The organism is Aeromonas sp. QDB62 (assembly GCF_027705695.1).
GTDB lineage: Bacteria > Pseudomonadota > Gammaproteobacteria > Enterobacterales > Aeromonadaceae > Aeromonas > Aeromonas allosaccharophila.
Window position 1 is genome coordinate 74430 of sequence record NZ_JAPDCD010000010.1, and the last position, 44527, is coordinate 118956.

At 60.6% G+C, this 44527-nt stretch carries 54 protein-coding genes; 39 read left to right on the forward strand and 15 right to left on the reverse strand.

From position 1 onward, the window contains the following. Window positions 1-61 precede the first annotated feature (61 nt). Entirely contained in the window at window positions 62-1771 is a 1710-nt protein-coding gene (locus tag OKC27_RS07020) for a glycoside hydrolase family 36 protein (protein WP_182970962.1), read from the forward strand. A gap of 65 nt (window positions 1772-1836) precedes the next feature. On the opposite strand, the gene OKC27_RS07025 is transcribed toward OKC27_RS07020, so the two are convergent. Together OKC27_RS07025 and sbcB are read right to left on the reverse strand one after the other, a co-directional pair. Continuing rightward, window positions 1837-2337, reverse strand: a complete 501-nt coding sequence (locus OKC27_RS07025) for a hypothetical protein (RefSeq protein ID WP_182970963.1) — start codon at window positions 2335-2337, stop codon at window positions 1837-1839. Window positions 2338-2492: 155 nt separating this feature from the next. Then, window positions 2493-3920 carry an exodeoxyribonuclease I gene (sbcB, locus tag OKC27_RS07030; RefSeq protein WP_270806046.1) on the reverse strand — a complete coding sequence of 476 codons (1428 nt, stop codon included), beginning with the start codon at window positions 3918-3920 and terminating at the stop codon, window positions 2493-2495. Window positions 3921-4101: 181 nt separating this feature from the next. Here sbcB and OKC27_RS07035 point away from each other — a divergent pair, with 181 nt between their 5' ends. Further along, the gene (locus tag OKC27_RS07035) at window positions 4102-5295 is read left to right on the forward strand and encodes a tyrosine-type recombinase/integrase (RefSeq protein ID WP_049832160.1); all 1194 of its coding nucleotides are present in this window, start codon (window positions 4102-4104) and stop codon (window positions 5293-5295) included. A gap of 158 nt (window positions 5296-5453) precedes the next feature. Here OKC27_RS07035 and ssb read toward each other — a convergent pair whose 3' ends face one another. The 12 genes from ssb to OKC27_RS07095 all read right to left on the reverse strand — a co-directional run bounded on the left by ssb (window position 5454) and on the right by OKC27_RS07095 (window position 13907). Beyond that, entirely contained in the window at window positions 5454-5924 is a 471-nt protein-coding gene (gene ssb / locus OKC27_RS07040) for a single-stranded DNA-binding protein (RefSeq protein ID WP_171275975.1), read from the reverse strand. Further along, window positions 5921-6181 carry a hypothetical protein gene (locus OKC27_RS07045; RefSeq protein ID WP_270806048.1) on the reverse strand — a complete coding sequence of 87 codons (261 nt, stop codon included), beginning with the start codon at window positions 6179-6181 and terminating at the stop codon, window positions 5921-5923. Before OKC27_RS07045 ends, ssb begins: the two co-directional genes overlap by 4 nt. A 9-nt stretch (window positions 6182-6190) precedes the next feature. After that, window positions 6191-6610 (reverse strand): hypothetical protein, encoded by a 420-nt coding sequence (locus OKC27_RS07050; RefSeq protein WP_270806049.1) that lies wholly within the window; start codon window positions 6608-6610, stop codon window positions 6191-6193. Next, complete coding sequence (locus OKC27_RS07055) at window positions 6607-6801, reverse strand: hypothetical protein (protein WP_270806050.1); 195 nt, start codon at window positions 6799-6801, stop codon at window positions 6607-6609. Before OKC27_RS07055 ends, OKC27_RS07050 begins: the two co-directional genes overlap by 4 nt. Continuing rightward, window positions 6798-8609 (reverse strand): DNA cytosine methyltransferase, encoded by a 1812-nt coding sequence (locus OKC27_RS07060; RefSeq protein WP_270806051.1) that lies wholly within the window; start codon window positions 8607-8609, stop codon window positions 6798-6800. The genes OKC27_RS07055 and OKC27_RS07060 overlap by 4 nt, the downstream gene beginning before the upstream one ends. After that, complete coding sequence (locus OKC27_RS07065; RefSeq protein ID WP_270806052.1) at window positions 8606-10300, reverse strand: phage N-6-adenine-methyltransferase; 1695 nt, start codon at window positions 10298-10300, stop codon at window positions 8606-8608. Before OKC27_RS07065 ends, OKC27_RS07060 begins: the two co-directional genes overlap by 4 nt. Further along, window positions 10297-10539, reverse strand: a complete 243-nt coding sequence (locus OKC27_RS07070) for a helix-turn-helix transcriptional regulator (protein WP_171275978.1) — start codon at window positions 10537-10539, stop codon at window positions 10297-10299. Before OKC27_RS07070 ends, OKC27_RS07065 begins: the two co-directional genes overlap by 4 nt. Beyond that, window positions 10536-11114, reverse strand: coding sequence for a 3'-5' exonuclease (locus OKC27_RS07075; protein ID WP_180911631.1), 579 nt, complete (start codon window positions 11112-11114; stop codon window positions 10536-10538). Before OKC27_RS07075 ends, OKC27_RS07070 begins: the two co-directional genes overlap by 4 nt. Beyond that, on the reverse strand, window positions 11111-11455 hold the full coding sequence (locus OKC27_RS07080; protein ID WP_270806053.1) for a DUF4406 domain-containing protein: 345 nt from the start codon (window positions 11453-11455) through the stop codon (window positions 11111-11113). The genes OKC27_RS07075 and OKC27_RS07080 overlap by 4 nt, the downstream gene beginning before the upstream one ends. Before the next feature lie 153 nt (window positions 11456-11608). After that, window positions 11609-12538: a hypothetical protein gene (locus OKC27_RS07085; RefSeq protein ID WP_270806054.1), complete on the reverse strand. Its 930-nt coding sequence runs from the start codon at window positions 12536-12538 to the stop codon at window positions 11609-11611. After that, window positions 12535-13107 (reverse strand): DUF6932 family protein, encoded by a 573-nt coding sequence (locus OKC27_RS07090; protein WP_270806055.1) that lies wholly within the window; start codon window positions 13105-13107, stop codon window positions 12535-12537. Before OKC27_RS07090 ends, OKC27_RS07085 begins: the two co-directional genes overlap by 4 nt. Window positions 13108-13238: 131 nt before the next feature. Further along, window positions 13239-13907 (reverse strand): LexA family protein, encoded by a 669-nt coding sequence (locus OKC27_RS07095; protein ID WP_270806056.1) that lies wholly within the window; start codon window positions 13905-13907, stop codon window positions 13239-13241. Window positions 13908-13999: 92 nt separating this feature from the next. Between OKC27_RS07095 and OKC27_RS07100 the strand changes: the two genes are divergently transcribed. The 12 genes from OKC27_RS07100 (at window position 14000) to OKC27_RS07155 (ending at window position 20187) form a co-directional block, all read left to right on the forward strand. Then, window positions 14000-14203 carry a Cro/CI family transcriptional regulator gene (locus tag OKC27_RS07100; RefSeq protein WP_270806057.1) on the forward strand — a complete coding sequence of 68 codons (204 nt, stop codon included), beginning with the start codon at window positions 14000-14002 and terminating at the stop codon, window positions 14201-14203. A gap of 8 nt (window positions 14204-14211) precedes the next feature. Beyond that, window positions 14212-14733 carry a phage regulatory CII family protein gene (locus OKC27_RS07105; RefSeq protein WP_270806058.1) on the forward strand — a complete coding sequence of 174 codons (522 nt, stop codon included), beginning with the start codon at window positions 14212-14214 and terminating at the stop codon, window positions 14731-14733. Then, window positions 14733-15023 carry a hypothetical protein gene (locus OKC27_RS07110; RefSeq protein WP_270806059.1) on the forward strand — a complete coding sequence of 97 codons (291 nt, stop codon included), beginning with the start codon at window positions 14733-14735 and terminating at the stop codon, window positions 15021-15023. The genes OKC27_RS07105 and OKC27_RS07110 overlap by 1 nt, the downstream gene beginning before the upstream one ends. Beyond that, window positions 15016-15936, forward strand: coding sequence for a replication protein (locus OKC27_RS07115; RefSeq protein WP_270806060.1), 921 nt, complete (start codon window positions 15016-15018; stop codon window positions 15934-15936). The genes OKC27_RS07110 and OKC27_RS07115 overlap by 8 nt, the downstream gene beginning before the upstream one ends. Further along, on the forward strand, window positions 15936-16604 hold the full coding sequence (locus tag OKC27_RS07120; RefSeq protein ID WP_270806061.1) for a replication protein P: 669 nt from the start codon (window positions 15936-15938) through the stop codon (window positions 16602-16604). Before OKC27_RS07115 ends, OKC27_RS07120 begins: the two co-directional genes overlap by 1 nt. Continuing rightward, window positions 16591-16959, forward strand: a complete 369-nt coding sequence (locus OKC27_RS07125) for a hypothetical protein (protein WP_270806062.1) — start codon at window positions 16591-16593, stop codon at window positions 16957-16959. The genes OKC27_RS07120 and OKC27_RS07125 overlap by 14 nt, the downstream gene beginning before the upstream one ends. Then, complete coding sequence (locus OKC27_RS07130) at window positions 16959-17240, forward strand: hypothetical protein (protein WP_270806063.1); 282 nt, start codon at window positions 16959-16961, stop codon at window positions 17238-17240. Before OKC27_RS07125 ends, OKC27_RS07130 begins: the two co-directional genes overlap by 1 nt. 73 nt (window positions 17241-17313) lie before the next feature. Continuing rightward, complete coding sequence (locus tag OKC27_RS07135) at window positions 17314-18024, forward strand: phage antirepressor KilAC domain-containing protein (RefSeq protein WP_041205556.1); 711 nt, start codon at window positions 17314-17316, stop codon at window positions 18022-18024. After that, window positions 18021-18218 (forward strand): DUF3283 family protein, encoded by a 198-nt coding sequence (locus OKC27_RS07140; RefSeq protein WP_005324004.1) that lies wholly within the window; start codon window positions 18021-18023, stop codon window positions 18216-18218. Before OKC27_RS07135 ends, OKC27_RS07140 begins: the two co-directional genes overlap by 4 nt. Continuing rightward, a complete protein-coding gene (locus OKC27_RS07145; protein ID WP_227656723.1) occupies window positions 18215-19207 on the forward strand; it encodes a DUF968 domain-containing protein in 993 nt (330 codons plus the stop codon). Before OKC27_RS07140 ends, OKC27_RS07145 begins: the two co-directional genes overlap by 4 nt. Then, window positions 19194-19580 (forward strand): RusA family crossover junction endodeoxyribonuclease, encoded by a 387-nt coding sequence (locus OKC27_RS07150; protein WP_041211155.1) that lies wholly within the window; start codon window positions 19194-19196, stop codon window positions 19578-19580. The genes OKC27_RS07145 and OKC27_RS07150 overlap by 14 nt, the downstream gene beginning before the upstream one ends. A gap of 94 nt (window positions 19581-19674) precedes the next feature. Beyond that, window positions 19675-20187 carry an antitermination protein Q gene (locus OKC27_RS07155; protein WP_270806064.1) on the forward strand — a complete coding sequence of 171 codons (513 nt, stop codon included), beginning with the start codon at window positions 19675-19677 and terminating at the stop codon, window positions 20185-20187. A 74-nt stretch (window positions 20188-20261) separates the two neighbouring features. On the opposite strand, the gene OKC27_RS07160 is transcribed toward OKC27_RS07155, so the two are convergent. Then, a complete protein-coding gene (locus tag OKC27_RS07160) occupies window positions 20262-20588 on the reverse strand; it encodes an XRE family transcriptional regulator (protein WP_270806065.1) in 327 nt (108 codons plus the stop codon). A 191-nt stretch (window positions 20589-20779) separates the two neighbouring features. Here OKC27_RS07160 and OKC27_RS07165 point away from each other — a divergent pair, with 191 nt between their 5' ends. The 25 genes from OKC27_RS07165 (at window position 20780) to OKC27_RS07285 (ending at window position 43934) form a co-directional block, all read left to right on the forward strand. Next, window positions 20780-21082 (forward strand): hypothetical protein, encoded by a 303-nt coding sequence (locus OKC27_RS07165; RefSeq protein WP_270806066.1) that lies wholly within the window; start codon window positions 20780-20782, stop codon window positions 21080-21082. A gap of 2 nt (window positions 21083-21084) precedes the next feature. Beyond that, a complete protein-coding gene (locus tag OKC27_RS07170; protein ID WP_041205562.1) occupies window positions 21085-21576 on the forward strand; it encodes a lysozyme in 492 nt (163 codons plus the stop codon). Beyond that, window positions 21576-22115 (forward strand): DUF2514 family protein, encoded by a 540-nt coding sequence (locus OKC27_RS07175; RefSeq protein WP_042047481.1) that lies wholly within the window; start codon window positions 21576-21578, stop codon window positions 22113-22115. Before OKC27_RS07170 ends, OKC27_RS07175 begins: the two co-directional genes overlap by 1 nt. 126 nt (window positions 22116-22241) lie before the next feature. Then, window positions 22242-22778 (forward strand): terminase small subunit, encoded by a 537-nt coding sequence (locus OKC27_RS07180; protein ID WP_270806067.1) that lies wholly within the window; start codon window positions 22242-22244, stop codon window positions 22776-22778. Further along, window positions 22750-24696, forward strand: coding sequence for a phage terminase large subunit family protein (locus tag OKC27_RS07185; protein WP_270806068.1), 1947 nt, complete (start codon window positions 22750-22752; stop codon window positions 24694-24696). The genes OKC27_RS07180 and OKC27_RS07185 overlap by 29 nt, the downstream gene beginning before the upstream one ends. Beyond that, the gene (locus OKC27_RS07190; RefSeq protein WP_005323973.1) at window positions 24693-24902 is read left to right on the forward strand and encodes a hypothetical protein; all 210 of its coding nucleotides are present in this window, start codon (window positions 24693-24695) and stop codon (window positions 24900-24902) included. The genes OKC27_RS07185 and OKC27_RS07190 overlap by 4 nt, the downstream gene beginning before the upstream one ends. Continuing rightward, a complete protein-coding gene (locus OKC27_RS07195; RefSeq protein ID WP_270806069.1) occupies window positions 24899-26461 on the forward strand; it encodes a phage portal protein in 1563 nt (520 codons plus the stop codon). Before OKC27_RS07190 ends, OKC27_RS07195 begins: the two co-directional genes overlap by 4 nt. Next, a complete protein-coding gene (locus tag OKC27_RS07200; protein WP_270806070.1) occupies window positions 26373-28478 on the forward strand; it encodes a ClpP-like prohead protease/major capsid protein fusion protein in 2106 nt (701 codons plus the stop codon). Before OKC27_RS07195 ends, OKC27_RS07200 begins: the two co-directional genes overlap by 89 nt. Window positions 28479-28534: 56 nt before the next feature. Further along, window positions 28535-28849 (forward strand): DUF2190 family protein, encoded by a 315-nt coding sequence (locus OKC27_RS07205; protein ID WP_270806071.1) that lies wholly within the window; start codon window positions 28535-28537, stop codon window positions 28847-28849. Next, on the forward strand, window positions 28849-29145 hold the full coding sequence (locus OKC27_RS07210) for a hypothetical protein (RefSeq protein WP_270806072.1): 297 nt from the start codon (window positions 28849-28851) through the stop codon (window positions 29143-29145). The genes OKC27_RS07205 and OKC27_RS07210 overlap by 1 nt, the downstream gene beginning before the upstream one ends. A gap of 7 nt (window positions 29146-29152) precedes the next feature. Continuing rightward, the gene (locus OKC27_RS07215) at window positions 29153-29761 is read left to right on the forward strand and encodes a phage tail protein (RefSeq protein ID WP_270806073.1); all 609 of its coding nucleotides are present in this window, start codon (window positions 29153-29155) and stop codon (window positions 29759-29761) included. 34 nt (window positions 29762-29795) lie between these two features. Further along, entirely contained in the window at window positions 29796-29963 is a 168-nt protein-coding gene (locus tag OKC27_RS07220; protein ID WP_164980045.1) for a hypothetical protein, read from the forward strand. A gap of 32 nt (window positions 29964-29995) precedes the next feature. Then, a complete protein-coding gene (gpU, locus tag OKC27_RS07225; RefSeq protein ID WP_270806074.1) occupies window positions 29996-30412 on the forward strand; it encodes a phage tail terminator protein in 417 nt (138 codons plus the stop codon). Beyond that, window positions 30412-30876 carry a phage tail tube protein gene (locus OKC27_RS07230; protein WP_270806075.1) on the forward strand — a complete coding sequence of 155 codons (465 nt, stop codon included), beginning with the start codon at window positions 30412-30414 and terminating at the stop codon, window positions 30874-30876. The genes gpU and OKC27_RS07230 overlap by 1 nt, the downstream gene beginning before the upstream one ends. Further along, window positions 30873-31292: a hypothetical protein gene (locus OKC27_RS07235; RefSeq protein ID WP_270806076.1), complete on the forward strand. Its 420-nt coding sequence runs from the start codon at window positions 30873-30875 to the stop codon at window positions 31290-31292. Before OKC27_RS07230 ends, OKC27_RS07235 begins: the two co-directional genes overlap by 4 nt. Window positions 31293-31312: 20 nt before the next feature. Then, complete coding sequence (locus OKC27_RS07240; protein ID WP_270806077.1) at window positions 31313-31606, forward strand: phage tail assembly protein T; 294 nt, start codon at window positions 31313-31315, stop codon at window positions 31604-31606. Beyond that, complete coding sequence (locus OKC27_RS07245) at window positions 31603-33726, forward strand: hypothetical protein (protein ID WP_270806078.1); 2124 nt, start codon at window positions 31603-31605, stop codon at window positions 33724-33726. Before OKC27_RS07240 ends, OKC27_RS07245 begins: the two co-directional genes overlap by 4 nt. Beyond that, complete coding sequence (locus OKC27_RS07250) at window positions 33723-34325, forward strand: hypothetical protein (protein ID WP_270806079.1); 603 nt, start codon at window positions 33723-33725, stop codon at window positions 34323-34325. Before OKC27_RS07245 ends, OKC27_RS07250 begins: the two co-directional genes overlap by 4 nt. Next, complete coding sequence (locus OKC27_RS07255) at window positions 34322-34906, forward strand: hypothetical protein (RefSeq protein ID WP_270806080.1); 585 nt, start codon at window positions 34322-34324, stop codon at window positions 34904-34906. Before OKC27_RS07250 ends, OKC27_RS07255 begins: the two co-directional genes overlap by 4 nt. Before the next feature lie 2 nt (window positions 34907-34908). Next, window positions 34909-35310 carry a DUF6950 family protein gene (locus OKC27_RS07260; RefSeq protein ID WP_005324797.1) on the forward strand — a complete coding sequence of 134 codons (402 nt, stop codon included), beginning with the start codon at window positions 34909-34911 and terminating at the stop codon, window positions 35308-35310. Further along, window positions 35310-40298 (forward strand): phage tail tip protein J-related protein, encoded by a 4989-nt coding sequence (locus OKC27_RS07265; RefSeq protein ID WP_270806081.1) that lies wholly within the window; start codon window positions 35310-35312, stop codon window positions 40296-40298. Before OKC27_RS07260 ends, OKC27_RS07265 begins: the two co-directional genes overlap by 1 nt. Window positions 40299-40405: 107 nt before the next feature. Next, window positions 40406-41962 (forward strand): hypothetical protein, encoded by a 1557-nt coding sequence (locus OKC27_RS07270; protein ID WP_270806082.1) that lies wholly within the window; start codon window positions 40406-40408, stop codon window positions 41960-41962. Between the two features lie 60 nt (window positions 41963-42022). Then, on the forward strand, window positions 42023-42367 hold the full coding sequence (gene avd / locus OKC27_RS07275) for a diversity-generating retroelement protein Avd (RefSeq protein ID WP_270806083.1): 345 nt from the start codon (window positions 42023-42025) through the stop codon (window positions 42365-42367). 2 nt (window positions 42368-42369) lie between these two features. Next, window positions 42370-43653 carry a reverse transcriptase/maturase family protein gene (locus OKC27_RS07280; RefSeq protein ID WP_270806084.1) on the forward strand — a complete coding sequence of 428 codons (1284 nt, stop codon included), beginning with the start codon at window positions 42370-42372 and terminating at the stop codon, window positions 43651-43653. Further along, entirely contained in the window at window positions 43650-43934 is a 285-nt protein-coding gene (locus OKC27_RS07285; RefSeq protein WP_270806085.1) for a hypothetical protein, read from the forward strand. Before OKC27_RS07280 ends, OKC27_RS07285 begins: the two co-directional genes overlap by 4 nt. The last annotated feature ends 593 nt before the right edge of the window (window positions 43935-44527 follow it).

A 44527-nucleotide genomic window follows, 5' to 3' on the forward strand; every position in this document is an offset into this window, starting at 1 on the left:
TTTGATTGGCAATTTTTGAAAATTGTCTGATAGAACCCTTTTCGAACTACAAGGAGTAGTGATGACATCCCTCTTGTCCCGAGTTCGCCAGCTGGCGAACGATAATGCATTGCCCCCCCATCTGCTGCAAACCCGTCAGTGGGAGGGACCCCTGTGCCGGGTGCGACTCGACAACACTGGTTCTGATGCCACCCCGGTTGACCGCTGGGTGCTGTTTGACGGCAAGCTTGGTCTGCCGGTGGAGAGCGCCATCTATGGCGAAGGATTCCAGATGCTGGCCCAGACCATGGGTAGCTGGCAATCACCGCAACACGTTGGCCGTTGTCCCGATGCCAGCGTCTATCGCATCACCGATGACAACGGCTACCACACCATTCACAACCTGCTGCTGGTGGAGCATAACAAGGGGTGGCTGCTGCTCGCCTTTGCCAGCTGCCACCGTTTTGGCGGGGAGTTTCGCCTCTATCCCGATGGTCGCTTGCAGATCCTGATGAACTGCGAAGGGCGAAAACTCGCGGCCGGTGAGCACTGGCAGAGCGAGGCGCTGATCTGCCTCGAAGGGGCGGAGCGCGAGGATCTGTTGGCCGAACTGGCACGGCTGATCGAGGCCGAGCACGGCTCGCTGATCGGCAAGGTGAGTGAGCGCCCGAGCGGCTGGTGCTCCTGGTATCACTACTACGCCGAGGTAAGTGCCGCCGACATTCGCGAAAACCTGCAGGTGCGTGCCGAGCGTTTCCCGGCCCTGCGCTATGTGCAGATCGACGACGGCTATCAGGCCAAGATGGGCGACTGGCTTACCCCGTCGGCCAAGTTCGAGCAAGGTGTTGCTTCATTGGCTGCGGAGATCAAACAGGCTGGCTGCGAGCCCGCTCTCTGGGTCGCTCCCTTTATTGCCGAACCAAGCTCGCAGGTGTTTCAGGATCATCCCGACTGGTTTGTGAAGGGGGATGACGGTCTGCCGCTCCCCTCCGAACGGGTCACCTATGGCGGCTGGCGCTGCACTCCCTGGTATGTGCTGGACGGCACTCACCCCGAGGTGCAGGCGCACCTCGAGCAGGTGTTCCGTACCCTGCGTGAGCAGTGGGGCATTCACTACTTCAAACTCGATGCCAACTTCTGGGGCGCAATCCACTGTGGTCGTTTCCACGACTCGGCCGCCACCCGGGTTGAAGCCTATCGGCGCGGTATGGCGGCCATCCTGCGCGGTGCAGGTGAAGGTGCTTTCCTGCTCGGTTGCAACGCCCCTATCTGGCCAAGCCTTGGGCTGGTGCACGGCATGCGGGTGAGTGACGATGTGGAGCGCAACGGCCACCGCTATCGCCAGATTGCCCGCGAGGCCTTCTGCCGCGCCTGGCAAAACGACAAGCTCTGGGCCCTCGACCCCGACTGTATCTGCCTGCGGGATCTGCCGACCCAGCAGGCAAGTCAGGCTGAATACCGCTTCCATCTGGCTGCGCTGGTGGCGAGCGGCGGTATGATGCTGGCGGGTGATCGACTGCAAGATCTCGATGAGGAGCAGGCGGCGCAACTGTGCAAGCTGCTGGCGCTCTGTGCGGCCCGGGCACCCTCTGCCCGTTTCGAGTCGATGGACTTTGCTTGCGGCGAAGTAAGCCTGCCAGAGGGCGGCACTCTGCTCTGCCTGTTCAACTGGGAGGGGCAACCACAGGAGTTTCTGCTGCCGGAAGGGGGAGCCGATTTTTGGCACGGGCAGGCTGTCGGCACGGCCGTGACCCTGCAAGGGGGCGAGGGGCGGGTGATCCACTACACCTGATCACTGCGTCACTACAAACAATTCAGGCTCCATCACGGAGCCTGAATTGTTTTCAATCACTAGCGTTAGTAACGCCACTCAAAGCCGATGGCGTATTTGGCGGAGCCATAGCCCGGGATGTCGCTGCCGGAGGCGATCGCCTTGAGGGTCAGCAATGGGGTGAGAGGAACCCCCAGACCGAAGCCGATGGCCAGCTGATCATTGGGGTTCCCCATCAGATCGACTCGCATCACCCGATAGAGGGACATATCCTCGCTCAGGTGTGTATACGCCTGTGACGCACGGTTATAGGCCTGACCAAATACTTCCAGCTGAAAACCGGACTGGGCACTGATGGCCAGCGGCACCCCGACAAACTTGTAGAGATGGGAACCGTTGAAGTAGCTGTTGGTGATCTGGGGAGTGAAGTCAGTCTGCTGGTAGAGGGTGCTGAAGTTGTGTTCGACGATGCGATAGGTCTGCTCCGGCAGGCGAGCAAGATAGTCCGGCATATCGAACCGGTATGCGGCGTTTGCTACCAGCGGCAGCAGGGTCAGTAATCCGAGCAATGCGTGGTGACGAGGCATCAGCAAATGGCTTCCGTTCGGCCAAACAGATCTCTTGCGTTTGGGACATTCGCCCTGAGTGTTGCAAGATATTGGTTTTTGGGGAAATCCCCTTCGTCATTATGACCTGAAGAAGGGGATGGGCGGGAAGGATTTATTGTGAAACTACTCACAACTCATAAATCTTCCAGATAGCGATAGAGACTCTTGAGAATCGCAAAGTTCCGTTCGTTACTCTGGTTCTGCTCTGCCAGCGCCTCGAGACGGGGCACATAGTCCGGCAGACGGCGGCTGAAGTAGTCGCTGCAGTGCAGGCGCCAGCGCTTCTGCTCCGCTTCGCTCAAGGTGTGTGGCCAGTTGCGGGCGCGGTAGCGAAACAGCATCTCCGGCAGCCGCGGATCGGTAAAGGCAAATTCCCGCTCACCCAGCAGATCCGCGGGGGTGGCGCGCACCAGATCCATTGTGGACTTGTCGCCGTGGCCAAAGAATCCGGCGTAGAGCTGGGTATCGGGGTCGCTGTCATTGCTGCCGGCAAACTCCTGATTGAACACCTCCACCAGTTTTTCCCGCACCTCGGGGTGGGCGCGCAGCAGATCCAGGCTCTTGCGGCACTGCTCCCGATCGATGCCCAGCTCATCGGCCCGCTCCGGTGTCAGGGTGGCGGCCGGTGCCAGCACCGGGCACTTGTTGATGTGCACCAGCTTCACCGGAATACCTGCCAGATCCCCTAACTCCTCTTTCTTGGTGTAGAGCCGCTCGCGGATCTCCTCGCTGTTGAGTTCGATAAGCGGGGTAGGGTCGCGGGTGAGGTCCACCATGATCACCGCATTCTGGTTGGTGGGATGCCAGGCGAGCGGCGAAACCCAGCTCACGCACCCCTGCCAGGGGGAGAACATGCCGGAAACGTGCACCAGCGGCTTCATGGTCACCACGTCAATCAGCGCCTTCACCTTGTTCTTGTTGCGCAGCTCAAACAGGTAACCAAACAGCTTGGGTTGGGCTTTTTTTACCAGCTTGGCCATCTCGATGGTGGCCAGCACGTCCGAGAGCGCATCGTGGGCATTGGCGTGCGCCACGCCGTTGGCGACCGTCAGCTTCTCCAGCCTAAAACTCGGCTTGCCCTCATCGTCAAAGGCCCACTCTATCCCCTCCGGCCGCAGGGCATAGCAGGCCCGCAGCATATCGAGGATATCCCAGCGGGAGTTGCCGTTTTGCCAGCTGTAGGCATAGGGGTCATAGAAGTTGCGATAGAGGGTGTAGCGGGTCACTTCATCATCGAAGCGGATGCTGTTGTAGCCCAGCACACAGGTATTCGGAGTGGCGAACTGTTCATGGATCTGGCGAATGAAATCCGCTTCGCACAGCCCATCCTTCATCGCCTTTTGTGGCGTGATACCGGTAATGAGGCACGCCTCCGGATCCGGTAGATAGTCCGCCGGCGGCTTGCAATAAATCACCAGCGGCTCGCCAATGAGGTTGAAATCCGCATCGGTACGGATACCGGCAAACTGCGACGGTCTGTCCTTGGCGGGGCTGATGCCGAAGGTCTCGTAATCGTGGAAGTAGTAAGTGGGCTGGGTGGTCTGCTTCGCTGATGTGCTCATGTGTTCTTGTGTGTTCGCGCTTCTGATTGATTTTTCAGGGTTTAGTGCCGTTCTGGTGAGGTGCAAATTCCGAAGACACTTTCATCGTTCACCCAAACCTGACGTTGTTCAATGGCCTGCTGGTACATTATCTGGTACAAAACACCCCATGAGAGTGGTACAAAATTTTAATGGGGTAGCAATGGCGTTATCAGATAGCTGGCTTCGAGGGGTGAATGGTAAACCATATGCTGGCCCGAGCGAAGTGAGCGACGGTGATGGGTTGAGTGTCCGGGTCTCACCGAAGGGGGTGGTTGCGTTCCAGGTTCGGCATGTGGTCGACGGGAAGCGGGTTCGGACCTCTCTTGGTCGGTACCCGGCTCTGACCTTGCGAGAGGCCCGGATAAAGGCCGATGAGCTCAAAAGCGGTGTTGCGCCGATCAGTGCCTCGGGCGATGAGCCTACGCCTGCAGCCTTGTTTGATGAGTGGTTCGAGAAGTACGTGATGCGGGAGTGCCGAGAAGGCACCCAGAAATACTATCGCTATACCTTCTCGTCAGTGAAGAACCGCTTGCCTGACCGGCCAATCAACCAGATCACCATGGACATGTGGTTGAGCTATTTCGATGCCATCAGTGAGCGGGCACCAGGGGTAACCCGGGCTGTGATCACGGCATTGAAGGCGTGCTTCAACTGGCATGCTCGCCGCGGCACGATCTATATGCCCAACATGATGAGTCTGCGGGCCAGGGATGTAGGCGCTCCCGCCAAGACCGGTCACCGGGTGTTGACGGTGCCAGAGGTTGCGAAGATCTGGCGGGCCATCGAGGCCAGCCGGGCTGGCACCGGCAACAAGGTGATTCATCTGCTCTGCCTGGTCTATGGGTGCAGGCTTTCCGAGGCCAGAACGCTCAAGCGTCAGGACCTGGATTTCGAGTCTATGGTCTGGACCGTGCCGGCGGAGATCAGCAAGACCGGCAGGCCTATCCGCCGCCCCATTACATCGGTGGGCAAGCAACTGTTCGAACGAGCCGCGATGGCGTCGGTGGACCCGGTCTATCTGTTCCCAGGTCAGGGGGAGGGGAATGGGCCGTTGGAGATCCACTCGTGCAATCGGCTGGTGAGCCGCTTACGCAGCAGCCTGGGGATCCCCCATTGGCGGATTCATGATGCTCGTCGAACGCTGTCGACCCGGTTATCGGAAATGGGGGTGTCGCCCCATATCACCGAAGTGATGCTGGGGCACACCCTGCTTGGCGTGATGGCTGTTTACAACAAACATGACTGGCTTGAGGATCAAGCGGCTGCCTATGAGCGCTGGTGGACAGTGATCCAGCGGGAGCTAGGCGTTGCCACTGATCCGGTTGTGGCTGTCAATCCAGGCCATGATGTGTGACTTTATCCAGCGCAGTGGCTGGTGGTCGATGGGTTTGGGAAAGGTCGCGTCTTTATTGCGGAGGTGATACAAGGCGGTTCGACCTTTTCCCAGCATCACCATCAGTTCTTTCTGCTCAATTTTCTCAATGGGCTCTAACATAAATCCTCCGGTGAATCCTAGAACGGCAGGTCGTCATCGTAATCAAATGGCGGCTCGTTGCTTTGCTGGCCCGCAGATGGGGTGGCGGCAGGCCTGGCTGGTGGCTGGGACTGAGCCTTCTGCGAACTGCCTTGCTGCGGCTTGCCGCCAAGCATCTGCAGTACCCCGGTGAAGCTGTCGACCAGGACCTCGGTCGTGTAGCGTTCCTGGCCGCTCTGATCCCGCCACTTGCGGGTCTGCAGCTTCCCTTCCACATAGACCTGCGCCCCCTTCTTCAGGTGCTGCCCGGCTACCTCGGCCAGCTTTCCCATGAACACCACCCGGTGCCACTCGGTGCGCTCCTTATGCTCCCCTGTCTGCTTGTCGCGCCAGGTCTCGGAGGTGGCCAAGGTGATGCTGGTGACAGCGTTCCCGCCTGGCATGTAGCGCACTTCCGGATCCTGGCCAAGGTTGCCGATCAGGATGACCTTGTTGATGCCTCTGCTCATATGTCCACCAGTTTGAACTCGACGGTCTTGTTGTCGTTGTCATCAAGGTCAACCAGCACCTGGTAAGTCGGTGCCGCCTCGCCAAGCTCGATCACATCAAATGTCGGATGCTCGGCGGTGTAGGTGGCCTTGTCGCGGTAGAGGTTGTGCTGAATGTCCAGCACCACCATGTCCTTCTGGATGGCGCGCATCAGTTCGTAATCCGCGTTTCTAAACCTGCTGCCATCGACTTCAAATTGCCCGATCCTTTTACCCATGGTGTCCTCCTAGCTATTCTGCTCTGTTGCGGCGGCTACCCATCGGTAGCCGCGGTGATGTTTCTGCTCGCCACGCAAGCAGCGGCGGATGCAATCCCCGATGAACCCGCCGACAAGCGACGCCTGGCGGATGCTGTCAAACCGGACAGTTCGGTTATCGCGACAGTAGGTCCCCAGCACGGGCTTGCACTCCCACTGACTTGGCGCAACCGTGTCCACGTATATCCTCCGCACCGTTATTGCTCTGCCTGCCGAATCCATACCCTGGGCGTATTCGACCCTGGTGGTGAAGCGTGGCTCTCGTTGAATCGAACCAATGACCATGCTGGCCCGGGTGGTGCTGAGGGAGAATGCTGCCGCCACGTCGGCGCTGATGGCGCCTTCAGGTCTGGCATGCACCCACTCGGCAACGTCCTGCACGATGCTCATACGCTTCCCGCCTCCATCTGCGCCAGTACCTGCTCGGCGTCCTCCTTCACGCCCAGCTCAGCGCCGTCGAACGTCTTGATGTAGGCGTGGATCCCGTGCCAGCGACAAGCGGCCGAGGCCTCGCTCACCCTGGCGATGGCTTCTAGCGCCAAGTGGTGCTTTTGTCCTTTGGTGTCGGTGACCGTGATCATGCTGCCCTCCTGGCTTGCAAGTGCTTGTACGGGTTGTTGGCTCTGGCAATGGCCGCCATCGGCGGCGGGCTGACGCTGTTGCCCACCATCAGCACCTGATCGGTGATGGAGAGTGGGGTGCCGTCGTGGCCGCGGTCATGGATGTAGTGACGCGGCATGCCCTGACAGCCATAGAGCTCCTTCGGGACAAGCATGCGCAGGCCGATATCCACGATGACCCAGGTGTTGCCGCACCAGGTAACGGTCACCAGTGCCAACCTGTCCTTGGTGGTGATGGTGTGCATCGGCTCAGTGACGGCCCCCCACTGCCCACCGCTCGAGTAGTAGCGCATCAGGAAGGCGCTGACCCGCAGGGCCCCGGCTTCTTGCTCCGGTGTCAGGCCGCACTCACCCGGGGTCGCCATCACGGTCTGCACCAGGGCGTGGTGCTGACCCGCTGAAACGATGGTGGGGAGCTGGCTCTCCGGAGTGCTCGGCGGCAGGTTCTTGCGTAGGTGCACCATGAAGGCGGAGGCCAGCTGTTGCTGGCTACCGCTCGAAGTGATGACACTGCAAGGGTCAGTCACAGATCTGGCCGGCACGGTGTTGAACCCGCCGTTGGCCTGCACCATCAAGGGGGCCGCCAGCATAGACTTGCCACTGCCGCCGGCCATGATGGCCGCAGCAGGTTCATCAACCCCGTGCTCTCCTCCTTTACCGAAGTGGCGCACCACCAGCGGGGCCAGACTAGGGTTGCACAAGGCGAACGCACCGCCCTTGGGCCAGCCGGTGATGGTGCGCAGCGGGGCGTCAACCGAATCGACACCGCGCCCTGACCAGTTGGCCAGCTCAATGATGAAGGGCTTGGGATTGGTCAGCACCTCGCGGATCACCCCGATTGCCACGCGCTCCAGGGTCGCATCGGCCAGCGGGCGTTTGACGTTGAGCCCCTGTGCCCGGGCTTCTTCCTTGGTGAGGAAGATGCTGGGGCAGGGGATAGACCAGTCGATGTGATCCGCCGTTACCCGATACGGCTTGAGGTCACTGCCTGGTGCCGGGGCCTTGCAATGCGTCGGAGCGGGCCAGCAAACGGGCTCCCCGTCCCGGCGGGCAACGAGGTAGAGGCGCTGGCGGCTGGTAGCCGCACCGTAATCGGCGGCATTCTTGACGGTATGGTCAAGCTCATACCCCATGCGCTCGATGCTGGCCAGAAAGCGGCGCCAGGTCTGGCCTGCCCGCTTGGGATCCGGTACCAGGTATTGCTGCTGGCGTGGCACCCGTTCTCCTGGCTCGGCGATATACTGTTCGATCTTGGTCTTCTTGCCGCGCTGAACCTCGACCAGCTTGATGACCCGGCCAGTGGTCTTGTCCCGCTTGGCGACGAGGGGCCCCCAGGTGCGCATCTGCTTGACGTTCTCCATGGAAAGCACTGCAGGTTTGCTCAGGGCCAGCCACTTGGTGATCACCCAGGCCAAGCTACGGATCTCCTGCTTGCGCGGCTGACCGCCTGCGGCCTGTGAGTGGTGGGTGCAATCCGGGCTGGCGTGCAGCCAACCGACCGAGCGCCCTGCCAGCACAGCAACCGGGTTCACGGCCCAGATATCCTCCTGCAGGTGCAGGGCCTCCGGGTGGTTCGCCTGATGCATGGAGAGTGCCTTAGGGTTGTGGTTGATGGCGATGTGCACCGGGCGCCCCAGCCCACGCTCTATCCCCGTGCTGGCGCCACCGCCGCCAGCGAACAAGTCCACGTTGATGGCAAACTCCAGATTGAGCGGGGCCCCGGTCACCTTGGCCCTGACGGTGCGGGAGCGGCGAAGTGTGTTGCTCATGCTGCCACCTCATTCACTCGAGTAATGGCATTGACCATCACGCTCTTTTGGGTGGCGGGGCTGAGGGTCGGCTCGTTATGCAGGGCGTTCATAAAGGCGATGACGGCCTCCTGGCGGTGCAGGTCGAGCATGGGGAAGGCCTCGGTGAAGTTGTATCCTTCAACCTGCTTCAGAGTGGAGACAGCCTTGCGCAGCAGCACCTTGGTGTCCGCGTCCAGGGTGGTGTATTCGTCCATGAGCTGCTCATCGCTGACTGAGATGGCGATCGCTACCTCCCGGGCGGTGTAGTGCTCCTTGATGCCATAGAGCACTGTCAGCACGGCGACAAAGCACGACCACTCAGCGCCGCCCAGATTGAGCTCGTCGTTCTGGTAGTCGAAGGCCCAGTCCTCGAGCGGCTTGGTGCTGGGTTCCTCGGTTGGGTGGTGGGCATCCAGCAGCTCGAGCTGCCGCTCTGCATGGTTTGGCTCTGGGCTGGTGGCTTCGGCACTCTGCGCCAACAGCTCGGCGGCCTTGGCGGTGGCCAGTTCCAGAAGATCGCCTGGGGCCGTCAGGTTGTCGATGATCCAGGCGGCCAGCTCGGCGGTCCTGGCCGGGGTCAGGATGTCCGCATCGTCGATCTGGTAGATAACCCCCTTCACTGCTGGGTGGCGTTGCCAGTGGGGCAGGGCGGGGGAACGACTCTCTTCTGCGACAAAGCCCTGATGGATAGGCTTGCCGGCCAGCAGGTTGGCGACGGCCAGATCGAGCCGATAGAAGATCTCGGAGAGTGGATAAGGTTCGTCCAGCCAGCCTTGCACATAACCCCTGACCGTATCCTGTTGCTCTTCGCCGAGATCAACGCACTCAATCTGCTTGGCCATGATGCTGCTGGCATCGGCATAGCCCAGTTCGGCCGCCGCCGCGGCGCTGGCCTCGTTATCGTCGGCTGCTGGTGGTTCCCCTGCGGCCGGTTCTGTTATGGCGGGTTGCTCCTGGGTGACCACGGGGGCCAGCTTGGGAGCAGCGCTTCGGATAACGTGATCGGTGGCCAGGGTGAGCTCCACCGCCTGGCGGTGGATCATATCGAGGATGATGGTGCCGATGGTGATGAGGTCGTCACGGCGCAGGCGTGCCTCGGGGCGGCGCTCGCCCTGCCAACCGGCGTCGAAGATCACCACGGCTGAGGCAAAGCCGCTAGAGCTGGGTTTGTCCTTCTTCGGGTCGCGGGGCACGTACCAGCTCGGTACCTCAAAGCCGATGCGCCCGCTGATGAACTGGATGAAGTCGGCATCTTCCGGCCACCAGGTTTCGCTGGTGGCGGCCTTGATGAGCAACATGATCTTGGCACCCAGCGCCCGTTGCTCGCGGCAGTAGTTGAGGATGACCTCCATCCCGGTGATGGGGTTCCCTTCGCTATCCGTGCAGGGGCGCGAGTAGGGCGGGTTGGCGTAGGCTGCGCCCCCCAGCCGGCGCAGGTCGGCGGCCAGATCCTGAGTGAGGGCGTTGTCTTCGGCGTCGTAGTAGTTGGGCACCAGGTGGTTGCAGTCGTCGGCGAACATGTCGAGCACCACCGGCCCCAGGGTGGGGGCGAACTGGTGGAACAGGCCCCAGGCCAGCGCCTTTGGGGTTTGCCATTGGTCGCCTATCTGCTTGAGCTCGTGGTCAGGCTGGGTCTGCAGTTCGGTCAGCGCTTGGGCGTAGTGGTTCATTGGGGTTTCACCTGATAGATGACGACGTTGGCTTGGCGTGGGTAGCAGCCGATGCTGCCCCGCACCTGACGGCGCGCACTGCGCCTGGCGAGCTGGCCTGCATTCAGCAACTGGTTGAGGTGGTAGCGGGCGTTGTAGTTGTTGCAGGTGCAGCAGATCTGGCCCAGCCCTTTCGTCATGGCCTCGCTGACGGTCATGGGACCATGCTCGGCAAACAGCGCGATGATGTCGGCGTTCATGCTGTGCTCCTTTCCTGAGTGGGCTTGCCCGCCAACTGCTGAATGATGGCGCTGACGTAGCGGGCTTGGTGCTTGGCATCGTCCAGGGCGCAATGGCGAACTCCCTCGAAGGGCATCTCCTTCTTGGGGTTGAAGCCGAGCAGGGTACGACCGAGGTCAACGATGGTGCGCACATCACGGTCGTTCCAGTGTTTCCAAGGCACGATGAGGCCGCACGCCACATAGGCACTGCGCAGGATCACATTGTCAAAACCCGCTCCATTGCCCCACATCTGCACATCACGATCAGGGCAGCAGGCGACGATCCAGCGGTAAAAGTTGCAGAGGGCATCGGGCAGCTGGAACTGCTCCCCCTTGATGAGGCCTGCTCTTGCTTCCTCTCCTTGACCCAACCACCACAGCACGGTATCGGGGTCGATCTCCCCGGACTTGGCGCTGCTGCGCAGATCGATGGCAGCCTCGAACTCTGCGCCCAACTCGCCGGTCAGCGGGTCAAAGAACACGGCCCCTATGCTGACAATGGCCGCACGCGGGCCATTGCCCATAGTTTCCAGATCCAACATGACGTGCTTCATGCTGCTTCTCCTTCAGTGGTGGGATACCAGGCAAAGCCGTCTTCGGCTTGGCGGATGACTTTTCCGCACTTCATGGCGAGGTGGAACTCGGTGGTGGCGCCCTGGCTATCGCGCCAGCCCGGGAGCATGACCAGCTCGTCGGCGAGCATGACCATAGGCAGGCAACAGGCCATGTACTCGGCTTGGGTCAGGCCCTCGGGGAGGATGGCAGGGTTGAGCGGGATATGGCCGCGCTCACGCTGGTGGTTGGCCTCGGCATGGAAGGCGGGGCGGTTGCAGTCAGGCAGGCCCGACATGGGGCCGGCGATGTAGATGCGTTTCTGGTGGTGTTGGTTCGACATGATTCATCCCGTTCACTGATGTGTGTAGAATGAATTATAAGCATTCTTACTGTTTGCGTTCAAGCTGGTGTGTAAGTATGCTTTTATTTTGGGATGTTAAAAAGCCCACCAGGCTGGTGGGCTTTGATTGAGGTTGGTTAATCATTCAACGCATCAGGATTCAACTCTTTGTGGCATCTGAGCCAAAAGATAACGTGGTCGACCATTGCCAACTTGCGTCTTGGTTACATCAATCTGCACTGCTTCGTGTAATATCCCATTGAGTAAGTCTACGTTTTGCACCCGTGGAGAAACTTTACCGCGGATCACATGACCTTCCCCAGTGAGCCTGAATTCAAAGGTGCGGCTGTCAGGCAATACGCCGATGAACTCGCCTTGTAACATCTCTTCACTTTCGTGCAGGTTATCGGCAGCTAGCCTTGCCAAGCTACTGCTTACTTGTCCCACATCCGTAAAGCGCACACCCCGACCACCGAATTGCAATGCACATACCGCACTATTGTCCTCTAGCACCCTCAAGAAGTTCCGTACCTTCTCCAAAGCACGAGGATCAGTCTCGGAAGCAATATCCGCAAGGTCATCATCATTACCTAATGTGCTTTGAAGCAGTGCTTGAGTACGTTCTAGAGCAACGGCTACAGGGCTCTCATTTTCTAGATCCAGTGCAAGTTGCTCCGCTCTTTCAGCTCGATGTTCTTCTAGCTCAAAACCAAATGAACCGATAGCAGTGCTGGTTATCAGTAACTGATTCTGCTCTCTGTTGGGGATAGGTCCCATGGCTGCTAAGGGAGCAGAGAGAGAGGCTGCAATTGATGCTACTGCGTCGGTAAAGCTGCTCACAGCTTTCATGCCAAAATCGGCGAAAATACCATAACTACGGATCACAGGAACGCCGTCAAAAGTCAGTTTGGCACGAGCAAGATCTCGCTGATTTGCAGGTAGTGCAGCGAGTTGTGCTTCAACCTTTCGCAGCCGAGCTTCTTGACTCATTCGTGTCAAGCGAGCATTGGCAGGCATGCTAGCCAGCATCCGCTGCAAACTAGTTCGTTCAGCCAGCAGGTGCTGGCGATCTACATTGTTCATGACTGCACCTCCGGAGTATTTAGTTGGTTTAGTCTGTCACGAGCGTCTGCATCGTGTGCAGGGTTCAGGTCTATTTGCAAATATCCCTTCCACGCATTATCGCGTCGATGCGACCACATGCTATACCAGTATGCACTCTGCTGAACAATATCTTCTGGTTCCAGTTCAGTAAGTGCGACGATGTAACTATCTACCAGAAAGCTAGCCTTCGCATAGTCGTGATCAAACACTTGAAGTTGGGCCGCAGAGGGCTCGAAATCTTCGGGTGTATGTAAGAACGAAACTACGTCGATGTCTCTTGGTGGCCGGCGCTCAAGGGTTTCAACTTGTTCAGTGAAACTACCATCCAACCACTGAAAACCTCGGACTAGCCCCATACCATGTAGGGCCGCTCTATAGTCTAAAAAACCTTCCAGTACTCTGCAACGTTCTGGCGATGTTCCAAAACGCATCACGACATCGAGAATTGCAACGCTATAGGGAGAACGTTCATAGCTAGTAGGGTTAGCCTGGTTAATTGGTGGCAGCAGGCCCACAGCATTCCATGCTGGAATTGGTACAGTTGTCATTCCAAAAATCCTTTCCTTATTCCGGCAGTATGTGAGCCGATCATTACGTCACAGAAGTAGGCTGGTTTGCCTTTTCGCTGATGGATTGTGCTGGTTGCTATGGAACTAAACCAGCGGCAATAGATTGTTTTTCATTTTTTGCGCTTTCTACGCCTTCGGTGTTCCACCATTGTGCCAATGATCTGGATGTGTTGTCGATCGGAACGCATGGTGGGGAAGTCGTCATTTAACGGTACGAGTTCGAAGACCTCTTGGCCGTCTTCACCAATGCCCCTAGGACGGTACTTCTTGAAGGTGGCAGCCTCTTCACCGTTCTTGGCCACCACGAAGTCGCCAGGGTGGGGGTGTTCATCTGGGTCGATCAGCACGACATCCCCTTCGACAAACTCCGGCTCCATTGAGTGGCCTATCAACTCGATAGCAAAAGCCCGCTCGCTCAGATTGAGGTCGGTGGTGATATACACCAGGTTACCATCGCACTCGCGAATTTCGCTGGTTTCGGTCCAAACCCCTGCCTGTACATAGCTGAGAACCGGGATGCGGTGAATATCTGGCTGAGCCAGCTCGATGTTTGAGATTTCCTGCTTTGTGGGCTCTCCACCATGGAGAATGTACTCAGGCGTGACGCCAAGAATTTTGGCTGCATTTAGCAGGTTTTCGCCACTCAGATTGGTCTTGTCGCTTTCCCATTGCACCACGCTTGGCGCTTTTATACCGAGCATGGCAGCTAGCTTCACTTGGGTTAAACCAAGACTCTTACGAAGTCGCCTGATTCGATCTCCTACCGATTCCACATGCATCCCCTGAAAAATAAATATAAGTCATCTTATACCTCCTTGATAGAAGCATTCTTTCTATATACTATAAGCATGCTTTTATTTAAGGGGGCTTTATGACGAAGGACGACGCGTTAAGCAAGTTCGGCAAAAAACGAGCTGAGCAGGTCCAGAAGATGGCCGAGATGCTCAACATCAAGCGAGAGGCGATTTACCAGTGGGGGAGTGAGATCCCCACACTGCGGGCCTATCAGATTGAGAGGATGGAGCGTGATGGTCTGTTACCTGTTGGTGCTGAGCGCCGTAACCAGTCTGCTTGAGAACCATCATGACAAAATCCACCAGAACAACCACGAGAGTGAAGCGGGAACACTCCCACCTTTCTGACCCCATTGACGCCGCTTATCAGCTGAGCCGTCGGTACAACATCACCGATCTGGCCCGCCTGATGGGCTCCAAGCGCCCGACCACCCTGAACAACAAGTTCAATCCGGCTTGCGAAGATCACCACCTGACCCTGTCCGAGGCGATGGCGGTGACCGAGCTGACCGGTGACAACGCCATTTTGCAGGCTTGGGCGCTGGCCCGCGGCCATACGCTGGTGGCCCTACCGGATAGCACGGTGACCGAAGAGGAGCTGGCTGACCAGGTGATGCTGGTGGGCGAGGTGGTGGCGGCAGTGTTTGGCGAGCTGCGGGAGGCGCGGCAAGACGGGGTGATCGACCCAGTGGAGCGGCAAGCCATCACGGCGGCAGTGCACCGGGCCATCAAGGAGCTGTTGAGCCTGGAAGAGTCGGTAGCCAGTCAGGTGCGCCCGTTCCCGGGGCCACATGCACAAGGAGAGAAGTGATGAAGGAAGCACAAAAAGAGTGGGCCGGCGCTGCTGTAACAGCCCGACCCGAGGTTGGTTTTCGCGGAGAAAACAACATGCATAAGCGTACCGAAGCTGGCGCCAAAGCGCAAGGCAAGCGCCGTAACGTGATCCCGGCTGTGATCCCCCGTCTGGTGGAGAGTCAGGGCCAGTCCTATCTGGTCTATGGCGGTCTGCTGCGCGGCATCAAGATCCCGGCAACCAAAGAGCAGGCCAAGCGTCACCTGAACTGCCTGATGCAGCACCTGCAGGAGGTGGCTCATGGGTAACCTTGCCACCGTTATTCAATTCCCCGCTCATAGCGCACCAGCGAAGCCACAGGAGGTTCGGGTGGTTGATTTAGATAACGGCTTCTTGCGGTTGGCCAGTGAGCTGGTGGATGAGATGGCCAAGCCGAGCAATGACTTCTCCAAGCTGGAGTTTCGCATTTTGTTGGTGGTCACCCGCAAGACATACGGCTTCAACAAGAAGCTGGATTGGATCTCTGGGGCACAGTTTGCCGAGGCTACCGGAATGACTGAGAACAAAGCGAGAGATGTGGTGCGCGCCCTGGTTAAGCGCCGTGTCTTGGTGCGTGAAGGCAGAAAATTGGGCTGGAATACCACCATTTCAGAGTGGGAAACAAAACAACCCAAAAACAAGGTTAATAACCCTAAAGTAGAGTTGAAAAACAACCCCCAAACATGGTCTAGCACAACCTCAAATCAGGGTCACACAAAAGACACTATCCAAAAGACAAGAAAGACAAAAGATCAAAACACTAGCGCCGAGCCCGCTATCGCGGACTCCACGCCGGTGGTGATTGAATCTGTTTCTGCTGAGCCTGTTTTACTGCCAGCCAAGCTGTCAGCACAGCAGGAGCCTGTGGTGATCACCATGCCGCTAAACAGCGGGGAGCATCAGGTCACCGAATCGTTCGCTGCCCAGATGCAAGCCCTGTATCCGGCGGTGGATGTGGCCCAAGAGCTGCGCACCATGACTGGCTGGCTGATTGCCAACCCCACCAAGCGCAAGACCAAGACTGGCATCAACCGGTTTATCAACGCCTGGCTGTCGAAGTGCCAAGACCGTGGCGGCAGCAATGGCCTGCAGGCCTTCACGCCGCGCCGCAATGACCACACCGACCTGACCCAGACTATGACCGCCGCCGAGCTCAACCAGCGCATGCGGGAGGGTTTCTGATGACCATGAAACCACTCAGTGCTGTGCTGCACGAGATCGCCACTGCGCCGACCGTGGAGACCATCACCCCGCAGCAGCGCCCGCTGACCGATCGGGATTCCAAGATGGTGGCCACCCTGTTCGAGCAGCTGAAAGCGGTGTTCCCGGCATGGAAACAGGCATTCCCCACTGACGACCATCAGCGCCGCGCACTGGCCGAGTGGACCCGCGCCCTGGTCGATGCCGGTTGCACCAGCCGCGAACAGCTGCAGCTTGGCATGCGGATGGCCCGCAGCCATGGCGGGGACTTCTTCCCGAGCACCGGTAAGTTCATCAAGTGGTGTGAGGTGACGCCGGAGTCATTGGGCCTGCCCACGCTGGATAGCGCGCTGGTTGAGGTTCGCACCCGCCGTTACACCCATTCCGCCGTTGAGCTGGCCGCCAAGGCTACCAGCTGGGAGCGCCAGACCCTGAGCGCAGACGCTTACCGCGCCGTGTTCGATCAGGCATACGCCCAGCTGGTGCGCCGGATGATGGCCGGTGAAGACCTTAACGCCGAGGTAATGAAGGGGCTGCCGACCAGAGCGCAGATCAAGCACAGCCCGGAGTTTTACCAGCAGACAGGCCAGCGCGCCGTGGCAAACCTGAAAAAGCTGTTCAAGCGGGGAGGTGAGCATGGTGGCCAATAAACACGAGCTGATCGCCAATGCGGCCATGGCTCAGCTGCACAAGATGTGGCCCTGCACCTTCGATATCGAGATCCCGGAGGCGCCAGCAGGCTGGAGCTGGACCATGGCGCAGAACGACGGTGAGTTCGCCCCGCGCCCGGCCGAGGTCAAGGCCAGCATCCTGCAGCGCAATACGGTACCGAAGTCTGCCCCTGTGGGCCGCCAGGTCTCTTTGCGAGCCTGCGAGATGCAGGCGGAGGCCCTTGTCTATGTGCGTGATCGCGAGGTGACCGATGAGGCGGTGCAGGCCGAGCTGCAGCCATTGCTGGCCCAGCTGCGCCGCGAGGGTGTGACGATAACCGGGAGGATGGCGTGATGGTGGTGACGTTCAGTGATGCCTGTGAGCGGGACATTCGCCGCGCCCGGTATGTGCGGGTGGCGGTGTACCCGGAGGTGAAGGACTGGTTGCCGGTGCAGGTGCGCCTTGAGGTGTCGGATTGCCCGCGGCAACTGGGGTTCACCTCGAAGGCCCACCGGGCCGGGCACTACCTGGTACAGGGTGCCGAACTGGCTGAGGTGATGAAGGCGGTGAACGCCCTGCGCGGCCAGCAACAGCGGCCCGCCACGCTGGAGATGATCCCATGCGCGATTTCATGAGGGGCACCCTGACGGTGGTGCTGGTGGGGTTAGCGGTGTATCTGGCCGCGAATGTGTCGATGGGGGTGAGGTGATGGAACTGATGATGCGGGGGGCAACCCCTTTGACGATGACCAGCGTGGAGATCGCCGAGCTGACCGGAAAGCGCCACGACAACGTGATGGCCGATATCCGCAAGATGCTGGTGGAAATTCAATCTCCTGAGAAGTCAGGCGATTACCAGGATGGCCGTGGTCGCACCCAGCCGTGCCTGTTGCTGGACAAGGACGAGACCCTTTGTCTGGTGGCCGGTTACAGCGCCCAGTTGCGGATCCGGATTATTCGCCGCTGGCAGGAGCTGGAGCAGCAAGCCCACCAGCCCGCGATGATGATCCCCCAGACCCTGCCGGAGGCACTGCGCCTTGCTGCCGAGCTGGCCGAGCAGAAGATGGCGCTGGAACAGAAGGTGGCGATGGATGCCCCGGCGGTGGAGTTCGCCAAGCAGATCGCCAGTGTGGAGAAGGGGATCACCTTGTCGGCGTTCGCCAAGACGGTGGGCCTTGGCCCCAATACCCTGTTCACCCTGCTGAGGGAACGCAAGATCTTGATGAGTTGCCGCGGGGAGCGCTGGAACCTGCCGATGCAGGAGTATGTGGACCGCGGGCTGTTCGCGACCCGGGAGAGCTCGTTTGACAGCAACGGCGAGCGGCGCATCAGCTTCACCCCCCTGATCACCGGCAAGGGCCAGCAGTGGCTGGTGGAGCGGCTGATCCGTGACGGCATCCTGCGTGGGGTGGCGGCATGAGTCACAACCTGGCCCTGTTGCCATCGGCTGAACGGCAGCGCATCGAGTTGATCAAGCAGGCGCACCTGCTGGTGTGGCGCCGTCGCCGCAACGAGATCGGGCGTGAGGTCGTGGTGGCCGCCATTGATGAGGTGGATGAAGAGCACCGTGAGTGGTTTCGCCAACAGTTGAACGCGATCAGGGGGCAAGCGTGAGCGCAGGTAACGCCGTGTTTGTCGAAGCGCTGGGGCTGGCCCTGGTGCCGCTGGGCGACAGCCTGCCGGCGGTGAGGCGCCAACTGGCTGGCAAGCCGGTGCGTCTGGTGCGCGATCAGGGGGCTGACCTGCTGGCCCAGTTCTCTGAGTTGGTGTCGGCCCTGGCCTGCGCCGCGGTGGTCAATGCCGCCGGTGGGGAGCTGCTGACCGCCAATGCCACTGCTTGCGTGATAGCCGATGGCTGCATTGGGGAAACCGTCACCGCAGAGGTGGAGGGGGTCCATCTGCCTTTGTGCTGGCATCACGACAACGAGCACCGCAATGGGCAGTTACCGATCCGCCTCGCCGATGTGGCCGGGTGGCTGGCGCAGCTTGTGCTGCAGCGGGTCGCTGGCTGGTGTGGGGTGGCCGCTGCTGACCTGACTGCCCGGGATCTGTGCTGGTGGGCGACCGTCTATAAGGTGCTGCCTTCATTGCCGGATCCGCTGCTGCGCTCTGCCTGTCGCCTGGCACCCATCGAACCGGATCGGAAGTGGTCGCCCCGTGGTAACCGGGAGACCGATGCTCGCTATCGTGATCATCGCCTTGAGGTGGCAGAGCGCGATCCACTGGCCGATCTGCGGGCTCGCATCAATGCCAAACCGGCCATTCGCCAGATTGATCCTGAGCCTGCGGCCTTGCATTTAGGCAAGCCCAAACGACAGCGCTGGGAGTGTGCGGCCTACTTGGCTTTTGTTCGACAGTTGCCCTGTGTGGTGACGGGCCAGCGCGAGGGCATCGAGGCGCACCACGTTGTGGGTCACGGGATGAGTGTGATGGGCAGCAAGGCGCATGACCTGATGTCGTTCCCACTCGCCCACCAGCCACACATGGAGTTGCACCGGATCGGGTGGAAGGCTTGGGAGGCCAAGCACGGTTCGCAGTTGGAGCACGTTATCAACACACTGGAGCTGGCTTGCTCCTTGGGAGTGTTCAATGCCAAAAGCTGATTCATGGACAGTGACCCTGCCATGGCCCCCTTCAACCAACCGGATCTGGCGCAATGTGGCCGTGAGCGGTAAGCCCAGAACCCTGCTGAGCCAGGAGGGGAGGGTTTATCGCAAAGCTGCGGCCGATGCCTGTCTGGCTGCCAAGTTAGCCGGCAAGCAGATTCCCGATCGGCTGGCCCTGCGGCTGGTGGTGCAGGCCCCTGACCGGCGAGCCCGGGATCTGGATAACACGGTGAAGGCGGTGCAAGACGCCCTGACCCACGCCGGGGTGTGGCTGGACGATAGCCAGATCGACCGGTTGCTGGTGGAGCGCGGGCCGGTAGTGAAAGGGGGAATGGTGTCGGTAACAGTGGAGGTGATGAGTGCGCTTTGAATATGCAATTACCGTAGGGGATCCGCGTTCTGTGATGCTGCAGGCCTATCAGGCCCAGTCAACGGGGCGTTCTCATCTGACAAAGAGTGATGTGATGACGGCATTGGGAATGGTTCAGAAGCACAATGGTGCCGGCATGGCGCTGGTGATGGCGCGTTACTGCAAAGACCTAGGGGATGCCAAGAAGGCCCTGCTGGCTGTGCAGGCTGAGTGCACCAAGATTGCTCCCCGCTATGTGGGGGGCAACAAGGAACGTGGCCACGGCATGGCCTTGCGCCGGGTAGCCGAGTTGGCCCTGGAACACTACTGCCGCACTGCTGACACTCCTGGGGCCGCTTGTCGTTGTGGTGGTAGAGGGACAGTCCGGGATCTGGAGTTATCCAAGTTACATGGCAAGCCCATGGACAAAGCCTGTCCCCGCTGCGGTGGTACTGGACTTCGTCCGATCCTGGGCAGTCAGGTCAGGCGGCCTATTGAGGTGCTGGTGGGCCAGTTCACCCGCGGGCAGTGGGAGAGGGGGTGGCGCCCTCTTTATCTCGCGGTGTTGGCCTGGTGCCACCAGCAGGAGTCTACGACACAGGCGCGCTATGGGTATGTGACGCGATAGAGCCGCTTCTGGCTAGATTGAAAAGGGGGCTTTCGCCCCCCAATTATTGCATTACCAACATGGCTACTGGCCGATCAGATGATGGCGCGCTCACCCAGGGTGGCGAAGTTAGTGACCTTCACGACTCCATCCGGGAAGCGGGCCACAACTTCCAATTGACCTCCCATGGCTTCAATGTGGCTGCGCAGTGTCGAGAGATACATATCAGTGCGCTTTTCCATTTTGGCTATGGATGGTTGTTGGACGTGCAGTATTTCTGCGAGCATTTTCTGGGACAGCCCGCGAGCCTGACGCAGTTCGTCCAGTGGCATCTCGGCCAGCATTGCCTCTGTTTTTGCTACGGCGCGAGCCTGTGACTCAGGAGTCATCTTGGCGCGCAGATCGTTAAATTTCTTAGCCATCGATAAGGCCCTCCCTTCTCAGTTGTGCCAGATGTTGATCATAGAGGCTGTCTGCGATCGGGATGTGAACATCATACTTGTTACTAAGGCGAGTGTAATAAAGCGTAATCATTCCGTAAATGGAATGCGCTTATTGCTCCGATCTATCGGTGTCTTTACATCCCCTGCAATTTTTGGCAAAGTTGGCACCGATGATGGAAGACTGCACCCGAAAGGATGTGGTCTTTTTTATTTCTTGCTCTCAAACCTCGGCCTTGCCGAGGTTTTTTCGTTTCTGGGGTGGATTCATGAATCAAGGCCATGAGCAGATCGCTACCACTGTGGTCGGTGAAACTGCGAAATCTGCCCCTCCTGTAGCGGTGGTGAGTATGTCGTGGGCTGGTGTCTCTTTGAGTGACTGGGTGCTGATCGCGACGCTTGTGTGGCTTTCGGTTCAGATCGGCTGGTTTATCTGGTCGAACATCATCAAGCCACGCGCCAAGCAGGTGGGGTAGGCATGACAAAAGTACGAATTGCCATAGTGGCGCTCACTCTCAGTGCTGCCGGCTTTGTGGGGATCCTGAATCGGGAGGGGTTTGAGCCGACGGCTTACCCCGACCCCGTACACGGTACCAAGCTCCCCACTATCGGCTTTGGGAGCACCGAAGGGGTCAAGATGGGTGACACCATCACGCCCGTCGCCGCGGTGAACAGGAGCCTTCGGGAGGTGCGGGTGTTCGAGAATGCCCTCAAGGCCTGCATCAAGGTGCCACTCCACCAGTATGAGTTCGACGCCTATGTCGAGCTCTCCCACAACATCGGTCCCGGCGCCTTCTGCCGATCCACCATCGTGAAGCGCCTGAACGCTGGCGACTACCCCGGGGCCTGCGAGGCGATCCTGCTATTCAAGCGTTCCGGCAACCAGGACTGCTCGGTACCGGGGAACCGGGTATGCCCCGGGCTCTGGAAAGACCGGCTGCGCCTCAATGCGAAGTGCAAGGGGGTGTGATGGGAGTGACTCAGCAGAGCAAGGTGCTGCCGTTCCTGGCCGGTGCCTTGGTGATAGCCGCCCTGGCCGGCGGCGGTGTGGCGCTCTATCGCTCCGGTCATGCTGCTGGGGAGGAGGGGGAGCGCAAGACCTGGCAGGCAAAGTGGAATGAAGAGGCTGCCCGCCTTGCCACAGCCAGAACTAAGGCTGAGCTGAAGGCTCGGGAGGAAGAGCAGCGCCGGCAGGCTGAAATCGATGAGGTGAGAGACCATGCACAAGAAGAAATCGCCCAAGCGCAGGCTGATGCCGCTGCTGCTGACCTTGAGTCTGGCCGGCTGCGCGAGCAAGCCCGCCGCCTGGCAGCCCGAGCAAGTCAGTGCGCCAGCAATCCCGGGGCTGCCCAAGGAGGCCCGGCAGCCGGACATCCTGCCATGGTGCTCGCCGACCTGCTCAGCCGGGCTGACGAGAGAGCGGGTGAGCTGGCAGCAGCGTATGACCGAGCTCGAGCGTCAGGACTAGCCTGTGAAAGAGCCTATCTCTCATTGACTCAACCCCGTTAACCCAACTACCGCAATACCCCACCCCCTAGGTCAAAGGTACTCCCCCCAGCCCCCGTCCTCGACGGGTTGGACGAGGCGCGGTTTTTCACTACATATGAAACCCCAAGAAGTGAGGTTGTTGTTTTCATGTCAGAGCCATCAGACAAGGATCGCCCTGCGCCTGGCTGGCTGAAAAAATCCGACATGGCTGCAAGCCTGGGGATCTCGGTGCAAGCCTTTGATAAGTGGGGAGTTAATCCAGTAAAAAAGATCGGGCGCAACGTTTACTTTGATGTGCGCTCGGTTGTGGATAACCGGATCGAGAACGCGATCCAAAAACACCAACCAACGGATCCTCAAGACATGGATGAGGATCAATTGGACTTCCAACGGTGGAGGCTCACCAAGGAGCAGGCCGACAAGGCCGAGCGCGAGAACCGGATCGCTGAGCGCCATCAGGTGCCGACCGAGTTTGCAACGTTCGCTCTGACGCGCATCGCCGCAAAGGTCAGCAGTCTGCTCGACACCGTTCCACTCACTATGCGCCGCCGTTATCCCGAATTGCAGACCAAGCACATCGAGGGGCTCCAGCGCGAACTGGTCATAGCCAGCAACGAGGCGGCCTCCCTGGGTGATCTGCTGCCGGAGTTACTGGATGAATATATCGACAGCACAAGTAAGTAGCCTGGCGGCTGCCGTCAACCTTGGGCTGTCAGCCCTGCTCAGGCCGCCAGTGCAGACCGCCGCCGAGTGGATGGATGACCATTACTACCTGCCGGTGGAGTCCTCCTATCAGGAGGGCCGCTGGAAGTCGCTGCCGTTCCAGGTGGCCATCATCAACGCGATGGCCAATGACGACATTCGAGAGGTCAATTTCGTCAAGTCGGCGCGGGTTGGTTACACCAAGATGCTGCTCGGTGTGGCGGCTTACCTGTTGGAGCACAAGAAGCGCAACGGACTGATCTGGCATCCCACTGATGGTGATGCTGAAAAGTTCGTCAAAAAGCACGTTGATCCCATGATCCGTGATGTCCCCAGACTAAAGGCGCTCGCGCCCTGGTATGGGAAGAAGCACAAAGACAACACGCTGGAGCTCAAGCGATTCGCCAACGGGCGAGGGTTAGAGATCCGGGGTGGTAAAGCGGCGGCAAACTACCGAGAAGCCTCTCCCGACTTCGGTATCTATGACGAGCTGGCCGCCTTCGATGCTGACATCGATCACGAGGGTTCGCCCACGTTCCTCGGTGACAAGCGGATGGAGGGCTCGACCCACCCCAAATCAATCCGTGGCTCTACCCCCAAGATCGCGGGGCAGTGCCAGATAGAGCGGGCGGCCAGCGAATCGCAGCACCTGATGCGTTATCACGTGAAGTGCCCACATTGCCATGCAGAGCAGTACCTCAAGTGGGGCGGCCCCGATGCCGAGTTCGGCATCAAGTGGGACGGTAACAACCACAACTCGGCGTTCTATCTGTGCGAGGCAAATGGCTGCGCCATTCGCCAGCATGAGATGGATTACGAGACGGTGGAACGCTGGATCTGCGAGCGCACCGGCATCTGGACGCGGGACTCCATCGACTGGTTCGACAGTGATGACCAACCGATCCCGCCGCCCGAGTCGGTGACCTTCCATATCTGGACGGCCTACAGCCCGCTGACGACATGGGTGCGGATTGTCTCTGACTTCCTCAAAGCGAAGGATGACCAGGGCAAGCTAAAGACCTTCGTCAACACCACGCTGGGCGAGACCTGGGAAGAGGAGACCGGTGAGAAACTGGAGTGGGAGGCGCTTGCCGCCCGCCGCGAGGTATGGCCGCACCCCGTCCCTGATGGGGTGCTCTATATCACTGTCGGGGCTGATACCCAGGATGACCGTTTCGAGTTCGAGATCACCGGCTGGGGCGTGGGGGAGGAGCATTGGGTGATCGACTACCAGCGCCTGTACGGCAACCTCGGGCACACCGAGATCTGGGGTCGACTGCACGAGCAGTTCTCGCGCCAGTTTATCAAGGCCAACGGTGAGGTGATGGATATCGGCCTGGTGCTGATTGACTCGGGTGGTCACTACACCGATGAGGTCTATCAGTTCTGTCGCCGCAACCCGCGCAAATATATCCCTATCAAGGGGGCCACGGTGATGGGCAAACCCATCATCACCTTCCCGCGCAAGAAGAACCGGCAGGGCGTTTACCTGTCGGAGGTCGGCACCGACACCGCCAAGGACGTGATCTACGCCCGCCTGGCCGATGTGCCTGCATCGCTATCCGGGCCGCTGCCTGGTTACCGGCACCACCCTGTCGCCGAGTGGGCAGATGAACACTATTTCAAGGGTCTGACCTGTGAGCGAAAGCGGCTGGAGTTTATCAAGGGCCGCCGCGTCTATCGCTGGGTTAACCCATCCGGCGCCCGCAACGAGCCCACTGACTGCGCGGGTTACTCACTGGCCGCCGTGCGCCTTGGCGTCCAGCACAAAGGCTGGCGCCTGGTCGCCCGGCATCAGCCAACCACTATCAACCACGCCGAGCCGGTATCCCGCCCGCAGCCAAGACCCACGGCAGCAGGCAACAGCTGGCTCGGCACAAACTCAGGAGGCTGGCTGTGAAGCTGAGCGATATCGACAGCATGATCGAGCTGTACCTGCAGGCAGAGCGCGATGTGCTGGCCGGCAAGCAGGTAACGTTCCAGGGCCGCACTGTGACTTCTGAAAACCTCAACGAGCTCCGCTCTGGTCGGCGGGAGTGGGAGCAGCGCCGCGCCAGCGTGGCCAACCCTGTCCGTCAGCCCTATGCCGCCGCGAGGTTTACATGAGAGCCATAGATAAGTTGGTCGGGTTTATCTCCCCCGGCTGGGCAGCCAACCGGATGCGCGACCGCTTGCGAATGATGGCCTACGAGGCGGCAATGCCGTCGCGAACCCATCAGGCCAAGCGGGAACGGCGTGGCGCCAACGTGGCCACCCAGCAATCGGCGATCAGCTTGCGCGAGCAGGCCAGAGCCCTGGACGAAAACCATGACATTGTGATCGGCCTTCTCGACAAGATGGAGGAGCGGATTGTCGGCGGCAAAGGCATCCAGATCGAGCCGCAGCCCCGCTCGGTCGATGGACAGTTGCTGGATGACCTCGCCAAGGATATCCGCCGCCGCTGGGCTGCCTGGTCACTCAAACCGGAAACCACCGGCACCTACACCCGTCCCGCCATGGAGCGGCTGGCCTGTCGTACCTGGTTGCGCGATGGCGAGGTGTTTGGCCGCCGCCTGCTCGGCACCATCAAGGGCTATCAGCATCATTCTGACACCCCCTTTTCGGTGGAGGTACTGGAACCTGACTTTGTGCCGTTCGAGATGAACAGCGTGGCGGATGGGGTCAGGCAGGGGATCAAGGTCGATGCCTGGCGCCGTCCGAAATCCTACTTTGTGATGTTCGATCACCCCGGCGAGATGCAGGGTTATCGCTACCGCACCAAGGAGATCGAGGCCAGCGAGATGTATCACCTGGCGCTGCGCAAGCGGATCCATCAGCTGCGCGGCGTTACGCTGCTGCACGGTGTCATCACTCGCCTCGCTGACCTCAAGTCGGTGGAGGAGGCCGAGCGTGTGGCAGCTCGGATCAGTGCCTCGCTCGCCTTCTTCATCAAGAAGGAGCACCCGGAGGGATACCAGGCGCCACCAGATGGTTCGCCTGCGCAAGCGCAGAGAATGATCGACATCACGCCGGGGATGACCTTTGACGACCTGCGCCCCGGCGAAGATGTCGGGGTTATCCAGTCCAACCGGCCAAACACCGCTCTGAACATCTGGCGATCGGGTCAGCTGCGCTCATCCTGTGCTGGCACCCGCAGCCAGTATTCGAGCGTGGCCCGCGACTATGACGGCACCTATTCCGCCCAGCGCCAGGAGCTGGTTGAGGGGTGGGAAGGCTTTGCCGTGCTGCAGGATGAGTTTGTGGCCAACTGGTCGCGCCCTGTTTATCGGGATTGGTTGCTGGCCGAAACCCTGCGCAGCAAAGACCCGCTCAAGCTGCCTCCCGAGCTGGATATGAAAACCCTGTTCGATGCCATCTATCTGGCGCCAGTCATGCCCTGGATTGACCCGGAGCGTGAGGCCAACGGCTGGAGAGCTGTGATTCGTGGTAGTGCTGGCACGGTGACTGAGTGGATCCGGGCTCGCAACAGGAACCCTGACGAGGTGCGGGACCAGCGTCTTTCCGAACTGGAATGGGAGAAGCAAAACAACGTCATCACCGATTCCAACCCAGCCAATGATCCAGGAGCACAACCCAGTGAAAAAGCACCACCTGACGGCGGCGGTCCAGACCGCGCTGATGCCAGCGCGAGCGGAGGCCGCCAGCGACCAACCCGCCGCCGATAACCAGAGCCCCCGCAGCTGGTACACCATCAACGCCCTGGCCGCCTCAGAGCCCACGGTAGAGATCTACATCTATGACGTGATCGGCTACTGGGGTGTGTCGGCTCAACAATTCATCTCGGACTGCAAGGCCGCCGGGGTGTTTAGTGCCAAGCAACTCAATCTGCACATTCACAGCCCCGGCGGTGATGTGATGGACGGGTTTGCCATCTACAACACCCTGGCCCGCCTCACCTGCAAGATCGACATCTGGAACGATGGCCTGGCGGCCAGTATGGCCTCGGTCATTCTCTGCCTGCCCAATGCCACCGTGCATATGCCGAGCAATGCCTGGGTGATGATCCACAAGCCGTGGTCTGGCGCAGTCGGCAATGCGGACGACTTGCGAGATCTGGCCGATTGGCTGGATCGCAACGAGGCGCTGCTGCTCAACGCCTACGAGAAGAAAACCGGCAAGCCCCGCGAGGAGCTGGCCGCGCTACTGTCGGCAGATACCTGGCTCGATGGCCTGCAGGCCAAAGAGATGGGGTTTGTCGATGTCCTGGAAGAGCCGATCTCGGCTGCCGCCTACGTGAACGAGAACAAGATGAAAGACTTTAACAACATTCCTACCCAGGCCCGAACCCTGTTCGGCGCCAAAGCGAACGCTGGCACAGCTGCTCCTGTACCGGCCAATCCCACCACGACCGCCGTTTTGCCTGGCCAACCCCAGCAGCCCGCTGGTGATGATGCTGTCGCTGCCTTCAAGCGACAGGAGCAGGCTCGCCGCAATGACATTCAGGATCTGTTTGCGCTGACCTGCGGCCGCTTCCCTGAGCTGATGGCCGATTGCCTGGCTGATATGGATGTTTCCGCCGCCGCTGCGAAAGAGAAAATCAAGGCAGCGCTGGGCACCGGCGCCAGTGAAACCGGCCCGCTGGGTTCCACCGTGCATATCCACGCTGGCAACGGCAACCTGATCGGCGACTCTGTTCGCGCCTCCCTGATGGCCCGCTGTGGTCATGCAGAGAAAGAGCGTGACAACCGCTATGACGGTTTCAGCTTGCGCGAGCTGGCGCGGGCATCACTGGAAGGTCGCGGGGTATCCACCTCCGGCATGAGCCCGATGAACTATGTCGGCATGGCCTTCACCCACACCAGTTCCGACTTTGGCAAGATCTTGATGGATGTCTCCAACAAGTCGGTGCTGGAAGGTTGGGAATCCGCCAACGAGACCTTCGAGAAGTGGACGCGCAAGGGAACCTTGTCCGACTTCAAGGTGGCCCAGCGTGTCGGCTTGGGTGATATCGCCAGCCTGCGCAAAGTGCGCGAGGGTGCTGAGTACAAGCACATCACCCTGAACGACACCGGTGCCACCATCCAGCTGGCGACCTACGGCGAGCTGTTCTGCATCACCCGCCAGGCGATCATCAACGATGACCTCGACCTGCTGACCCGCATCCCGAAACTGATGGGGGCGGCGGCGCGTGGCACCATCGCAGATCTGGTCTATGCCGTGTTGACCCAGAACATCAAGATGCCGGACAACAAGGCGTTGTTCCACGCCGATCACCACAACCTGCTGAGCGGCGCAGACTCTGCCATGAGCATCAAGGCACTCTCTGCTGCCAAGGCGCTGATGCGCAGCCAGAAGGCGGCCGCAGAAGGTGGCAAGGGTCGCGCTCTCAACATCCGTCCGGGCTTTGTTCTGGTTCCGACCGAGCTGGAAGATACCGCGTTCCAGCTGATCAACAGCACTTCCGTCCCCGGCGCCGATGCCAACTCCGGCATTATCAACCCGCTCAAGGGCTTCGCCGAGGTGATCGGTGAGCCGCGCCTCTCCGATAGCGATGTGGCCCAGTGGTTCCTGGCTGCGCAGGGTGGCGACACGGTTGAGGTGGCCTATCTGGACGGCATGGATGCGCCCTGGATTGAGCAGCAGGAAGGCTTCACCGTTGACGGCGTGACCACCAAGGTTCGCATCGATGCGGGGGTTTCCGCCCTCGACCATCGCGGCCTGGTCAAGGCTGCAGGCAAGTAATCGGAACGGCCCGCCACACGGCGGGCCATCTTTTGGCAAACAACAGGAACAGCAACATGGCAAAGAATTTTGTTTGTACCGGCACCCAGCTGGCGTTTGTAGCCCCGGCCGGTGGTGTGGTTTCCGGCAAGCCTATCAAGATGGGCGCTCTGACCGTTGTCCCGCTGGAGAACGCCGCCGCTGGCACCGAGTTTACCGGCGCCCTGTCCGGTGTCTGGACTCTCCCCTGCGACACCGCATTGGCTATCGGCGCGGCCGTCAAGTGGGATGGTGCCAAGCTGGTCGCGGACACCACCAATGACGCGGACGACTTCGGCAAGCTGGTTAGCAGCGGCGCCAGCGGTTACGCCGACGCGCTGATCGTCCAGTAATGGTGACCGGCTCCCGCTGGCAGCGGGCGGTCAGTCGCCTCAACGTGGCCGTTGATCAGGCCATGGGTATCGATGCCGTTGTCGCCGGTCAGCAGCTGACCGTGATCTATGACGAACAGCCTGATGCATTTGCCCAGGTTGCGACAGTGCTGCGCGAGCTCGCAGTGAGCAGTCCGCCGCCCGGGGTGCGTTTCCGTAATGGTGACAAGGTAGAGGTGCCAAGCCTTGGCCTGGTGACCGCTGTCAGAGACGTGCCATACATGCGGGCTGGCCAGTTGATCATCCCCATCAAGTGAGGCGGCTATGTCCATCAAGCTCGATCTGGAGAAGGCGGTCGCCAACCTGAACCTGCTGCCTGCCAAGCTGGTGCCAAAGGCCAGTGCGCAGGCGGTTAACCGGGTCAGCTCTCGGGCGTCCGGGCGGGCCATCCGGTTGACGGCCAAGGATGCGCGGGTGCGGGTGCCTGCCAAGTTGCTGCGCCCCAGGGTCAAGATCTTCAAGGCTACCGCGCAATCGCCGAATGCGGTTATCCGGGTGCGTCGCCGCCCCATTCCGCTGATCAAGGTGGGGGCCGTGCAGCAGCGGATTATCCGTTATCGCAACACGGCGTTTACTGGCATTGGCGATATGCAGGTCGGGCGGCATCGGGTGCCGGGCGGCTTTGTGGCGAATGGTGCCAAGGGGTTCGGTCAGTATCGGCGCGGTGGCGGTTACGCTGCCACCACGCTGAGAAGCTGGCAGATCCTGCGCCGTGTCGGCAAGGGGCGTCACGCACTGGAAGTGATGCGGATCCCGCTGGTCACCCCGATCACCGAGCACTACGAGCGCGAGGCCAAGGCGGCGATGAGCCGTGATATGCCCCGCGAAATGCAGCAGGCGCTGCTGCGTCAGCTTCAACTGGCGATTAAATAGGGCTAGGATCCTGATCTCAACAAAAGGAGAGAGCATGATCATCCTGAAAATCGCCGTGGCCCTGCTGATGCTGGCGCTGATCGCGGCAGGCACCTATCAGGGCGGCTGGCTTGGCTTTGCCATCACGGTCGGCATGACGTTGGTACTCAACGGCATGTTCAACCGATGGGATGCCAGGCGGCAAACCTCAACCACCAAATAACCCGCTTCGGCGGGTTTTTTATTGGACTCACCATGACCAAACGAACCCTTATCCGGCAGGCGCTGGCCGATCGGGTTGGGCTTGAGCTCAACAATGTCCCCGGCGCCCAGCCGGTGACCGTGTTTGCCAACCGGCCATTCTCGATTGACCAGGAAGATCTGCCGGTGGCCTTCTGCTACCTGATGGAGGGCGCCCCCTCCGAGTATGCGCTCGACAAGCCAGGCGACAGCGCGCAGCTGATGGTGTCGCTCTACGTGATGGAGAGCAACCAGGCCGATGCTGAGCTCGATGTGCTGGCTGAAAACCTCGACCCGCTGGCTGGAGATAACCTGGGCAGCCTGCTTGATGAGGGGCTGGAGCTGGCCAACTGGAGTTATGGCATAGACGAACAGGGTACCGGGCTGGCCAGCCTGACCCTGACCTTTAACGCAAGTTGGAGCAATAACTGATGACCGATACCAATAAAACCGTCAAGGGTGCAGGCACCGAGCTCTATATGGCCAAAGTGCCGGGGCCGACCAAGCCGAGCATCGCCACCGCTGATTCAGTGGTGCGGCTGGCGGATATCAAAGAGCTGACCCCGCCGGATATGTCGGTCGAGACAACCGAAGAGAGTTATCTCGATGCGGCCAACCCGGACTGGAAAGAGAAAACCCCAGGCCAGAAAGATGCGGGCCAGCTGGGCTTCACCCTGGCATGGAAACCGGATGACGCGGCCCAGAAAACCCTGGTCACCGAGTTGGGCGGCGAACTGCGCTGGTTCCTGATCAAGTACCCGAACGGCAAGGTGGATGGCTTCTACGGCTTTATCTCCAGCATCGGTAAGCCGATCGCCATCAAGGAGACCATCACCCGCACCGTGAAAGTGGATCTCTCCGGCAAGCCCTCTCTGGCCGAAGAGGATGTGGCATGAGTGCCCTGGTTGCCCGCCGCACTCTGACGCTCACCAGCAAGGTTGGCTCGGAAAAGGTCGAGCTGCAGCAGCTCAACGGCCTGCAGCTGTTTGACTATCAGACGGTGCTGCTCTCCGTTGACTGGCCGGAGGTGGACGAGAACGCCAGTCAGCGTGCTCAGCAGAAAACCCTGCTGACCATTTACCGCATCACCTACGAGCTGAACCTGCTGCTGGCCGCGATGGGGCTGCACCACAAGCACCCCGAGTTCGATATCGAGCAGATGAAAGCCTGGGTGCTGGCCCATTACCCGGACTCGGCCCATGTGCTGCGTATGGCGATGGCAGTCAAGGAGATCAGCGGGCTGGCCAGCCTCGCCAAGGCGGATGCCGATGATGCGGAAAAGCCGGAGCCGGTTGACCCAAAAAAAGGTTAGAGGGGGAGCGCCAGCGGGCCATGATGATGGCCCGCCAGTGCCGCCGTCTGGACTGGCGGCGAATGCTGAGCGAGATCAGTAGCACCGAGTATATCGAGTGGTGCGGCCACTTCGCCGAATACCCGTTCGATTACCTGATCGGCCAGTATGAAATGGGGCAGATCTGCTACACCAACCTGCTGCCGCACCTTGGCGCAGATAACTGCCCAGCCCCCTCTGATTTTTACTACAACCGCCCTGAACGCCCAGAGCAGAGCTGTGACGATGTGGCCGCGCTCGCTGCCACCATCCCCGGTGTGGAGTCCTTTACATGACAACCCAGATTGCCGATCTGCGGGTGCTGCTCAGTGCTGACCCCAGCAAGCTGAACGCCGATGTGCGCTCGGCTATCGGGGTGCTGAAAAGCTACGCGCAAGACGCCAAGAATGCCGAAGATGCCACCTTCAACTTTGGCCGCTCGTTTAATGACACCGCTGACCTGCTATCCAACAAGTCCATTGCCATCGTGCAGGGCTTTAACGTGGTGCAGGGGGCTGTGCTCGGCCTGACTGGTACGGCGGTTGGCCTGGCTGCCTCCGTCAGCTCACTGGCTGCCACCGGCAAAGAGCTTGAGCAGATGGCCCTGAAAGCGGGGGTGTCTGTCGAGACGATGCAGGAGCTGGCCTATGCCACCGAGCAGTACAACGTCACCGGCGATCAGCTGGCCGACATGCTCAAGGATGTGCAGGACAAGCTCGGCGACTTCTCGGCAACGGCCGGCGGCGAGTTCAAAGACTGGATGGAGAACATCGCCCCCAAGGTGGGGCTGACCATTAGCAAGTTGCAGCAGATGGCAGGGCCGGAGGCGTTGATTGCCGTCCAGAACGCGATGGACGCGACCAACGTCTCGGCCAGCGAGCAGATCTTTTACCTCGAATCCATCGCCAACGATGTCTCGACCCTGCAGCCGCTGTTGCGCAACAACGGGGCCGAGTTGCAACGGCTGACCGGCCATTACCGCAGCCTCAACGTGGCGCTGTCGGAGACCGATATCAGCCAGCTCAAGGAGCTGGATCAGAAGCTCAAGGACATCAGCCTGCGCCTGCAGAGCTCGTTTGCCCAGGGGGTGCTGGGTGCCTCCGAGCAAATCGACTGGCTATCCGAAAAGCTCGGCTATGCGGTGAGCTACTGGGGCACCCTGTTTGATAGTTGGGCGGATAACCCCCGCACCATAGACGGCATGAGCCGCCGTCTCGGCAACCTGCGCGAGGAGCTCAAGGATCTGGACGACCAGATCAAAGAGACCTCCAACCAAAAGGAGTTCGGCGGGGTTGGCCTGCTCGATGCCATCCTTGGCGACACGGCGGGCCGCTCGGCCCTGCCTGAGCTCCAGCAACGCCGCGCCGAGATTGAGGCCGAGATCGGCCGCATTCAGGAGGCGTATGGCCAGAAGCGTTTCGGGATTGGTGAGCAGCCGGAGTATCAGCCGCCCGAGCCGGTCAGCTCCCGCGATACCAGCGGCGAGACCCAGAAGCTGCTGGAGCAGGGGGAGAAGCGGATCGCCACCCTCGATATGCAGTACGCCAACGAGCTCGAAAAGTTGCGGCTGGCCCATGAAGATCGGCTTACCGAGATCGACAACCTGCAACTGAGTGAGGCAGAGCTGCGCCGCCGGGGCCATGAAAGCCTGGCGGAGCTGCAGGAGGAGTACCGCCTGAAAGAGGCGGATCACTTCGCCCAGGAGCAGGCCGAGTACATGGCCAAGCAGGAAGAGGCGATCGCCAAGGAGCTGGAAGCCGACCAGCGCAAGCAGGAGCAACTGGCCGAGCAGGAGCGTCAGCGGATTGAGAAGCAGAAGAACCTGCAGCAGCAAGCCGCCCGCGACATGCTCAGCTTTACCAGCCAGACCATCGGCCTGACTACCGACATGCTGTCACAGTCCGGTAAGGAGCAGACCGGGGTGATGAAGGCGCTGTTGGCCGCCCAGAAGCTGCTAGCCATCCCATCCATCATGATTGCCGGTCAGCAAGCGGCCGCCGGTGCCGAGGCGTTTGCCGCCATGACTGGAGGTCTGATGGGGGCTGCCGCTGCCCGCAAGCTGATTGAGGCGCAGACGGCGATCTCCATCGGGTTGGTGGTCGGCACATCGATAGCCGGTATGGCCCACTCAGGGATTGAGGAGATCCCGAGCGAGGGCACCTGGCTGCTCGATAAAGGCGAGCGGGTTTACACCAACAAATCAGCCCAGCGTATCGATCAGATGTACGACCGGATGATGGGCGGCGGGGTGGCCTCCGCCGGCGGCGCGGTGTTTGAACAGCACCTGCATTTCAGTGCCGACATGACCGACGACGACCGCAACGCGGTGATCACGGAGGCGTCCCGGCAGGGTTACCAAATGTTTCTCGATGACCTAGCCAGCTATGGCCAGGGTCGCCGAATGCTGGGGGTATGACGATGGAAATCTATGACTGGCCTGCTGAGTTTCGGGTGCGGGAAAACTCCCTCGACCTGGAAACCATGGGGCGGGTATTCGAATCGCCGTTTGATGGCTCCGAGCAAACGGTCGCCACCCCGGGCAGCAAGTGGCTGATGGAGCTGACCATGGGCAAGATGGAGCCCGCGGTCGCCCGCCGGCTGGAGTCCTTCATCGCCAAGCTGGACGGCAAAACCAACCGGGTCAGGCTGTGGGACTTCGCGCACCCCAAGCAAGCGGTGCAGGGTGCCCCCCTCGTCAGCGAGGCGCTGAACATGCGCACCACCCTGACCAGCCGGGGCTGGAAACCCTCGACCCTGGTGCTGCGGGACGGCGACTGGGTGCAGGTGGGGGACGAACTCAAGCGGGTGACGGCGGATGTTTGGTCGGATCAGTCCGGCACGGCCCGAATCGCGTTTGCCCCCATGCTGCGCAAGAGCCACCCCAGCGGCACCCCCCTGGTGGTCGAGCGCCCCATGGGGGTGTTTCGCCTCGATGGCGGCGGCAAATCTCGTCGCCCGTCAGGTTTTCGCCGTGATCTCGGCACTCTCAAATTCAAGGAGAGCTTCTATCCATGATCACCGGCCTTGATCCTGATGTAATCGCCGCCCTGAGCCAGCCCAACGTGACGGCCCTCTATGCCCTCAAGCTGGATTTGGTGAGCGGCGTGAGCCGCCTGCACTCCGGCCTCGGTGAGCTGGTGCTGGGTGGTGAGGTGTATTACGGGGTCGGTGCCCTGGGGGCGGTCAGCCCCCAGAAAGAACAGATATCCACCTCGCCAACCAAGCTGAGCGTCACCCTGACGGGGTTGGACAACGCCCTGCTGGCCGAGGTGATGAGGGAGCGCATCGTTGACCGAATGGCGTGGCTTTATCTGGTCGTGCTTGGCCCTGATGGCACCCCCCTCAATGCCTGTTTGCAGTTTAGCGGCAAGATAGCGCAAACCCCCATCAAGGCAGGGCGAACCAACACCATCCAGCTCACCATCTCGAACAAGTTTGAGGACTGGCAGAAGGGCCTCAATCTGCGCAACACCGACGAAAGCCACCGCCGCATCAAACCGGGGGATCGCTTCTATCGCTACCAGAGCCAGATGGCCGACCGCTCCATCTATTGGGGCTCCAAGAAAGACGCCCCAGGCTTCAACTATAAGGACTGACCATGCGCCATCCAGACTGGCAACTCCGCGTTATCGCCACCATCCAGGCCGCTTCCGAGCGGCCTTTTTGTTGGGGTGAAAATGATTGCTGCCTGTTTGTCGCCGCCGTCTGTCTGGCCGCCTGTGACAAGGATCCCGCCGCCGAGTACCGGGGGCGCTACACCACCGAGATCGGCGCCAAGCGGGTGCTGGCCAAGACCCATGGCAGCATCGAGGCGGCCCTCGATGCCCTGTTTGCCCGCGTCCCGGTGGCCATGGCCCAGCGCGGCGATGCCCTGGTGTTCGATGGCCCCGCCGGGCTGACCGCCGGGGTGATGTGGGCCGGGCAAGTCTGGGCCATGACCGAGCAAGGCGCCCGCCCCATCCCCGATCAAGTCCCACTCATAGCCTGGAGAGTTGAATAATGCCCGCAGTCGCCATCCCTGTTATCGCCGGTATGGCCGCCGGTGCCGGCACCTATGCCGCCACCACCATCACCCTGGCGACCGCGATCTCCATCGGGACGGCGGTCGCCAGCGCGACTATGATGCTGACTGCCAAGAAACCCTCGCTGGCCGACTATCGCAGCGCGAGCGAGCGCAGCCAGGTGCTGCGGGCCGCCGCCAGCGACAAGACCTGTGTCTATGGCCGCGTGGTGTCCTCCGGTCTGCTGTCGTTCGCCGCCGAGCAGGCCGGCGAGCAGGATGAAGGGGAGTGGCTGCACCTGGCCCTGGTGATCGCCGGTCACAAGCTCTCCCGCGTTGGCGACATCTGGCTGGGTGACGATCTGATCGGCGCCTTCTCCGATCTGGTCTCCTACGAGCTGCATGCCGACCGCCAGACCTGCGATCCCTTCATGCTGGCCAAGTGTGCCGACTGGAAGGAGGACATGATCGGCCAGGGCATCACCTGGCTGCGGGTGTCGCTCAAGTTCGACGCCCAGAAGTTCCCGGCGGGGCTCCCCAACATCAAGGTGGAGAAGTTCGGGAAAGAGGTGTGGGATCCCCGAGACGGCAAATGGAAGTGGAGCGATAACGTTGCCCTGATCATCCTCGACTATTACCGCTCTTGGCTGAACGTGCCGGACGACGAGATCCGCGTGAACGAGTTTATCGTCGCGGCCAACATCTGCGACGAGCTGGTGACGCGCCCGGATGGCACCCTGGAGCCCCGCTACACCGCCAACCTGGAGTTCGATCTGGGGGAGCCCCGCGCCAAGGTGCTGGAGGCGCTGCACATGGCGTGTGCGGGTCAGCCCACCTACATCGGCGGCAAGCACGGCATCATCGCCGGCGCCTATTACGGCCCCGCCAGTGACGAGATCCGGTCGCACCAGATTGTCGGGGACATCGAGCTGCTGCCGGAGCCGTCCAGCAGCGACAAGATCAACCAGGTGGTGGGCACCTTCGTTGACCCGCTCACCTTCAAGCGCACCGACTTTCCGGCGGTGATCGTCAGCGAGTGGGTGGAGGAAGATGGCGGCCAGGCGCTGCTGGAAGATCTCGACCTGCGCTGTGTGACCAGTGAATACCAGGCCCAGCGCCTGGCAAACATCATGCTGCGCCAGCGCCGCGCCGCCCGTACCCTGACCGTCCCGGTCAACCTGTCGGGCTGGCGGTATCGCCCCGGCAGCTCGGTCAAACTCTACATCCCCGCCCTGGGCATCAACGGCCCGGAGTTTCGGGTGGTCGATTGGTCGTTTTCCCTGCTCGCCGGCGTCGAGCTGACGCTGCGGGAAGAATCCCCCTTGTTCTGGTCTGACGCCATCTGCCAGCCGATGGAGCGCCCGGAGATCACCGAGTTGCCATCTGGCGGCGTGGCCATGCCAGATCAGCTGCGCTATGAAGTGGAGCAAGTCGGCGAGGTGATCCAGGGGGTGCTGTCCTGGCGCAACGTGGGCACCGTCGCTTACAACCAGGTGATCATCCAGCGCCTCGCCCCGGGCCAGCCCCCGCAAGTCGTGCTAACGGCCCAGGTGCCCGGGCAATCTTGCCGGGTGAATGGCCTGGCGGCCGGAAACTACGTGGGCCAAGTCCGCGCCATCGCCATGACCGGCGCCCCGTCGCCGGTTGCGTCGGTCAATTTCACCATCCAAGCGCCCGCTATCCCCGTGGGGGTCGAGGTTGAGGCAGGCAACTGGTCCCTGGCCTTCCGCCCGGTGTTTACCGGTGGCCAGTCCTACGGCACCCTCTGCGAATGGTGGTGGAGCAAAGTTCAGCTGCCCCTGGCCGAGGTGCAGACCAAAGCAACCAATGCAGGCTTGGGTGCGTTCATGACGTTTCAAGGGTTGCAGCCTGACACCACCTATTACGTGTGGCTGCGCGCCGTCAACGCCTACGGCAAATCCGGCCTGTTTGCCGCCGGCGGGAAAACCTCCTACGACGCATCCTCCATTCTGGATGTGCTGGACGGGGAGATCGGCGGCGAGCACCTGCGCGAGGAGCTGCGCAAGCCCATCGAGCAGATCAAGGACATCGTTGACCAGGCTATCCCTGACATTGTGGGGCAGCTGGAGCAAGTCGAACGGGAATTCACCGACCTGAGCGAGACGGTCGCGCCGATTGCCGAGCGAGTGCCGGTGATCGATCGGGAGTTGACCGGGCTGGGGTCTGCCCTGGCCGCGCTCGATGAGCGGGCGACACAGACCGAGAGCCTGCTGCGCGACGAGCAAGACAGCCTGGGACAGATGGGGATCGGCGCAGTCCTGCAGCAAGACAAGCTGCACGGGAAGATTGATCGGGTGCAGAGCGAGATGGGCGATCTGCGCGATGCCATTTTCACTGTTAATCCCGGCACCGGCCAGATTGAAATGGATGCGGTGCGGGCGCTGCGCGACGAGACCCAGGCCAGCTTTACCGAAGTCAACCAGTCGCTCGATGCCGTCACTGGCACCTTGGCCGCCAAGGCCGATCACGCCGTGGTGGATGCCCAGGGCGAACGGCTGACCGAGGCTGAGCAGGCACTGGATGGCATCAATGCCGCCCTGACCCAGACCGTCACCAAATCGGAGTTTGCCGGCGAACAGCAGCGCCTGACCGAGGTCAGCAGCGAGCTGAACGCGGCCAAGGGTGAGATCCTGCAGAAGGCGGCACAATCCACCGTGACCGCCCAGGGTGAGCGGCTGGCCGCTGCCGAAGATAAGATCACCGCCAACAGCGATGCCCACTCGGCCCTGGCCGAGCGAGTGTCGGGCCTCAAGGCCGAGCTGGAGGGGGATGGCCAGACCCTGCTCGCCAACATTACCGAAGTGGCGCGGGTCAGTACCGAGGCTGACCAGGTGTTAGCTGAGCGGGTCAGCGGGGTCGAGGTTCGCACCGGCACTGCCGAGGGCAAGATCCGGGCGCTGGAGCAGATTGTCGAGAGTGACGGCGGGATCACCGCTGGCCGCTTTGACGAGATCACCGCCACCCTGGACCTGACGGCCAAGGCCGCCGACCAGGCCGCCGAGGCCGCCATCGCCAACGCCCTCGCCGGTGAGCAGGGCGATCAGCGTAACCGCCAGGCGGCGGCGGGCATACGCCGCGACCAGCAGGTGCAGCTGGGGCTCCATCAGGCCCTGGCGAGCGAGGTCACCGATCTCACCGCCAAGTTTGAGGGGGAGCAGGCCGCCACCACTGCCCGTCTGACAGAGGTTCGGGAGGTGATCGCCGGGGTTGAGCAGTCCACCGCCCGGGAGTTAAGCCAGTTCAAGACAGCCAGCGGCGATCAAGCCGCCCAGCTCACCAGCCTGGGCAAGGTGGTCACCGATGGTCAGCAGGCCACCGGCGAGGCCCTGCAACAGCTCACCACCAAGACCGACAAGACCCAATCCGATGTGGGCACCTTGTCTGAGGCCGTGGCAGAGCAGGGCAAGGCGCTGGCCGCTCGCCAGGATGACCTGTCAGCAGAAGTCAATCTGACCGCCCTGGCCAGCATCGGCAACACATTGGCAGATGATCAGGACGAGGACCGGGCTCGCAAGGCCCGCGCCACGATCACTCGTCGTCAGGATACCCAAGCGGACGAACACCAGGCGCTGGCCCGTGAGGTGACCCAGTTCCGGGCCGAGTTTGAGGGGGAGCAGGCGGCAACGTCCGCCGCGCTCACCGGGGTGAGGGAGGTGATCGCCGGGGTGGAGCAGTCCACCGCCCGGGAGTTAAGCCAGCTCAAGGCCGATTACCAAGCGGCAGACAGCAAGACCGCCGCCGCCTTGGAGGAAAGCAACCGCACCCTGAGCGCCGCAGATCAGGCCATGGCCGAACGGGTAACCCAACTGCAGGCCACCCTGGAAGGAGATGACCAGACGCTCAACGCCGCTATCCTGGAAACCCAGCGCACCCAAGCGCAGGGGGATCAGGCGCTGGCCGAGCAACTGTCTCAACTTCAAGCCAAGGTGACCAGTGGTGACACCACCCTGGGGGCGGCCATTCAGCAGGCCCAGCAGGCTCAGGTGGAGGGGGACAAAGCCAACACCGACGCCATCACCAAGGTGCAAGCCAGCCTCAACCAAACCACGGCAGCCGTGGAAACGGCAGCCAAGGCGGTGGCTGACCTGAAAGGCAACGTGGAGGCGGGTTGGTACACCAAGGCCCAAATCGCGGGGGAAGGGGGTGGCTTTGGCCTGTCGGTCAAGCTGAATGCCGATGGCAACGTGCTGAGCACCTTCGTGATCGATGCTGATGTGTTCGCCGTGATGTCGAGGGCGGGCGGTGCGACGACAAAGCGCCACCCGTTCGTCATCAAAAACGGCACCGTCTACATGAATCACGCCATGATGGACACGGCGGAGATCGGCAACGTGATCGCCAAGTACATCAACGTACAACACCTGGTTGGTGCGTTGATTGAAGGTGGTTCGTTCAGGGGGGGTGACCTTTGGATCGGTGAAAATGCTAACGGCTCGTTCGGCGCCTATGGCAAGCGCTGGAATGCGGGTATCGACTCCAGCGGCCGCATGTATGGCAGCAACGTCTATTTCGAGAGCGGCACCTTCCAGGGTAACGTGCTGGCCAATTCCGGCACGATGAATAACGTCACCATTCGGGAGAGCTGCCAGATACTTGGCAAACTCAATGTAAACCAGCTAGAGGGAGATGTTGTTCGCGTCTACGCGATGCAAAACGAGCAGTACATTAATGTAACCGCCCTTGGTCGCGCTCGGTTAGTTGTATTTGCCATCACGGTGTGTTCAGGGAACAGCTGGACGCAGTGCGATATCTATGTTGGGGCCAGTCGGGTTAAGTCCGTCAAGGCAAACGTAGTAGCAGTTGCCGGCGGCATGTCCATTTCTACTTATACCGCCATGGAAACACACTCGATCAGCGTTCCTGCTGGCACTACAGCTGCCATTAAATTCGTTAAGTCTGCGGGTAATGCCGAGTCGTATAACACGCCCGGCTCAGTTGGAGTGTTAATGATAGACGCCCAGTCGTGACGGGCATTGCCATGTCAAAGACAACGATTAATGAATGTTGAGTAAAACCAAAAAACCACACCATAACCCGGCCTCGCGCCGGGTTTTCTTTTTAAGGAACCATTGCAATGGCAGGACTTTGGCAGCGCACCGGCAACGTGACGGTGACGAATGGCAGCAAGATCGTCACCGGTTTTGGCACCAAATGGAAAACCGGCACCCTCCCGATCCAGAAGGGGCACACCTTCTATGGTCCAGACAATGCGGCCTATGAGGTTGACACCGTGGTCAGCGATGAAAACATCCTCCTGGTTGATGCCTATCGCGGCGGCACCCTGGCTAACCAGGGCTACCGGATCGACATCACCCGCACCTCGACCATCAGCCAGTTTGCTGCTGACTTGGCTTCCCTGGTCGCCAAATACCGCGCCTGGTTCGACGGCATGATGACCTGGCTGACCGGCTCGGGGGACGTCGCCATCCTCAACCCGGACACCGGCGCCAACGTCACCATCCCCAGTTGGAAGAAGGTGGCCAGTGAAGGAGAGGGGCAGACGGCACGTGCCAAGGCCGAAGCCGACCGGGCAAAGACCGAAGCCGATCGCGCCGCTGCGGCCGCCAATGCCACGGCCGAAGCCGGGACCGGCTCGCTGATGCGCGTGGGCGGCCCCGCAATCCTTGACTCGGAGCGTTACTCTCTGGAGCGGGCAACCGGCGGCAGCCAGACCATCATTCGCGACAGCGCTGGCAACGCCAATGCTATGTTCGTGCTGCCGCGCTTCAGCTACGCCGACCTGGGCATGACTGCCGATATGGGCACTGGCGATGTGACGGCGTTCGATTTTGGCAGCGGCAGCATCAAGAGCGAGATATTCATCGGCGCCTATCTTGCGTCCGGCTCCGGCTCTGTCAGCGCGCCGCGGCAAGACCCGCGAGCATCACTAGATCATACCGCAGCCCGCGCCGCTTGTGCAGCGAAGGGGGCGGGGTGGCACTTGATGACCGCTCACGAGTGGGCGGCCATTGCACTCTGGTGCATGGCCAACGGCTACGAGCCAATCGGAAACACCAACTGGGGGCGCAGTCATGCCAAGACGTGGATTGTTGGCGACCGGGCCGACAACCGGGCACCTGGCGATGGCGCAGGTGCGGGGCGGACGCAAACGGGCTCGATGGGCGCGGAGGCGACACATAACCGCACGCCCATCGGCATAGCGGACCTGGTAGGCAACGTCTGGGAGTGGCAGGACGGGCTGCTGCTGCAAGACGGCCGCTTCAAGCTGTCTGCCTTTAACGCCCAGGCAGAGGCCGCCTGGGCCTTTACCGATGCCTACCTCGATGCCTCATCCCCCACGGGGGGTAGCCCAATCCTCTCCAATGCCATCACCAATCGGCTCGGCGCCATCGGCGATAATGCCAACGCGGGCAACTCCGCAAACAGCGACTGGCGGATCATGGCCAAGGCGGGGGGCTATGTGTCCAATCAGGCGCTCAGGCGCCTGCTTATCGAGCCGGCCACTATCCTGCCGCAGGGGCGCATCTATATGCGCAATTTCGGCGAGCGACTCCCGTATCGTGGCGGCGGTTGGAGCAGCGGTGCCGATGCCGGCCTCGCCGCTGTGTATCTGGGCTCTTCCCGCGCGAGCGCGGGCACGGGCGTTGGGTTTCGCCCCGCCTTTGCCTGAGCCTTGCGCCTTGGGTTTTGTTGGCGCCACGGTAGTGGCGCTTAATCGGTTGAGGATGCCATGGATAAACAACCGCTCGTTATCGAGCAACGGATCCGCGATATGATGCAGTATGGGTATGTCGCCATGCGGCAGTTCCCGAAGGCGGAGCGCCACGTGCTGGCCGCAGAGATCAGGTGCAGCATGTTGACACTGCTGCGGTTGGTCATCACGGCGGCCAAGCGTTACCACAAAAAGACCACACTCACGGATCTCGATGTTGAGTTAGCCGTGTTGCAAAATCAGGTCAGGCTCGCGAAAGACTTGGCCTACCTGCCAATTAACAAATACCAACACTGGAGCGGTCTCAATCTCGAGATCGGCAGAATGATCGGCGGCTGGCTCAAATACGAGCGAGCCGCCTAATCATGGGCTCCGACATCAAGCGACTCCCGTATCGTGGCGGCAATTGGAACAACGGTGCCAATGCCGGCCTCGCCGCTGTGAATCTGAACAATTCCCGCGCGAACACGAACACGAACATTGGGTTTCGCCCCGCCTTTGGCAGCAGCCAGAAGGCAACACCTCACGGGGCGTTGTCCAGTGCATTATCAAAGGGATGTCGATGCCTCGGCTATCGCCGAAAAACTGAACAGGCGGCACCGGTGAGCCGGGCCGCCGACTTTAAGGCCCTCATGTACGACCAAATCATATCGTTTGACAATCTGCACCAGGCTGCCCTGCGCTGCCTGTGCGGAAAACGCACCTCGCCCGCCGCCCTGCGCTACATGCAGCGCCTGGAAGAGCACCTGCACGACACCCACAATCATCTGCTGCACGACAGCTATCAGCCCGGCGGATACGAGGAGTTTTATGTTTTTGAGCCGAAACAGCGCCTGATCTCGGCACCCCGCTTCGTGGATCGAGTTGTCCACCGGGCGATCATGAATGTACTGGAGCCAACGCTTGACCCGCGCTTTATATTCGATAGCTACGCCTGCCGCAAAGGCAAGGGGGTACATGCCGGGGCAAACAGGGCACAGTGCTGGATACGGGCGATCAGGCAAGCTCACGGCCCACTATTCTGCCTGAAGGCGGACATCAGCAAGTATTTCGCCAGCATCGATCACGCCCGCCTCAAGGCGATCTTGCGCCGCCACATCCACTGCGATCGCACGCTCAGGCTGCTCGATGCCATTATCGACTCGAGCCCAGGGCGGCCGGGTGTCGGGATCCCGCTCGGCAACCTGACAAGTCAGCTGTTTGCCAATCTCTATCTCAACGAGTTGGATCGCTACGCAAAGCACGATCTCGGCATCCGGTACTACATCCGCTACATGGATGATTTTGTGGTGTTGCATCACGACAAGGCGCAGCTGCACACATGGCGCGCGCGGATCGAGGCGTATCTGTGGAACAGCCTGCGCCTGACAACCAACAGCAAGACCCAGGTATTCCCTGTCGGCCCGGAGGGGCGAGCGCTCGACTTCCTGGGCTACCGCATCTACCCCACCCACCGCCTGTTGCGCAAAAACAGCATCAAGCGCATCCGCTACAAGCTGCGCCGCTTCAAACGGGCGATAGCGGCAGGCAGGCTAACGGCAGGCGACTGCCGACCATGCATCCAATCGTGGTGTGCGCACGCCGCGCATGCAAACACCTGGCGGCTGCGCTGCAGCCTGTTTAACATTTCGAGCGGGGCAAATAGATGAGCTACTTATATGACGGCGAAACGCACGACAACTACGATCCGGCCTTTATGGCGGAGCTGGGCATGAGTGAGGAGGTCATAGCCTCCGTGCTCGACCAGCACAACTATGAGCTGACAGAGGGGCAACTGGCGCGCCGCCAGCGCGCCTACGTGGCGGAGTCCGACCCCCTTTTCTTGGAGTGGCAATACGACAAGACAGCAGCGGCCGAGCAGGCATGGCGCGACAAGGTGGCGGAGATCAAGTCCCGATACCCCGTTGCCGGCGACGGGGCCACAGAATGATCGCTCGTCTCGAACCTATCACGGCGAGCGTGGTCGCCGTGATGGGCTGGGCGCAAAAAATCGATCCAGTTAGTGATGGAGGTTTAACTTAGTGCAGGGTCGCTCACAGAGCCTGAATAGCTCACAGACAAAAACGGTACCAAATCTGGTACAGAATATGATGCGGAGGGAATTAGTTAATTAATTTCAATGAATTAATTATTGGTCTCATAATCGTGGAAGTAGAATGTGGGCTCGTTGCCGGCGTGTGCTGTTTTGCTCATGTTGCTCGAGATGAGGTATCCGATGACGGCGGCTAGCGCCTGGGTGGGTGGTGCCATGCACCACAATTGCCTGCATGGTAAACCATAGCGCAGGCAGAACGAAGGGCGAGCCGTGCAGGTGATGGTTTATTGGGCGGTAAGTGCTGAGTGGTGGTGGGCGACAGTCTGGTTTGCGCTGACTTCTGCCTGAAAATGTGACATGTGAATTTATACACCCTTAAAAGGGGCGGATATCCTCTGTATGATGGTTCCACTAAATAACTGATCCCAATAGTGCTACACCTTCGCTGTGCCATAGCCATTCCCCGGGAAAGGAGACACGGTATCCAT

Bases quoted from the DNA above. Each gene is read 5' to 3' on its own strand.
- OKC27_RS07230 (WP_270806075.1), top strand. From the start codon at position 30,412: ATGACCGATACCAATAAAACCGTCAAGGGTGCAGGCACCGAGCTCTAT.
- OKC27_RS07070 (WP_171275978.1), bottom strand. From the start codon at position 10,539: ATGAACGCCGACATCATCGCGCTGTTTGCCGAGCATGGTCCCATGACC.
- OKC27_RS07265 (WP_270806081.1), top strand. From the start codon at position 35,310: ATGCCCGCAGTCGCCATCCCTGTTATCGCCGGTATGGCCGCCGGTGCC.
- OKC27_RS07165 (WP_270806066.1), top strand. From the start codon at position 20,780: ATGATGGAAGACTGCACCCGAAAGGATGTGGTCTTTTTTATTTCTTGC.
- OKC27_RS07135 (WP_041205556.1), top strand. From the start codon at position 17,314: ATGGAACTGATGATGCGGGGGGCAACCCCTTTGACGATGACCAGCGTG.
- OKC27_RS07185 (WP_270806068.1), top strand. From the start codon at position 22,750: ATGAATATATCGACAGCACAAGTAAGTAGCCTGGCGGCTGCCGTCAAC.
- OKC27_RS07180 (WP_270806067.1), top strand. From the start codon at position 22,242: ATGTCAGAGCCATCAGACAAGGATCGCCCTGCGCCTGGCTGGCTGAAA.
- OKC27_RS07210 (WP_270806072.1), top strand. From the start codon at position 28,849: ATGGTGACCGGCTCCCGCTGGCAGCGGGCGGTCAGTCGCCTCAACGTG.
- OKC27_RS07090 (WP_270806055.1), bottom strand. From the start codon at position 13,107: ATGACAACTGTACCAATTCCAGCATGGAATGCTGTGGGCCTGCTGCCA.
- OKC27_RS07080 (WP_270806053.1), bottom strand. From the start codon at position 11,455: ATGTCGAACCAACACCACCAGAAACGCATCTACATCGCCGGCCCCATG.
- avd (WP_270806083.1), top strand. From the start codon at position 42,023: ATGGATAAACAACCGCTCGTTATCGAGCAACGGATCCGCGATATGATG.
- OKC27_RS07220 (WP_164980045.1), top strand. From the start codon at position 29,796: ATGATCATCCTGAAAATCGCCGTGGCCCTGCTGATGCTGGCGCTGATC.
- OKC27_RS07150 (WP_041211155.1), top strand. From the start codon at position 19,194: ATGCCAAAAGCTGATTCATGGACAGTGACCCTGCCATGGCCCCCTTCA.
- ssb (WP_171275975.1), bottom strand. From the start codon at position 5,924: ATGAGCAGAGGCATCAACAAGGTCATCCTGATCGGCAACCTTGGCCAG.
- OKC27_RS07115 (WP_270806060.1), top strand. From the start codon at position 15,016: ATGGGTAACCTTGCCACCGTTATTCAATTCCCCGCTCATAGCGCACCA.
- OKC27_RS07050 (WP_270806049.1), bottom strand. From the start codon at position 6,610: ATGAGCATCGTGCAGGACGTTGCCGAGTGGGTGCATGCCAGACCTGAA.
- OKC27_RS07240 (WP_270806077.1), top strand. From the start codon at position 31,313: ATGATGATGGCCCGCCAGTGCCGCCGTCTGGACTGGCGGCGAATGCTG.
- OKC27_RS07100 (WP_270806057.1), top strand. From the start codon at position 14,000: ATGACGAAGGACGACGCGTTAAGCAAGTTCGGCAAAAAACGAGCTGAG.
- OKC27_RS07250 (WP_270806079.1), top strand. From the start codon at position 33,723: ATGACGATGGAAATCTATGACTGGCCTGCTGAGTTTCGGGTGCGGGAA.
- OKC27_RS07260 (WP_005324797.1), top strand. From the start codon at position 34,909: ATGCGCCATCCAGACTGGCAACTCCGCGTTATCGCCACCATCCAGGCC.
- OKC27_RS07020 (WP_182970962.1), top strand. From the start codon at position 62: ATGACATCCCTCTTGTCCCGAGTTCGCCAGCTGGCGAACGATAATGCA.
- sbcB (WP_270806046.1), bottom strand. From the start codon at position 3,920: ATGAGCACATCAGCGAAGCAGACCACCCAGCCCACTTACTACTTCCAC.
- OKC27_RS07105 (WP_270806058.1), top strand. From the start codon at position 14,212: ATGACAAAATCCACCAGAACAACCACGAGAGTGAAGCGGGAACACTCC.
- OKC27_RS07130 (WP_270806063.1), top strand. From the start codon at position 16,959: ATGGTGGTGACGTTCAGTGATGCCTGTGAGCGGGACATTCGCCGCGCC.
- OKC27_RS07065 (WP_270806052.1), bottom strand. From the start codon at position 10,300: ATGAACCACTACGCCCAAGCGCTGACCGAACTGCAGACCCAGCCTGAC.
- OKC27_RS07120 (WP_270806061.1), top strand. From the start codon at position 15,936: ATGACCATGAAACCACTCAGTGCTGTGCTGCACGAGATCGCCACTGCG.
- OKC27_RS07205 (WP_270806071.1), top strand. From the start codon at position 28,535: ATGGCAAAGAATTTTGTTTGTACCGGCACCCAGCTGGCGTTTGTAGCC.
- OKC27_RS07155 (WP_270806064.1), top strand. From the start codon at position 19,675: ATGACGGCATTGGGAATGGTTCAGAAGCACAATGGTGCCGGCATGGCG.
- OKC27_RS07195 (WP_270806069.1), top strand. From the start codon at position 24,899: ATGAGAGCCATAGATAAGTTGGTCGGGTTTATCTCCCCCGGCTGGGCA.
- gpU (WP_270806074.1), top strand. From the start codon at position 29,996: ATGACCAAACGAACCCTTATCCGGCAGGCGCTGGCCGATCGGGTTGGG.
- OKC27_RS07170 (WP_041205562.1), top strand. From the start codon at position 21,085: ATGACAAAAGTACGAATTGCCATAGTGGCGCTCACTCTCAGTGCTGCC.
- OKC27_RS07285 (WP_270806085.1), top strand. From the start codon at position 43,650: ATGAGCTACTTATATGACGGCGAAACGCACGACAACTACGATCCGGCC.
- OKC27_RS07035 (WP_049832160.1), top strand. From the start codon at position 4,102: ATGGCGTTATCAGATAGCTGGCTTCGAGGGGTGAATGGTAAACCATAT.
- OKC27_RS07075 (WP_180911631.1), bottom strand. From the start codon at position 11,114: ATGAAGCACGTCATGTTGGATCTGGAAACTATGGGCAATGGCCCGCGT.
- OKC27_RS07245 (WP_270806078.1), top strand. From the start codon at position 31,603: ATGACAACCCAGATTGCCGATCTGCGGGTGCTGCTCAGTGCTGACCCC.
- OKC27_RS07045 (WP_270806048.1), bottom strand. From the start codon at position 6,181: ATGGGTAAAAGGATCGGGCAATTTGAAGTCGATGGCAGCAGGTTTAGA.
- OKC27_RS07095 (WP_270806056.1), bottom strand. From the start codon at position 13,907: ATGCATGTGGAATCGGTAGGAGATCGAATCAGGCGACTTCGTAAGAGT.
- OKC27_RS07140 (WP_005324004.1), top strand. From the start codon at position 18,021: ATGAGTCACAACCTGGCCCTGTTGCCATCGGCTGAACGGCAGCGCATC.
- OKC27_RS07025 (WP_182970963.1), bottom strand. From the start codon at position 2,337: ATGCCTCGTCACCACGCATTGCTCGGATTACTGACCCTGCTGCCGCTG.
- OKC27_RS07160 (WP_270806065.1), bottom strand. From the start codon at position 20,588: ATGGCTAAGAAATTTAACGATCTGCGCGCCAAGATGACTCCTGAGTCA.
- OKC27_RS07060 (WP_270806051.1), bottom strand. From the start codon at position 8,609: ATGAGCAACACACTTCGCCGCTCCCGCACCGTCAGGGCCAAGGTGACC.
- OKC27_RS07280 (WP_270806084.1), top strand. From the start codon at position 42,370: ATGGGCTCCGACATCAAGCGACTCCCGTATCGTGGCGGCAATTGGAAC.
- OKC27_RS07110 (WP_270806059.1), top strand. From the start codon at position 14,733: ATGAAGGAAGCACAAAAAGAGTGGGCCGGCGCTGCTGTAACAGCCCGA.
- OKC27_RS07255 (WP_270806080.1), top strand. From the start codon at position 34,322: ATGATCACCGGCCTTGATCCTGATGTAATCGCCGCCCTGAGCCAGCCC.
- OKC27_RS07270 (WP_270806082.1), top strand. From the start codon at position 40,406: ATGGCAGGACTTTGGCAGCGCACCGGCAACGTGACGGTGACGAATGGC.
- OKC27_RS07125 (WP_270806062.1), top strand. From the start codon at position 16,591: ATGGTGGCCAATAAACACGAGCTGATCGCCAATGCGGCCATGGCTCAG.
- OKC27_RS07235 (WP_270806076.1), top strand. From the start codon at position 30,873: ATGAGTGCCCTGGTTGCCCGCCGCACTCTGACGCTCACCAGCAAGGTT.
- OKC27_RS07055 (WP_270806050.1), bottom strand. From the start codon at position 6,801: ATGATCACGGTCACCGACACCAAAGGACAAAAGCACCACTTGGCGCTA.
- OKC27_RS07215 (WP_270806073.1), top strand. From the start codon at position 29,153: ATGTCCATCAAGCTCGATCTGGAGAAGGCGGTCGCCAACCTGAACCTG.
- OKC27_RS07085 (WP_270806054.1), bottom strand. From the start codon at position 12,538: ATGAACAATGTAGATCGCCAGCACCTGCTGGCTGAACGAACTAGTTTG.
- OKC27_RS07175 (WP_042047481.1), top strand. From the start codon at position 21,576: ATGGGAGTGACTCAGCAGAGCAAGGTGCTGCCGTTCCTGGCCGGTGCC.